A 57,671-nucleotide genomic window follows, 5' to 3' on the forward strand; every position below is an offset into this window, starting at 1 on the left:
CTCCCCGCCCTTAGGCCCTCTCCCCGTTGATCATGGAGTTAACTGTGGTCTCGCCGGTGTGTCGTGACCGGAAACTCCATGATCAACGGGGCTCCAGCATTTTCCGGAGGAGGTCACGGAGCTGCTCGCGCTCCGGCTCGGTGAGCGACCGCAACGGTTCGGCGGCGAACCCGAGCGAGCCGCGCAGATCGTCGACGACGTGGCGGCCGGCGTCGGTCAGGGCCACGTTCTTCACCCGCCGATCGCCAGGGTCGGGCTCGCGGACGACGAGGCCCCGGCGTTCGAGCCGATCGGCGATGCCGGTGACGTTCGACGGGTCGCAGTGGAACTCGTCGGCCAGCCGTCGCATCGGCTGCGGCTCGGCCGCCACCAGCATGAGCAGCTTGGCCTGCATCGCCGTGAGCTGGTGCGTCCCGGCCGCATCCTCGTAACCCGCGTTGAACCGGGCCGCGATCTCGGCCATGAGCTGCACCACTTCTCGCGTCACCGTCATGACCGCCAGTATAGTTGAGGCAGTTCAACTATTTATGGAGGTCAAGGATGGCTCGCCAGATCACCCTCGCGTCCCGCCCGGCCGGCTGGCCGACGGCGGAGAACTTCGCGCTGGTCGAGGTGGAGACGCCGGCGCCCGCCGAGGGACAGCTGGTGGTACGCAACCTGTTCATGTCGGTGGACCCCTACATGCGGGGACGGATGAACGACGTGAAGTCGTACGTCCCGCCGTTCCAGCTCGGGCAGCCGCTCGACGGGGGCGCGATCGGCGAGGTCGTCGAGTCGCGCGCCGACGGATTCGCTCCCGGCGATCTTGTCCTGCACGGGTTGGGCTGGCGCGACATCGCCGTCCTCGACGCCCGCCACGCCCGCAAGGTCGCTCCGATCGAGGGGCTGTCGCCTTCGGCGTACCTGGGCGTGCTGGGGATGACCTCCCTGACGGCGTACGCCGGACTCCTGGACGTCGCCGAGTTCAAGCCGGGCGACGTCGTCTTCGTCTCCGGTGCCGCCGGCGCGGTCGGCAGCATCGCCGGGCAGATCGCCAAGCTCAAGGGCGCGTCCCGGGTCATCGGCAGCGCGGGCTCGGCCGAGAAGGTGGCACACCTGCTGGACCTCGGCTTCGACGCCGCCTTCAACTACAAGGACGGCCCCGTGGGGCAGCAGCTGAAGCAGGCCGCGCCGGACGGCATCGACGTGTACTTCGACAACGTGGGCGCGGACCACCTGGAGGCCGCGATCAGCTCCCTCAACCAGCACGGCCGGGTCGCCCTGTGCGGGGCCATCTCGGCGTACAACGACACCACGCCGCCCGCCGCGCCCCGGAACCTGGCGCTGGCCATCGGCAAGCGGCTGACCCTGCGCGGATTCATCGTCAACGATCATGGTGCCCGGATGCCGGAGATGGTCGCCGAGATCGGCGGCTGGCTGCGCGAGGGCAAGATCTCGTTCCAGGAGACCGTCGTCGACGGGCTCGACAACGCCCCCGAGGCGTTCCTCGGACTGCTCCGTGGCGAGAACACGGGCAAAATGGTCGTCCGCCTCTGACCTTCCCTTCCCGCGCCGTACCCGCCGCGCTCGCCGCCCCCCATTGCTGCCGCGCTCGCCGCCCCCGATTGCTGCCGCGCTTGCCGCCGCCGATTGCTGCGTTGATCATGGAGTTTCCGGTCGCGACACACCGTCGAGACCACAGTTAACTCCATGATCAACGGGGAGAGGGCGGGGCGAGCGGGAGCGGGGGCGGGGCGAGCGGGAGCGAGCGGGGCGGGGCGGGGCGGGGGCGAGCGGGAGCGAGCGGGGGCGGGGGCGAGCGGGAGCGAGCGGGGAGGGGCGGGGAGGGGCGAGCGGGGGTTAGTCGGCGGGGGCGACGGTTTCTACGGTGGGCTTGGCGCGCCGGTCCAGGAACTTCGTCGTCAGCCAGGCCGCGGCGACGGCGAGGACCGCGGGCGGCAGCACGTCGAGGCTGGACGCGCCCACGAGCAGGCCCGCGAACAGCAGCGGCGAGAAGATCAGTCGTGTCTGCGCCGCCATGCCCGCGGCTGCCCCGCCGGCCAGGGCGAGCGTCGGGGACAGGTCGAACCAGACCACGCCCAGGGAGGCGATGGCGACGCCGAGGAAGATCGCGGGGAAGATCGGGCCGCCGCGGAAGCCGCAGCCGAGGCAGATCGCGTACGCGAGGAATTTGGCGATCAGCAGGACGAGCACGATTTTCGTCGAGTCCGCGGTGGCCACGACGCCGACGGAGGTCTGGCCGGAGAAGAGCACGTCTTGGGAGTTCGCGCCGAGTGCCCGGGCCAGGAGGGCCAGCAGTCCGACGGCGAGGCCGCCGGCCAGGAGCAGGGCGGGCATCGGCAGCTTCACCTCCGAGACCCGCGTGCCCAGCCGGTGCACCCGGGCCAGGGCGAGTGAGCTGAGGACGCCGACGACCATGACGATCAGCAGGTCGCCGAGGTGCACCCCGGAGTACGCGGGCAGGTCGGGCACTTCGAGGCCGGGCGCGTCGAGTCCGCCCCAGGTGCCGAAGCCGACGAAGATCAGGTAGCCGATCGCGGCGGCGACCAGGCCGGGCAGCAGGACCGGCAGCAGCCGGGCGCCCAGGCCGATGCCGCCCTCGAGGAGCAGCATCCCGGCGACCAGTGGGCCGCCGAACAGCGCGGAGATCGCGGAGAACTGGCCGGCATTGGAGATCACCGAGGCGCCCTGCGTGTCGAACTTCGCGTAGCGGTTCGCCACCATGCCGACCACCGAGCCGAGCGCGATGACCGGGGCCTCCGGGCCCAGCACGGCCCCGTACGACAGGGAACCGAGGGCGGCGAGGAAGACACCCGGAGCGTGCGAGATCGGAGTGGCGGCGGTGCTCAGTCCTTCGAGCGGGGAGTGGCCGCCGTCGCCGGGCAGGAACCGGCGCGCCAGGACGACGATGATCGCACCGAGGACGGGGAGCGAGAGGACGGCGTACCAGGGGGGTTCGCCGGGGCCCCAGAGCCAGTGTTCGAGCCCGTGCACCGACGCGATGAACAGGGCGGCGAGCAGCGCGGCCGGGATGCCGATGGCCGCACCGAGCAGGATGAGCCGCAGGTACGTCCGGCCAGTGGGTGGTTCCGCCATACCTGCCCTCATCTCGCCAAATCAGCCACATTCACCCCGAATTAGCCTCATATTAGAGCCATGACGACGGCAAGTGTTCCCAAGATGCCCGGTTCTGCGGGCATGTCCAAGACTTCCGGTGGAATGCCCTGGTGGCTGTTCCTGATCACCGGCACTGCGTGGATCATCGTCAGCTGGTTCGTCCTGGGCTTCGACAGCCGGAGTGTCGCCTCGATCGCCGCGCTCGCCGGCGCGGTGGTCCTGGTCGCGGCCATCGCAGAGCTGTTCCAGATGTTCACCGCCCCCGGCTGGAAATGGCTGCACGGCGTACTGGCCGCGCTGTTCCTCGTCACCGGAATCCTGTGCTGGGCGAATCCCGGCAAGACGGTGTTCTGGCTGGCCGCGTTCGTCGGCTGGTACCTGCTCTTCAAGGGGGTCGCTGACATCATCCTGGCGTTCCTCACCAAGGCGGAGAACGACGCGTGGTGGCTCGGCCTGATCGTCGGCATCATCGAGATGCTGCTCGGCTTCTGGGCCGCCGGCCGGTTCACCCGGTCGCTCTACACGCTGATCGTGCTGGTGGCGGCGATCTGCCTGGCTCGCGGCATCACCGACATCATCATGGCGTTCCGCGTACGCAAGCTCCAGCACGCCGAGTGAGCGCCGGATGCGGACTCTGCGGTGGACCGGGGCCGTCGTCCTCCTGGTGATCTCCAGCTTGCTGGTGGTCGCCTCGGTGACGGCCCGGTTCGCCCGCTCTGAACTACTGAACACCGATCGCTATGTGGAGACGGTCGCTCCGCTGGCGAGCGATCCGGACGTCCAGCGGGCGATCACCACCCGGGTCACCGACGCGGTGATGAACTCGGCCGATCTGCCGGCCCTGATTCAACAGCTCGCGCAGGCGACCGGGATCAAGGGCGCCGATCAGGCGGCGACGCTGGCCGCACCGGCCATCACGAACTGGATCAAGGGGCAGGTTCAGCGGATCGTCGGCGAGCTCGTCACCTCGCCGCAGTTCGCGACGCTGTGGACGGAAATCAATCGCTCGGCGCATACGCAGATCGACAAGCTGCTCACCGGCGAGGACGGCACGGTCGTCTCCACTCAGGACGCCGACATCGTGATCAACCTCGGTCCGGTGGTGACCGCCGCCAAGGACAACCTCGTCAACCGGGGCTGGGGCTTCCTCAGCAAGGTCCCGGACGTGTCGATCCCCTACACCGTGGCCACGATCGACAACCTGCCCGAGATCCAGCGGTACGTGAAACTGCTCGACAAGGCCGGGACCTGGCTGCCGATCCTGGCGCTGGTCGTGCTCGGGCTGGGCGTGTGGTGCGCGCCCAACCATCGGCGCGGCCTGCTCGTCGGCCTGCTCATCAGCGCCGTCCTGCTGCTGCTCACGCTGGGCGCGTACGCGGTCTTCCGCAATCGGTACGCCGAGAAGCTGGCCGCGAAGGGCTTCAACACCGACGTGGCGCTCACGGTCTGGGATCAGCTCCTGCGGTACCTCGTCATCGCGCTGGCGACGACGACGGTAGCGGCGGCCCTGGCCGCGATCTGGGTGTACCTGGCGGGACCGGGTCGCGGCGCCACCCTGTTCCGCCGCGGCGTGAACACGGCGATCGATCCGGTCGGCCGGGCGATCGGCCCACGGCCCGGCGTACGCACTTTCATCCGCCGATGGCAGCCCTGGATCGCCGTCGTGCTCGCCGCCGGGGCGATGTGGTGGCTGCTCGCCAACCCGACCGTCGCGACCGCCTTCTTGATCGTCGCCGTCGTCGCACTGCTCACCGCCGTGATCACTCTGCTGCGCCGGTTGCCCGCCTGACGGCGGTGATCGACGACCGCCTCTGCCTGCGTACTAGTCGAGCGTCGCGGAGCTGGTGCCCCACAGCCCGGCCGGGGTCGATCTCCGGGCCACAGTGGATTGGTCTACACGCTGGAAAAACCACCCCAGAGTTCACTTGAGAGCGACGCCCGAACGATGTCTTTGTGGAGCGCGATAGTGCTAGGTTGTAGCCGGCCGGTCACGCTCTGGGGAGGCGGCGCATGGACCGAGAGATCCGGGTCGATCCCGCTGCGCTGCGGGATTTCACTAAGGACCTCACGTCTATCTTGAACGATGTCTTGCAGCCGGGTCTGGAACGACAGAAGTATCTGTTCACGGACCCGGTGACGTTCGGCGAGAGCAATCCGAGCGGCGAGCTCTTCCAACGGCGGACAGAGACGTCGCAGGCGATCCGTGAGGCGCACGGGAACCTGTCGAGGCAGATCGCCTCGTTGCAGTTCCTGATCGAGGCCGTCGGCAAGATCGCGGACGGCTATCAATCGTCGGACGCCCTTTCCGAGGGCGCGCTGCAGAAGGTGTTGCAGCGGACGGCCGGGATCGTGCCGGGGGTCAACACCCCGGCCGCGCCGTCGGCCGGGCCCGCGCCGTCCGGTGTCGAGACGCCGCCGCCGGCCGATGTGACGCCGGTGGACGACGCAGCCGCGCCGTCAGCCGGCGCGCCGCCCAGCGAACCGGCCGTCGTCGAGCCCACTGTGGAACCCACCGTGCAAACCACTGTGGAGCCGACGGTCGAACCCGCCGCGGTGGAGCCGGTCGACAGCCTGGAGCCGGCAAAGGTGGTGGAGGGCTGATGACGGCACCATGGCAGGTCAACTGGCAGGCATACGACGTGCCGCGGATCGCCGACGCGGTCCAGCGCGACCCGCACGAGCGCGACGTCATCCCGGCCGCGAACGCGGTCGGCGACCTCGTGGCGCACGCCGCCGAGCTTCTGCTGACCGCGGTCGGGAAGCTGGAGAAGTCGTGGTCGGCCAAGTCCGAGGCGGCCGCCGAGACGTACGCGTACGCCCGCGCGCTGGCCGCGTCGCTCAAGGGGGACGCCGACGCGTACCACCAGATCGCGGCGGACGTCGGCAAGGTCGTCGATCAGCTCGACCGGGCGCGTACCGAGATCGATCCGCTGGTCGAGGAGTGGCTGCGGCTCGGCGAGTCGGCCACCGCGACGACGGCTTCGCTGAGCGCCGCCGCCCAGGACCTCAATCGGCGTGCCCGCGGCACGATGTCCCATATGGACCAGGCGGTCGGGCCGCTGCGGATCAAGGGGCCCAAGGCGTACGCGCCGAAGATCCTGCCCGTGTCGATCGCGCCGGACGAGCCGCGCAAGGACCGGCCGCATCGGCAACCGCGTACCGATCCGGACGGGCCGGGCCGCAAGGACAACCCCCACGACTTCCCGCGCGGCGGCGGGGGCGCCGGCGGTGTCATCGGCGGCGCGCTGTTCACCGCGGCCGCCGTCGTCGCGCCGCCGGTCGGCTACGCGCCGCCGCCAGGTCTACCCGGGGTCGCCACGACCACCTCCTCCGGCCTGGGCGCCGGCTCCTCGGGTGGCAATCGGTCCGCGGCCGAGGTGCTGAGCGAGCGAGCCAGCGAGCACGTGTACGACCGCGCCTACTCCGACTACGACGGGCCCGGCCCGACGCTGACCGGTGGCGGCGGCCCGCCGACCACCGCGATGACGCCTGGCGCGCCCGTGTCGATGATGCCGCTGGGCATGAACAGCGGCATGGCGCCCGGCGGCGGGGCGTTCGTCCTGCCCGGTCCAGGCGTCGGCGGCGGCGGCGTGCTGCGCAAAGCCACCATGAGCTGGAGCGCCACCCCGGCCCCGCAGACCGGCACGGTCATCGACGGCAGCCGCGGCGGCCAGCTCGCCGACTGGGCGGCCGGCCTGCCGAAATCCACGGCGCCACCGCCGGGCGCGCCCACCTGGCAAGTCGCGCGGGGTGGGCCCGGCGTGATCACGCCCGGCGCGTCACTCGGGCCGGGCGCGCGTCAGGGCGATGACGCTCAGGCCCTCAAGAAGTGGTACGCGGAACTCGCCGAGCCTTGGCGGTCGACTGCGTCCGAGCGCCTCTGACCCGCTGCTTCACCGGCTCGGCGCTCGCGTTGCCGCTCTCCGGCTCGGCGCTCGCGTTGCCGCTTCTCCGGCTCGGCGCTCGCGTTGCCGCTTCTCCGGCTCGGCGCTCGCGTTGCCGCTTCTCCGGCTCGGCGCTCGCGTTGGTTGATCTTGAATAGGAAGCGTTGCCCTGGCAGCGTTTTCTGTTCAAGATCAACCAACGCCGCACGGTCAGCCCCGCAGGCGCCGCATCACCGCGCGCGCGAACTGCTTCGGGTGGCGGATCTTCGCGGCGTACCGGACGTATTTGAACAGGCGATGGTTGCGGATCGCCTCGTAGCGCTGGACGCTGGCCCGCATTTCGCGGATGCGCTTCTCGCGTACCTTGAGCTGCTTGTCGCGGAACCCGAGCGTGCGCTCCAGCCCGAACACGTGTCCGCGCAGCTCGGCCAGTTCGTGGCGCGCCGCCGCGGCGTCCTCCAGCGCCGACCGGAGGTCCATAGTCGACTGATCGATGACGGGGTCGGTCGCGGTCGACACCGCTGCGGCGATCTCCCGGCCGCGTTCCACGGTGGACGGTTCGGCCTCGTCGCCCGACATTCGCAGCAGCGTCGCCACCAGCTCGTCGCCCGTCATCCACGGCGGCCACGGGTGCCGGCGGTGGCCGCTGACGAGCCGGTCGCGCCAGCGGTGCCAAGCGGCGGCGAGCAGCTCTCCCGGCGACACCGGTTCGACGACGGCCCAGCCGTAGAAGCCCGGCGTGAACCCGGTCCCGTCGTAGCCGAGGTCGTCGAAGCAGAACACGCCCGACCCCGACTGCGTACGCGCCCAGGCGCCCACCTCGGCGGCGAACGCGCGTACCCCGGGGACGTCTCCGGCGGCGGCGAGCCGGAACAGCACGTCCTCCGCCGTCGGGGCGTCCGGCAGCGTACGCGTTCCGACCCGGACGCGGAGTCCACCAGGCACGTCGGCGGCAGCCCCGGCGGAGTCCACGATCCACCCGGAGTCCGCCCGGTCGACCGCGACGGTGACACCCTTCGCCGCGCCCTCGGCGTACGCGGCCCGGGTGGGCTTGCCCCGCATCAGCAGCCAGCTCTCGGGAACCGCGTCGAGCTGCCCGGCGAGCGCGGCGGCTTCGGCCAGCTCCCCGATCGGGGCCAGGAGCGGCAGCGACGCGGCGGCCGCGGCGATTCCGCGTACGCCCAAGCGGCAGAGCAGGCTGCCGGGCCGGGCCCCGGCGGCGGCCGTGGTCTCGATGAGGGTGTGCGCGATGCCGGCTTCGCTGAAGTTCGCGTACGCGGTGGTGCCGGAGACTCCGGCGCGTTCGACGGCCTCGGCGAACGCCGCGACGGAGGCCGGGCGCTCGGGGTCGTCCCGCAGCGGCCACCATTCGTTGTCCCCGTGCCGTTCGTCGAGCCCGCGCCGGTCGAGCAGGCTGGTCAGGGAGAAGCCGTTCTCCAGCCCGAGGACGAGCGCCGCGTCGACGGTCGCGTGCTTCAGCAGCTGAGCCAGGCGTTCCGGCCAGCTCAGATCCGGGCTGTCGGCGCCGAGGACGCGGTCGAGCCCGTCGACCGCGACGATCACGTCGTACGGTTCGAGGGTGGCCCCGGCCAGCCCGTCGAGCGCCCCGGCGACGACCTCGAAGCGGCCGTCCAGGAAGGACATCTCGCCGGCCGGCGAGGTCGCTAGGTCGGTGGCGTCGCTGACCGAGCGGAGCAGCACGGTGACCTGGTCGCTGCGATCGGCGACGAGGTCCAGGACGTCTTGGCCGTGCGGGCCGACGACGAGCGTACGCCGGGCTCGGGGCAGCAGGTCGGACAGCAGACGGCAGACCACCGGTCCCCCGGCCGGTGGCCGGCCCGGCTGATTCTGGTCGCTCCAGGGCTGCATCTCGCCCCGGACGACTCGCACGGTGCTCTCGATCTCAGTCACGTTCCCTCCAGTCGAAGAGCATCCGCATCTCCTCGGGCGGCAGCAGCCACGCCCGGCCCAGTTCCTCGTCGGTGATCTCGCGGGCGGCCATCGGATCGATCTGTTTGCCGATCATCTCCGGCCACAGCCGCTCGATCCGCGCTATGCCGCCGAACAGCGGGTTCTCCCCCGCCAGGTCCATCGGGTCGCCGTAGACGGCCGGTTCGCAGCCCACCGAGACGCCGTAGAAGATCGCCGTGGCGAGCCGGTTCGAGGCCACCCGCTTGTGCCGCCGGAACGCTTCCAGCTGCTTGTAGAGGAAGCGCCGGTCGGTGCCCTCGTAGTTCCAGCCGCGCTGGCCGAAGCAGATGACGTCGAAGCCCGCCTTCTCGTAGTGCTGGCGGATCTCCCGGCGCTCGTATTCGGTGTAGTAGAGGCTGATCGTGACCGGGCCGCGCTCGGTCTCCTTGATCTCGTCGATCAGCCGCCGGTGGTTGCCGGAGATCTTGCCGCCTTCCCAGCCGTGGAACAGGAACCAGAGGGTGCCTTCGCGCTTGTCCTCCGGGACCGTGCCCAGCTCCGGCTCCAGCTCCAGCAGGTAGAGCCAGGGCGCGCCGACCACGTGGTAGTTGCGGCGGCCGAGGTAGTGCCCGCGCCGGCGGGGCCAGTCGCTCCAGACGTAGCGCCAGGCACCGTCGAAGAACTCATGGACGGGATTCCAGCCACAGCCGATGTTCCAGCCGTGTTGCAGGTATCCCCGCAGGCGCGGCGGGAACTCGTCGTCGAGGCCGGCGTACCGGGCGAGGATGTGCGACTGCCCGTAATAGTGGTTGTGGTGATGCATGGTTATCGCACCTCGACCGTGACGCGGTCGGCGTGCGGGCGAAGGGTCAGCTGACGCTCCCCGACGGCGAGGGTGATCGACGCGTCGGCGGCGAGGAAGGCGTCGGGCTGCACGGCGTACGGGCGGCCGGTGGCCGGCAGGGCGACCAGCTGCCAGATCGTCGCCGAGGCATGCTGCGGCTGCGGCGACGCGGCGACGAGACGCTCCACATCGGTCAGAGCCGTCCAGCGCACGCCGACGTCCGCGAAGTCCGCCTCCGCGACGGCGTCCGCCTCGGCGAGACCACCGGGAACCGCGCCCACGGAACAGGTCAGGTCGTCGTCGCCGGTGCCGTCGCCCACCCGCCGCCAGACCAGCGGGAAGTCCAGCGCCGCCCAGGACTGACCGGAGACGGTCACCAGGCCGACGTCCTCGGCGAGCCCGATCTCGTCGGCGATCGGCCGGACCGGCCCGTCGGTGACGATCACGCAGTTGTCGGCGGCCCGGCTGATCTGCACGAGGCGACCGTCGAAGACCTGGCTGACCGCGTGGGTGAGACCGAGGGCGAGCACCGGGTTGCCGGGCGTCGCGGTCTCCAGCCGCCACACCGTACGCCCGGTGACCGGGTCGTCCGGATCGTCTTCCTGCAGCAGCTCGGACACCGGTACGCGGGCGGTGAAGCGGTCCTCGGTGTCGCCGGGCACGACCTCGCAGTCGGTCAGCTCGGTCCGCGCCCAGGTCCGGATCAGCTGGAGGACGTCGGACTCGGGTGGCAGCGTGCCTTCGAGGACGATGCGGCCGTCCTGAAGGGTGGCCGAGGTGAGCCGGGCCGGGTCGGCGATGTGCCGCAGCAGCAGCCGGTTGTCCGCGGCGGGCAGGGGTTGCAGCCACGAGCCGCCGTTGATCCAGGCGCCCGGTGGCATGCTCGGGTTGCCAGGTCCGACGTTGCGCAGCACAGTCGTGCGCTTGACGTGCCCTTGGCTGATGGTGGCTCGCAGCGTCGCCGGTTCGGTGCGCGCTGGGATGCCCGCGAGCATCGAGTGCGGTACGCGTACCGAGTACCCGACGAGGTTCCGGTCGCCGTGGCTGTCGTACGCCGGGAATCGCTCGACCGGCAACGGCACTTCGACGCCGTTGGCCTCCAGCACCATGCGCAGTTTGGAGGTGGCGTCGATCTGCAGGTGGCGGATCTCGGCGGTGCCGCGGACGACGAGGTCGGTCACGCCACCCGCGTCGGTCTCCCAGTCGAGGTCGGTGACCGTCGTGCTGGCCGCATAGGGCGCGCGCCCAGGAATGCGGAACAGTGACTTGGCCTGGCCGCCGCGGTTCGGCGGCACGAGTTCGTGCCGACGCCAGGGCATTTGGGAGCGCTCGGCCCGGACCGCGTTGAGTGTGCCGTCCCGGCGGATCTCCGCCACCGCACGCAGCATCTCGATGTCGCCGGTACGCAACGCCTGGTGCTGCACGCGGCCCAGGTACGACGAGCGGGCCGCCGGTCCCTTGTCGATGCGCTCGGCGAACCGCTGGGCGACCCGAGCCAGGCGTACGCAGTCCTCGTCGGACAGTTCCCCGAAGGCGTCCACGAGCGTGACCATGTCCACCTGAGCCAGGTGCATGTGCACCGTGTCCCGCAGGTACGCGGGCAGCTCCTCGACGAGGTCGAGCACGAGGTCGGCCGAGCGGATCCGGTCGCAGAGGTTGGCGAACTCGGCCCGCCGCTGGGTGATCGAGTCGTTGGTCGTGCGCTCGCGCCAGTAATAGTTCGGCTGGGCCACGATGTCGACGGTGACCGCATCCAGGTACGCCTTGAGCGTCACCGGGTAGTCCTCGTAGCGGATGGCCGGGAACTCGTAGCCGAACTCGTCCCAGAAGCTGCGCCGGAAGACCTTGTTCCACACCATGCGGTCGATGGCCGCCTGGTAGTACTCCACGACGTGGGTGGCCGGCCGGTTGGCGGCGAAGATCTTGCCGTGCAGCCACGAACCCCACGAGCCGTAGTCGTCGAAGCGCCGCGCGCCGGCCGCCGCGAACGACGATCCGGTCTCGTCCAGGGAGTGGACCATCACCTCGAAGGCGTGCCGGGGCACGAGGTCGTCGCTGTCCACGAAGGTGAGGTACTCGCCCTCGCTGTAGCGGACCCCGGTGTTGCGGGCCGGGCCGAGGCCCTGGTTCTCCTGGACCACCAGCCGAAAACGGGGATCCGTCCGGCAGTAGTCCTCGGCGATCAGCCCGGTGGCGTCGAGCGAGCCGTCGTCGACCAGGATCACTTCGAAGTCGCCGAAGGTCTGGCGGCGCAGCGAGTCAAGGCATTCGGCGATGTAATCGGCGACGTTGTAGTACGGCACGACGACACTGAGTCGAGGCGTCACGGATCCCCCCTCCGACCCGAGGACTCTGTTAGTAAGAAGCTTACGTACCGTTTTGGCACGCTACCGGCGATTTGCGAATCGGCTAGGTTTACCCCTGTGGACCGCACCATCGACTGGGACGGCGAAGCCGTCGTCACCGTGGACCAGACCGCGCTGCCGCAGGCGTACCGGGTGCTCCGGCTGCGCGACGTGGACTCGCTCATCGACGCCATCTCCCGGCTCGCGATCCGGGGCGCGCCGGCTCTCGGTGGCGCGGGCGCCCTCGGCGTCGCGCTGCTCGCGCGGGATCATGACGCCCAAGTTGTACGCACAGAGGCCGAACGCCTCGCCTCCGCTCGGCCGACCGCGGTGAACCTCCGATGGGGCGTGAATCGGGCGTTGAGCCGGTTGGCCGAGGGACCCGACGCTGTCCTCGCCGAGGCGCTCGCCGTGCTGGAAGCGGACATCAAGGCCAATCACGACGCTTCCGGACGCGCCGCCGAACTGGTGCGAGAGGTGTGCGAGCGGCGGCCGCTGCGGCTGCTGACGCACTGCAACGCCGGTCGGCTCGCCACCGTCGGCTGGGGTTCGGCGCTGGGCGTCGTGCGTCACCTGGCCGCCGCCGGCGAGGTCGGCGAGGTGCTCGCCGACGAGACCCGGCCGTTGCTGCAGGGGGCACGGCTGACCGCGTACGAGCTGGCCGAGATGAACGTGCCGTATCGGATCTGCCCGGACTCCGCCGCCGCGACCGCGATGGCCCAGGGCCTGGTGGACTGCGTCGTCGTCGGGGCCGACCGGATCGCCGCCAACGGCGACGTCGCCAACAAGATCGGCACGTACGCCGTCGCGCTGGCGGCCGCCCGGCACGGCGTTCCGTTCATCGTCGTCGCGCCGGAGTCCACCGTCGACGAAGCGATCGCCGACGGCTCGGCGATCCCGATCGAACAGCGCGATCCGGCGGAGGTGACCCACTACGCCGGAGTGCCGATCGCTCCGCCCGGGGCGGGCGCGTTCAACCCGGCCTTCGACGTGACCCCGGCCGACCTGGTGACGGCGATCGTCACCGAGGATCGGGTGTGGCGTCCCCTTCCGTGACGTCTCCCCTGGCGTCGTGGACGGTCGCCCCATAGGACGCGAGTTTCTGGCTGACGCGGTCGATCTCGGCCGCGTCCAGCACCCGGGGCTCACCGGCGGCCTTGGCGCGCAGCCACACGTCGCAGAGCCATTCGAGATACTGCGCTTTGGCGTACGCCTTGGCCAGGGTGTCGCCGACCGCGATGGTCCCGTGGTTGCCCAGCAGGCAGCCGGTCCGCCCGGTCAGCGCCTCGGTCACCGAGTCGGCCAGGTCGTCGGTGCCGTAGGTGGCGTACCGGGCGACCCGGATCGGTCCGCCGAACAGGGCCACGAGGTAGTGCACCGACGGCAGCTCGTCGACCAGCGTCGCGACCGCCGTTGCGGCCGTCGAATGGGTGTGCACCACGGCGTTGCCACCCGTGGCCCGGTACGCCGCCAGATGCGTCGGCAGTTCCGTGGTCGGCGGCAGCGGGGCGTCGACCGGGGTGCCGTCGAGGCGGTGCACGCCGACCAGTTCCGGCGTCAGCTCCTCGTACGCCAGCCCGCTCGGGGTCACCGCGATCAGCTCGCCGCGCCGGGCCGAGATGTTGCCCGAGGTGCCCACCACGAGCCCGTCGGCCACCATCCGCCGGCAGTACGCGACGACCGCCCGCCGTTCCTCCCCCAACATCATCTCCACCCGCGCACCCTACCCCCGCCCCCACCCTCCCCTCCCCGTTGATCATGGAGTTAACTGCGGTCTCGACGGTGTGTCGGCACCGGAAACTCCATGATCAACGGGCGCAGCGGGTGAGGAGCGAGCGAGCGGACGCGCAGCGGGTGAGCGGGTGAGGAGCGGGCGCGCAGCGGGTGAGCGCAGCGAGCGAGCGGGTGAGCAGCGGGTCAGCGGCGGGCGAGGGCGGCGGTGAGGTAGGGGGCGGTGCGGCTGCCGGGCGCGGCGGCGACCTCGGCCGGCGGACCGGCGGCGACGATGCGGCCGCCGTCGGAGCCGCCGCCGGGGCCGAGGTCGAGAACCCAGTCCGCTCCGGCGATCACGGCGAGGTCGTGCTCGACGACGATCACCGTGTGCCCCTGGTCGACCAGCCCGTGTAGCTGCCGTGTGAGGACTTCGACGTCAGCCGGATGCAGTCCGGTCGTGGGCTCGTCGAGCAGGTACAGCGTCCGGCCCCGACGGCCGCGTTGGAGTTCGGCGGCGAGCTTGATCCGCTGGGCCTCGCCACCGGACAACTCCGTCGCGGGCTGCCCCAGGTGGAGATAGCCCAGCCCCACATCCCGGAGGACGCGAAGACTCCGCGCCGCGGCGGGCACGTCGGCCAGGAACTCGGCCGCGTCGTCCACGGTGAGGTCGAGGACGTCGGCGATGGTCCGGTCGCGGTAGGTGACCTCCAGCGTCTCCGCGTTGTATCGGGCGCCATGGCAGGTCGGGCACGGCTGATAGGTCCCGGGCAGGAAGAGCAGCTCGACGGCGACGAAGCCCTCGCCCTGACAGGTCTCGCACCGGCCCCCGGCGACGTTGAAGGAGAACCGGCCGGCGGTGTAGCCGCGTTCCTTGGCCAGCGGCGTACCGGCGAACACTTTGCGTACGGCGTCGAACAGGCCGGTGTAGGTGGCCAGGTTCGACCGGGGCGTACGCCCGATCGGCCGCTGGTCGACCCGGACGAGCCGGTCGAGCTGCTCGACGCCGGCCGCGGTGACGCCGACGGACGCGTCGACCGACTCTTCCAGCGAGTCGTCGTCCTCGGCTTCAGCTACCTCGTCGGTGTCCGAGCGCAGCGACGCGGCGACGACGTCGGCGAGCACCTGACTGACCAACGTGGATTTGCCGGAGCCGGAAACCCCCGTGACGGCGGTGAATACGCCGAGCGGGAACGCCACGGTCAGGTCGCGCAGGTTGTGCCGGTCGACGCCGGACAGTTCCAGCCAGCGGCTCGGCTTCCGGTGTGGAGCATCCACAACCGACTGACTGCCGAAGAGGAACCGGGCCGTGGCCGACCCTTCGACCGCGGCCAGCCCGTCGACGGGACCGCTGTAGAGGACCTCGCCGCCGTGGGCTCCGGCGCCGGGACCGACGTCGATCAGCCACGCCGCTGTGCGTATCACTTGGAGATCGTGTTCGACGAGCAGGAGTGAGTTGCCCGTGGCCTGGAGCCGCGCGAGCAGTGTGAGCAGGGGTTCGGTGTCGGCCGGGTGCAGCCCGGCGGACGGTTCGTCCAGCACGTAGACCACGCCGAACAGGCCCGAGCGCAGCTGTGTCGCGAGCCGGAGCCGTTGCAGCTCGCCGGCCGAGAGGGTGGGCGTGGCGCGGTCGACGCTGAGGTAGCCGAGGCCGAGTTCGACGAGGAGGTCGATCCGGGCGAGCAGGTCGGGGACGATCGTCGCGGCCGGTCCCTCGGTCGGCGGCCGCTCGCGCAGCACGGTGCCGAGGTCTCGCAGCGGCAGCGCGGCCATGTCGGCTATGGACAGTCCGGCGTACGCGACCGCGAGCGACGAGGGCCGCAACCGGCGTCCCTGACAGACCGGGCATGGCGACGTACGCAGAAAGCGCCGCATCCGCTGCCGGATCGGCAGGCTCTTCGACGTCGCGAAGGTATGCAGCACATAGCGTTCGGCGCTCTGATAGCGCCCCTGGTACGGCCGCTGGATCCGGCCCACCTCACGTTCCGGGTGGACGGTGACGACCGGTTGCTCGTCGGTGAACAGGATCCAGTCGCGGTCCTGTTGCGACAGTTGTGACCACGGACGGTCCACGTCGTACCCGAGGGTGGCGAGGATGTCACGGAAATTCTTGCCCAGCCAGGCTCCCGGCCATGCCGCGATGGCCCGGTCGCGAATGGACAGCGACGGGTCGGGCACGAGCGAGTCCTCGGTGACCCGGTGCAGCAGACCCTGGCCCTGGCATTCGGGGCAGGCCCCGGCCGGGGTGTTCGGCGAGAACGCGTCCGAGTCGACGCGCGGCGCGCCGGGCGGATGGTCGCCCGCCCGCGAATAGAGCATGCGCAACAGGTTCGACAGAGTGGTGACCGTGCCGACCGACGACCGCGACCCCGGCACCGCCCGCTGCTGGCCGAGCGCGACCGCCGGCGGGAGTCCGGTGATCTCGTCCACCTTCGGGGCACCCACCTGGTTGAGCAGGCGGCGGGCGTACGGCGAGACCGACTCCAGGTAGCGACGCTGGGCCTCGGCGTAGACGGTGCCGAACGCCAGCGACGACTTACCCGAGCCGGAGACTCCGGTGACGACGACCAGCTCGTCGCGCGGGAACTCGACGTCGACGCCGCGCAGGTTGTGCTCGCGCGCTCCCCTTACCCGGACGAACCCCACCCGGACATGATCACACTTCGCGCCGCGTCAGCGGACGTGCTCCCGGAGGATCGCCGCGAATTCTTCCGGCCGCTCGATGTGCGGGCTGTGCCCGGCACCGTCGAACGTGATCTCCCGGTATTCGCCGCCGGCAGCCGCGTAGCGGTCCAGCACCTCCCGCGTCTGGCTCACCATCGGCTGCGGAGGCGCGTCCCGCTCGCCCGGCCAGCCGGGCACCACGCCGAGTTTCCCCAGGTACGCGAGATCGAAGGCGGACGTGTCCGACACGATCACGTCCTTGTCGCCGCGTACCCAGGCGATCGGGGGCTTGGCGGGCAGAGCCACCAGTTCGTCGGCGACGTTGTGGTGCCCGGGGTCCATCGCGTTCGCCACGCCCCTGGTTCCGGCCCGTACGCCCGGCCACCCGTCGGCGGGCACCGCGTCGCCCGGATAGTTGTCCTCGCCGACCGCCGTCGACAGCACCGTGTCGAGCAACGCCTCCTCGTCATCGCCGAGGGACGCCGGGTCGGCCACATAGCACGTACGCAACACCGCCCGGGGGCTGGTCGGGGCGTCGCCGGACCGGTCGCCGGCCGCCAGCGCGGCGACGAAGGCGGGGTTCACCGCGCCCGCCCCGCCCGCGCCGAACCCGTACGGCGACAGCGGCGACTCCAGGACGAGCGCCTTGACCCGCTCGGGGTGATCGATCAGAAGCTGAGTGGCGATGCCGCCGCCCATCGAGTGGCCCACCACCACCGCAGGGCCCATGCCGAGCGCGTCGAGCAGCGCCGCCAGATCGTCGGAGAAGTCGCGGAGTCCCCGGGTGGCGTCGACTGGGGCGGTCTCGGTGTCGCCGTAGCCGCGCAGATCCGGGGCGACGATCCGCCACTCCTCCGGAAGATGACGCAACAGCGGCGCCCAGTACGCCGCCGAAGAGCAGTTGCCGTGCACCAACAGGACGGGCGGGCCGTCGAGCGGGCCGCGTACCAGGAGGTTCTGCTCGATGCCGTGGGCGGAGACCAACATGTCAGCCATGCTCGCCCCCGGCCGGCGTCGTTAACAGTGGCTCGACCCGCCACTCCGGTGGCGGCCTAGATGTGGGCTCGCCCCACCCCGTCCTTGTGGATCTAGGCGAGAAAGGGTTGCCAGGGCCGCCATTTCGCGCCTAGATCCACAAGCGTTTGGGTGATCTTGAATGGAAAACGTCGCTCCAGCGACGGAAGCCCTTCAAGATCGCCCAAACGAAACCGGGCTAAGCGAAGAAGTCGCGCAAAACAGCCGCGACCACTGCGGGCTTGCCGCGCTGAGAAGCGTTCCCGGAAGCGCCATGATCGAGCCCGTCCAGCTGGACGTGCCGAGCCGACGGCAGCACCCGGGCCAGCGAGGCGACCGACTCCCGCAGGTACGCCGGACTCCGCGTCCCGTTCAGCAGGAGCACGTCGGCGGTGCTCCCGGCGTACTGGTCGAACGGGCCGCTGGCCTCGGCGGACAGGGTGAAGTCGTAATGCAGCAACGGCCCCAGTTCGCCCATCGGCACATAGCCGTCGACACCCGTCCGGCGAGCGTCCGCACGAACGCCCACCGCGGTGAGCCGGCGCAGCACCGGTCGCGGCAGACGCCGCAGGAACGCCGGCCCCATCTCGGCGAAAAGCATGCCCGTCACGAGCGCGTCGAGGACGTCACCCGCCGCCAACGCGGCATCCAGCTGGGCCAATGCCGCCGCCGGCCGGGTGGACGAGGCGAACAGCGGCGGCTCGAAGATCGCCGCCTTCTTGATGAATGAGGCAGCCTGCAGGGTGAGGATCGCACCGGAACTGACGCCGAAGACGTTCTGCGCCCCCGTCGCCGACAGCACCGCGCGGACGTCCTGCACCTCCGGCAACGAACCGTACGCGCCGCTCAGCCCCCGGCCCCGCCGGTCGAGCAGGTGCACGGTGAACCGGTCGCTCAACGCCTCGGCCAGCTCCCGGTGGCTGACCGCCGATTCCATCGCGCCATGCAGGATGAGCAGCCCCGGGCCGGTGCCCACGGAGTACCAGCCGAGCGTCGCGCCGTCGGGCGCGGTGGTCGTGCGCGTGATCATGATTGTCCTCCAGAAACCGCCGCTGACCAGGCGGAGTGCCACTCGGCGATCTTGCCGAGGAGGTCACGGACGAAGCGGATCTCGGTGTCGAGCAGGGCGAGGCGGTACTCCTCCTCGACGAGGAACAGCGGATGCACATCCCGCGCGAGCGCCTCGTCGATCTCCCGGCGCGACGAAACGTGATGCGCCGTCAGCCGGTCAAGCCGCGTACGCAGCAACGCGGCGACCTCGTCCGGCGGCAGCGCGCCGATCAACGACAGCGCCGTCACGAAGCGCGGGTACTCGTGCTCCGGCTCGGCGACCAGCTCCCGCAGCCAGTCGCGCAGCTCCCGCCGACCGGCGTCGGTCATCGCATACACGGTGCGTTCGGGGCGCAGCCCCGCCCGGCCGGTCTCCACCGGCGCCACGAAACCGGCCTTCTCCAGCTGCTGAAACACCATGTAGAGCGAGCCGTGGGTGAACTTGATGCTCCGGTCGTCGCCGTGCGCGCGCAGCGTCCGCCCCAGGTCGTAGGGATGCGTCGGACCCTGCGTCAGGTAGGACAGCACCGCCAGCGCCAGCAGGTTGCCGACCTTCCGCCTCTTCGCCATGAACCTATTATTCAGTCCTGACTAATCAGAGTCAACTAATCGATTGTGATACCGATCCCCGGGGAAAGGGGACGAGATGACCGAAGATGTCGCGATCCCTCTGCCCACCGGACAGGGCGAGGTGGCCGCCACCCTCACCGTCCCGGACGACCCCCGGGGCCTGGTCGTGTTCGCGCACGGCAGCGGCAGCTCCCGGCACAGCCCGCGCAATCGCCAGGTCGCGGACCTGCTCCAGGACCGCGGCCACGCCACGCTGCTCCTCGACCTGCTCACCGTGGCGGAGGAGATCGAGGAGCGGTCCCGCTTCGACATCCCGTTGCTGGCCGCGAGGCTCCAGACCGCTTGCCTATGGGTACGCGAAGAGCCCGCACTGGCGTCCGTGCGGCTGGGCCTGTTCGGGGCCAGCACCGGGGCGGCCGCCGCTCTGATCACGGCGGCGGAACCCGGGATGGAGGTGGCCGCCGTGGTCTCCCGGGGCGGGCGGCCCGACCTGGCCGGGCCCTACCTGCCGCTCGTGCCGTCGCCGACGCTGCTCATCGTGGGCGGCGACGATCCGCAGGTGCTCGACCTCAACCGGCAGGCGGCCGGGCTGCTACCGCAGTCGCGACTGGCGATCGTGCCCGGCGCGACGCACCTGTTCGAGGAGCCCGGCGCGCTGCATCAGGTCGCCGAGCTGGCCGCCGACTGGTTCGACCGGCACCTCTAGGGGCGGTGGAACTCGGCGACCCAGCGGCGTACGGGTGGGTCCTCGTCGTCCAGCACCTCGTCGACGGCGGACGCGACCAGGCCGCCCGTCGCGAAGGCGGCGACCTCCGCCCGGGTCAGCGGCCAGGGCATCTGGCCGGGGTCGCCGTCGTCGTCGCGGGCGCGGGCCAGGACGAGCAGTGTGCCGCCCGGCCCGGTGAGGGCGGCGCTGTTCACGATCGCCATACGCCGAGCCTCGCCGAGCAGCACCTGCACGGTGTAGACCTCGAGCACGAAGTCGAACGCGCCGAGCCAGTCCGGCGGCAGGTCGAGCAGATCCGCGACTTGATAGTCCACCCTGGACGACGGGAATCGGCGGCGGGCCGCCGCGACGGCGGTCGGGGCCACGTCGAAGGCGACCACGTCATAGCCCAGCCCAGCGAGGAACTCCGCGTCGTCGCCCAGCCCGCAGCCGATGACGACCGCACGGCCCGTCGCCGTCGCCCGACCGGCCGCCCAGCGGACCAGCAGCGGGTTCGGCTCCAGGTCGGCCCACGGCACGACGGCGTCGCCGTGCTCGGCGGCGGCGTACAGCGTCTCGAACCAGGCGGTCGGCTCTCCGGCGGCCACCGATTCGGCGGCCAACCGGCGGGCGGTGCTGCGGTCGGTCATGATCGCCAGATTAGCCGCCGACGTGGATGCCCGGACGCTGGGCCGGATCGGACTCCAGCCCACGGATGATCTCGCGGACCACCGGCGGGGTGTCGCCCCGGCCCAGGATGAGGTACCGGAACAAGTGCGCCAGCGGAGCGCCCTCCGACCATTCGAAATAGCAGTGCGGGCGTACGCCGGTCTGATCGCGCAGGGCCAGCAGGATCGCCGCGATCGCGTTGGGCGCGGCCGGGCTCTGCGCCCGCAGGATCCGGTGGCCGCCGATCTCGACGCCGTGCACCCGCAGGACGTCGCTGAACTTCGACGGATCCACGATGTCGATCTCCAGGAAGAGCACGTCGGCCCGGCCCGGCACCGGGTTCATCCCCCGCTGTTCGGACTCCTTCACGTCGTACTCCGCGGGGTCGCCTTCCTGGCGGCGGTTGGCGATCAGGTTCAGCGCTCCGTCGTGCTCCAGCGACTCGGTGACGAATCGCCGGGCGCGGTCGTCGAACTCGATGCGGTCCGCCCGCAACTCCGTCGTCCGGCTCACCCGCGAGATCAGGGACACGGCGATGATTCCGGCGATGAACAGGGCGGAGATGGCGATGCCGTCCGGCTTCTGGCGGATGTTCTCGCCCAACGCGTACAAGAGGATGAGCGTGAGGACCGCGAAGCCGCCGGCGGCCCACTTCTGCCGGTAGCGCACGGCCGAGATGGTGACCGCGACCGCGCCCGAGACCATCATGGCCAGGATGCCGGTGGCGTACGCGCCGGCCTGCGCGTTGACGTCCGCGCCGAACGCGATGGTGATGACCACGGAGATGACGGTGTAGACCATGACCACCGGGCGGACCGCGCGCCCCCACTCCGGCGCCATCCCGTAGGAGGGCAGGTAGCGCGGCACGATGTTGATGAGCCCGGCCATGGCCGAGGCCCCGGCGAACCACAGGATGAGGATCGTGGAGATGTCGTAGACGGTCCCGAAGCCCTCGCCGAGATACTCGTGTGCCAAGTACGCGAGCGCGCGGCCGTTGGCCTCCCCGCCCGGCTGGAACTGCTCCGCCGGGATGAGGATGGTGGTCACGAGGCTGGTCGCGATCAGATAGACCGACATGATCAGCGCGGCCGTCGTGAGCAGCTTGCGAGTGTTCTTGATCCGCGACCGCAGACGGGCCTTGGGGTCCTCGCCGGTGGCGGCGATCAGCGGCATCATGCTGACGCCCGTCTCGAACCCGGACAGGCCCAGCACCAGCAACGGGAACGCGATCACGGCGGGGCCGATCACACCGGTCCAGCCGCCCTGGCCGGAGGTGAGCGCGTCGGTCCAGTTCGCCCAGGCGCCGCCGGTCGTGAAGATCTCGGCGAACCCGACGACGACCACGACCGCGTTCAGCCCCAGGAAGACGGCCACGAGCGGGATGGCCACCCCGACCGCCTCGCTGAACCCGAGCAGGAACACGCCACCGAGGATGAGCAGCAGGACCACCGTGATCAGGACGGCGTGGCCGTGCAGGAAACTCGGCGCGTGCGGGTTCTCCAGCAGGTGGACCGAGGCGTCGGCGGCCGACAACGTGATGGTGACGATCCATGACGTGGCCACGAACCCGAGCAGCACCAGGACGAACACCTTGCCACGCCAGAACGGGAGCAGGTCCTCCAGCATCGCCACCGAGCCCTGCCCGTGCGGGCTCTCCTTGGCCACCCGCCGATACATGGGCAGCATGCCGAGCAGCGTCAGCGCCACGATCAGCAAGGTCGCCAGCGGAGACAGCGCACCCGCGGCGAGCGCGGCGATGGCGGGCAGATAGGCCAACGTGGAGAAGTAATCGACGCCGGTCAGGCACATGACCTTCCACCACGGCTGTGGTTCGGCGTGACCCTCCTGCGCCTCCGGCCCGACGACGCCCTGCACCCGGTGCTGCAACAGCCATCGGCCCAGCGGACCGGGCGGGCCGGAGCGGGGACCGGGCGTATCGACGACCGCGGGGACGGCGTACTGCGGCTTGCCGGGCCCGCCGGTGGGCTCGGTCGTGGGCTGGCTCTTCTGCTTGGTCTCGCGCGGCACCCGATCACGATAGGGGGTTTGACCAAATCGCTGTGGGGAACGTTGGCGTTATGCGACATCGATCCACCTTCGCGCAGTTCGCCGACGAGAGCGGCGTCCTGCTGATCGTCGCGATCCTGGTCGCCGGGCTCGCCGCCGTACGCCTGCCCGCCGCACATCCGGGCAGGTCAACGGGTACGTACCTGATCGCCGGGCTGATCACGCTAGCCGTCTTCGGGCTGTGCGCGGCGGCGCATGAGCTTGCTCACGCCATTGCTCCGTCTGCCGCGTCGGCATCGTCTTCCGCGTCGGCGTCTTCGCCGTCAGCGTCTTCGCGGTCGGCATCGTCTTCGGGGTCTTTGGGGGCGGCGTCTTCGCTGTCTTCGCCGTCGGCGTCTTCAGGGTCGGCGTCGGCGGAGTTGGTGGCGGCGGCGGCCAGGCCGCTCGCGAGCCTCGGGCTCGGCGGGCTGTGCGGCGTCGCGACGGCGGCGCTGGCCCTGTCCGGCGCGGGCGGTCTGACCGTGTCGGTGGCCGCCTACATCGGCTTGGCCAATCTCGTGCTGGCCGCCGGAACGCTGCTCCCCGGGGCGTCGTCGGACGGCGGCCGGCTGCTGCGGGCCTGGATCTGGCGCACGACCGGCGACCCTCGCCGGGCGACGCGGGGTGCGGCGCGGACCGGCCGCGCGATCGGATTCGCCCTCATCCTAGGCGGCGGCGTCGTCCTCGTCGCCGGAGCTGCGGTCGCGGGCATCTGGCTCGCCTTGACCGGCTGGTTCGTCGCCGCCCAACTGTGATCCCGCGATCTTGTCGCGCCTCGCCGCGAACCGGGTCGACGTGACAGAATCAGGCGCATGTCCAAAGTCACCTGCGTCGAGTGTGGGCATACCGAGCACGGCGACAGCTCCTACTGCATGAATCCGACGTGTGGCGAGCTATTGCCGACCGCGGTGCGTACGCAGTCGCAAGTGGACATCATCGACACGTCGGCTGTGGACTCACCGGTTGCCGAGTCGCCGGAGCCGCCGGTCGACCGGGCCGCCGAGCCGGCGTCCGTTGTGGATGATCCGGCTCCGCCCGTGGTGGATGAGCCGGCCGCCTCGATCGAGCAGCCGCCGGTCGCCGCTCCCCCACCGCCCCCGCACCGCCCCGTACGCCGCAAGTCCGCGGTCGCGGCCGTCTCCAGCGCCCGCCGCTGGCTGCTGGGGTTGGGCGCGGCGGTCATCCTCTTCGCGCTCGCCGTCGCGTTCAGCCGGGGCACCACGCGGCCGACCCCCGAGGTCTCCCCCGAGGCACTGCCCCGGGCATCGGAGGTCGCGGCGATGGCGCCCCAGGTGACCTCCGTCAAAGACGAGCGGGTCGCGGTGACCCTGGCCATCACCGACCACAGCGAGGGCAAGGCGGCCTTCTACGTCGTGGGCGGTCCGGTCGGCGGTGAACCGACCACATTGGCCGATGGGCAGAAGGGCGCGGCCACGATCCGTGTCAACGCCCTCAATCCCGAGGTCGAGTACTGTTTCGTCGTCGTCGCGGTGTTGTCCGTCGACGAGTTCGCCCCGTCCGCGCAGGTGTGCACGAACCGATTCGGAACGAAGAACTCATGAGTGAAACGCTGCACGTCTCGCCGGACCTGCCGGGTGCGTACCCTCGGGTCCAGGACGCCCTGTCGATGGCGCGGCCGGGTGATCAGATCGTCGTCAGCCCCGGTGAATACGCCGAGAACATCCGGCTCGACAATCGGACCGTCCTGATCAGCGCGGCCGAGCCGGGCACCGTGACCCTGTACGCCGCCGATCCACTGTGGCCGGTCATCGAGGCCCGGGGCAGCCTGATCGAGCTGCGGCACCTGCGAATCGTCGGCGCGGAGGGCGCCGCGGTGGCAGCGACGCAGACGGAGCTGAAGATCCTCGACTGCGAGATGTCGGCTGCCTCCGGCACGGGTGTGCACCTCGGCTCCGGTTGCCAGTTCGAGCTGGATCGGTGTCGCGTCGTCGGCGCGCAGTTGGGCGTACAGCTCGACGGGTGCGCCGGGACGATGACGAACTGCACGATCTCGGAGATCGTCTCGGACGGCATCCTGATCCGCTCGGCCGATCCGGTGCTGCGCAACTGTGTGGTCAGCGACGCCGGTTACCGCGGCGTCTACATCTACGACTACTCCCGGCCCACCCTGGAGAACTGCGGCGTCTCGCGTACGGGCGACATCGGCATCGCCGTCGCCCAGCAGAGCAACCCGATCATGCGCCGCTGTCGGATCACCGAGACGGGCGGCGTCGGGATCAGCATCGCCGCCGGCTGCGGCGGGCAGATCTCCGGGTGTGTCGCCGAGCAGACCGCCGCGCCGGGCATTCTGATCGCCCCGGGCAGCACGGTCGAGGTCGTCGAGGCCGGTCGGCCGCCGGCGGCGAAGATCGAGCCCGTCGCGGCGGCCGGCCGACAGGACGTGGCCCGCTCCGAAGACCTGCTCGCTCAGCTGGACGCGCTGGTCGGGCTGCCCGGCGTCAAGGCCGAGGTGCACGGGATCATCGACGAACTTCAGGTCAACGAGTGGCGGCGCAGCGGCGGGCTGTCGGTCGCGCAGTCGACCAACCACCTGATCTTCGCCGGATCGCCGGGCACCGGTAAGACGACGGTCGCCCGGATCTACGGCCAGTTGCTGGCGGCCCTCGGCATCCTGCCCCGGGGTGACTTCGTCGAGGTGTCCCGGCGCGACCTCGTCGGGCAATACCTCGGGCACACCGCCGAGAAGACGTCGGCCGCGTTCGAGAAGGCTCTCGGCGGGGTGCTGTTCATCGACGAGGCGTACACCTTGTCGCGTACCTTCGGGTCGGGTGGCGACTTCGGCCAGGAGGCGATCGACACCCTGGTCAAGCTGATGGAGGACCACCGGCACGAGATCGCCGTGATCGCCGCCGGATACACCGGCGAGATGAACGACTTCCTCGACGCCAACCCCGGTCTGGCCTCCCGGTTCAACAAGACGATCGTCTTCGAGGACTATGAGGCGGACGAGCTGGTCGCCATCCTCAACACGATGGCCGAGGCCAACGAGTACACGCTGGACCCACAACTGCTCGCCGCGATCGGCGGTTACTTCTCCGCACTGACCCGCGACCGCAACTTCGGCAACGCCCGGGAGGCACGCAAGCTGTTCGACGGGATGCGCAAGGCGCAGGCCCAGCGGCTGCGGCAGTTGCGGCGGGTGCCGACCGCCGAGGAACTCCAGTTGCTCGTCTTCGACGACCTCGCGACCGTGCTGGCTTAGCCTTCGCCCGTCCTTTCCGGGTCGGCGCCCGCGCTCCGTTCGTGAACGCGGGCGCTGACCGGTGTCAGGCGGTTCGGTAGACGTGGGTGGCCGGTTCTTGCTCGGTCACCTCGGGCGCGGGCGGCTGCGTCCAGCCGACGGTCTCGGACGCGACGACCTTCGGCTTGTCGGCGTTGGCGTCCTTGCCCCGCCCCGTGAGCGCCGCCGGGCCGTTGCCGACTCCGGGGTCGACCAGCTTGGGGCCACCCCGGCGGACCGGACGCGGGCCGCCGCCTCCGCCACCGCCGCCGGCACCACCACCCATGCCGCCCATCGGCGGCAGGAAGGGAGTGGACTCGGCCGGCGTACCCGTGCCGCCGTTGATCGGCGTGTTGGTGGTCGGCGTCGGGCCTGGATCGATGGGCTCGATGGGAGTGACGGGAGTGTTCTTGCCGCCGCCTCCGCCGCCGCCACCGTTGGGGCCGGCCGTGTTCCGGCCGTCGAGGGAGACCGGCGAACTGGGGTTGTTCCAGGGATTGTCGTCCCACCAGTTCGGCCGGGCCGAGGACCCCGGATTCGTGCCGTTGCCGTTGCCCGGCGTGATCGGAATCGTGGTGCCCGGCTTGCCGCCACCTGTGTTCGGGGTCGTCGTACCGCCAGTCGTGGGGATGGTGGGGATCGTGGGAACGACTACGCCGGTACCAGTGCCGGGGGTCGTCGTCCCGGAACCGGGAAGGGTCGGAATCGTCGGCGCGGTCACTCCGCCCACCGGGGAGTTGCCAGGGGTCGAGCCAGGAGTGGTGCCCGGAGTCGTCCCTGGAGTATTCGTCCCAGGGGTGTCCGTGGGCTTCGTGTTGTTGGTGTTGCCGTTCGTGTTCGGGTTCGGATCTTGGGTGTTCGCCCCGTGTGTCTTCCCACCCTTGTTGTTGCCTGGCTTGTTCTTGTTGTCGCCGGGCTTGTTCTTGTTGTCTCCTGGCTTGTTCTTCTTGTCGTCCGGCAAGCCGCCGCGCGGCCAGGGCACGCTGCGTTCCTGGAACCCGTTCTTCGGCTTCTGCTGCGCGTTCGGGCCGGCTCCGGGGTTGGCCCCAGGGCCGGTCGGCTTCTTCGTCTCCGGCCTCGGCTTGTGCGGCTTCAGCACCGCCTCCAGCATCAGTCCTTGATACGGCTGGGGCAGCGGTCGCCACGACGAGTTCGCGACGATCCCCTCGCTCATCTCCCGGCCGATCTGCCGAAGCCGTTTGGCGAACTCGTTCTCGCGATCCTGTGCCTTGTCGCGGTACTTGTCCATGAGCTCTTGCGGGCTCTTCCCCATCCAGGAGCCGTTCAGCTGGGCGTACTCGATGTGCTTGTTCCACATCTCCGTCAGGGCGTCGATGTCGTTGCGGTAGTCGGTCAGCGCCTGCTCGGCCGACTCTCGGGCCGTCCTGATGGAGTGAGCCGCCCTGCCCAGCATCTGCGTCAGATTCTGTAGCTTGACGCTCCACTCCGACATCGAGGCGGCCGCCTCGTCCGACGCGCCGTCGAACGCCTTCGCGGCGTCTCCGGCCCAGATCTTCGGCCTGGTCACCAGGCCGACGCGATCCTGGAGCCGGGACGAGTAGGTCAGCAGATGTGTGCCGATCACCCCGAACCCGGTGGCCAGGTTGGTCAACGGCTCGTCCTTGACGCCCCAGATGGTCCACAGCACCTGCGGGTACTCGATGTGGTCCCAATCGCTGGCAGCCGGCGGATCGGTGGTCGGCAGGGTGCTCCGGCCGGCGACATCCGGCTCTGCCTTCACCACGATCACCGTGCTGACGTAGTAGCCCGGATGGTCGAAGCCGACTCCCGTCTTCTCCAGAATCGACTGGTCGACCTTGTCGAACTCCTTCTGCCCGTAGACCTCGTTGTTGCCGTACTCGGCCGCCGCGACCTCGACCATCTTGCGATGCGACGCCAGGCCGTCGCGTACGACGTTCAGGTATCCGACGACACCGGCTCTGGGATTGCCCAGGTACGCCCGCGCGGTCTGGACGAGATACGTGACCTCCGGAAGATTGGCGCCACCCATCGACGGATCGTGAATCTGATCGACATATTCCGTGATCTTGCTGTTCGTCCCATATCGAACATGCTTGCCACTGCCGTCGAGGATGTCGCCGGAGTCGTCCCCGAACTGCTTTTCCAGCTTGGCGAAATCGTGCGTCCACTCCAGCATCTCGCCGCCGTGGACGTGCACCTCGTCGGCCATAGCGACCTCCTACTCAGGACACCGAACTCCGTCGGATGAACACGGTATGCCGATCCGTCGATCAGGCCGAGCCGAGGACACGGACGACCGGCTGTTCGGCCTCCGGCTGGGACGGTGCCGCCCACGCGTCGGCTTCGGTCGACACGACCTGCGGCCTGCCCGCGGTCTGGTCGCTGCCACGGCCGCTCAGCGCTGCCGGGCCGTTGCCGACCCCGGGATCCAGCAGCTTGGGACCACCCCTGCGAACCGGGCGAGGCCCGCCACCACCTCCACCACCGCCGGCGCCACCCGTCGGGGGCATCATCGGCGGAAGGTAGGGCTGGGATTCCCCAGCAGCATTCGTGGCGTTCGATGCGATCGGCGACGCCACCGGTGGGGCGGAGGTGCCGCCGGCACCCGGCGGGATCGGGGTGACCGGCGTACCGCCCCCGCCTCCCCCACCGCCACCGGGGTTGGCGGAGTTCCGGCCGTCCAGCGACACCGGAGAACTCGGGTTGTCCCAGGGATTGTCATCCCACCAGTCCGGCCGGTTACCGTTGGCGGACGGGTTCGCGGTACCGGCTCCCGGCGTGATCGGCACCGTAACGCCCGGCTTGCCGCCACCGCCGCCGCCAGAGTTCGGCGTCGACCCGCTCCCGGTGCCGGGCACCGTCGGTGGCGTGATGCCGCCGCCCCCGCCATCGCCGTTGGTGGAACCGTTGCCGGTCCCCGGGGTCGTCGGGATGGTGGGAATCGTGGGCACGACGACCCCGCCCGTGTTGCCGGTGCCGCCGTTGTTCGAGCCACCGCTGATGGTCGGAATCGACGGCGGCGTGACCCCGCCAGTGGTCCCGTTGTTCGTGTTCCCGTTGCCGGTGGTCCCGTTGTTCGGGGTGCCGTTATTCGCCCCACCGGTATTGGGCAGTCCGTTGGTGCCGGGGAGTCCACCGAAGTTCGTGTCTCGCTGGACGCCGACGTCCAGGTCCTTCGGAATGTTGTTGTTGTGCTTCTTGGGGTCCTTCGCAGCGGCGGCCGCCGCTGCGGCGAGGGCCGCCGCGAGCGCGTTCGCGATTTCGTTCGGATCGATCGGCGGCCCCGGCAGCCAGCCGTCGCCGGGTTCCCACTCGATTTTCGGCGGCTTCTGGTTGGTGTTCGGCGGTTTGACGCTGGGTCCGGCACCGGGTCCGGCGCCCGGTCCCGCGCCCGGTCCCGCGCCCGGCTTGCGCTTGTCCTGCGCCGGCTTGCGCGGCTTGAGCACTGCTTCCAGCATGATGCCCGAGTACGCCTGCGGCAGCGGTCGCCAGACCGAGTTCGCCATGACACCCTCACTCATGCCCCGGCCGATCTCCCGGAGCCGCTTCGTGAAATCGTGCTGAAGACGGTCCACAAAGTAGTGATAGCCGATGACCAGATCCTCGGCCGTGTACGTGTTGCCATCGTCGCCGTGCCAGACGCCGTACTGATTGGCCTGGGCGATCCGCGCGTTGTAGGTGGCCGTCAGGTTGTCGACGTCGGTGCGGAACTTCGTCAGTTCGCCCTCAGCCGTCTCCTGCGCGCTGCTGATCGCGTACGCGGCCCGGCCGAGGGTCTGCGCCAGGTTCTGGAGTTTCGCGCTCCAGTCGGCCATCGAGGCGACCGCCTTGTCCGACGCGAGCTCGAACGCCTTGGCGGCCTCGCCCGACCAGGTCTTCGGCTTGGTGACCAGCCCGACGTGATCCTGCAACCGCGACGAGTAGACCAGCAGATGCGTGCCGATCACCCCGAACCCGGTGGCGAGATGGGTCAGCGGCTCCGGGACCACGCTGAAGATCGTCCACAGCACCTGCGGATACTCGATGTGCTGCCAATCGCTGGCCGGCGGCGGATCAGCGGTCGGCAGCGTACTGCGCCCGGCGACGTCGTCCTCGGCCGCGACGCTGACCACTGTCTGCACGTACATCCCGGGATGCTGTAGCTCGACGCCGGTCTTCTGGAAGATCCGGTCGTCGATCTTGTCGAACTCCTTCTGCCCGTAGACCTCGTTGTTGCCGTACTCCGCCGCGGCCACCTCGACCATCTTCCGGTGCGAGGCCAGGCCGTCGGCGATCACGTTCAGGTAGCCGAGCACCCCCGCACCGGGGTTGCCGAGGTACGCCGTGGCCGTCTGCAGGAGGAAGGTCAGCTCGGGAAGATTGGCGCCACCGGTGTAGCCGCTCTTGGCCTGCAGGAGATAGTCGGCGAGCTTGTCGTTCGTCCCGAACCGGACGTGCTTGCCCGCACCGGAGACGATGTCGCCGGCGTCGTCACCGAAGCGCTTCTCGAACTTCGTGAAGTCCTGCACCCACTCCAGCATGTCGCCACCATGCACATGCACTTCGTCGGCCATGACACCCCCTCCCGTGACGCCTGAACGGTACTACGACAGCTGTCGATAGATGGGCCGAGCGGCGGGCATACCGACGCCGGTCTCGGGAGCCGGAGTGGCCGCCACTGGCTCCTCCGGGGCCAGCCAGGTACCCGCCTCGGTCGCCACCACCTGGGGCGCTTCCTTCTCGGTGTCCCGACCGCGGCCGCTCAACGCGCCGGGTCCCCGGCGGCCGAAGCCTGGCTCCACCACCCGTGGGCTGCCTCGGCGTACGGTGCGCGGGGCGCCGGATCCACCGCTGGGCGCGCCACCTCCACCGCCCATCATCGGCGGCATGAACGGCATCGACGCGTCGCTGGTCGCCACCGGGACGCCGCCGATCGCGGTGGTTCCACCGCCTCCGCTTCCCGGGCCCATCGAGGTCAGCGGCGACGGGTCAGCGTCCTCCAGCCCGCCGAGACGGCCGTCGAGCGACACCGGCGACGTCGGGCTGTCGGTCCAGGTGTTCCACCACGGTGGCGTTCCGTTGCTCGCGTCGTCGGTGCTCCGCGACACGGGCTTCACCACGCCCGGCACCGTCGGTACGACGACACCGGTACCGGCTCCGGGCGTACTCGGGACGGTCGGAGTCGTGGGGATCACGGGGACCGTCGGAGCGCCGACGGTGCCGTCGGTTCCGATTCCTGGTGTCGTCACGGTCGGCAGACCCGTGGTGAGACCGGGCGTGGTCGGGACCGTCGGGGCGGTGACGCCAGGCAGGTCGGCGGTGGGCAGGGCACCGGCCGGAATCACGGTGGCGAGCGGGGTGACCGGTAGCTGCGTCGGCTTCACCGGGTAGACGAGCGGCCGGCACATCTCGGGCGGATCATAGGGATCGGTCTTCGGGATCTTCGGCTTGACCGTGGTGTTCGGCGGCTTCGCCGGGCCCGCGCCCGGTCCGCCCCCGCCCGGACCTCCCCCGGGACCGCCGCCCGGCGCGGTCGGGCCGCCGGGTGTCACCACGGCGTCCAACATGAGTCCCTTGTACGGGTCGGGCGCGCCCCAGGTGACGTTCCCGAGCAGCCCCTCGCTCATGGCCCGGCCGATCTTCTGGATCTCCTCGGCCGCCTGCTGCAGCCGATGCTTCAGCGACTCTTGGCGAAGGTTCTCCAGCTGCGCCGCGGTAAGGCCGGAAGCGCTGTGCGTCGACCCTGGCGGTACGTACAACCCATACTTGTCGGCGAAGGCGACTGCCTCGTCGTAACCGTCGTTGATCGTCTTGACGTCGTCGTAGTAGTCGTCCGCCTGCAGTTTGGTGTTCTCGCGCGCCCAACGCACGACCGCGGCGGCCCGATAGACCATCTGCGCGAGCTTCTGCAGCTCAGAACTCCAGGTGTTCATCGAACCATGGGTGCTGTCGGCCACCCGCTCGAAGGCTTGGGCGGCCCGGCCTTCCCACATCCCGTTCGCGCCGACCAACGCCACCCGGTCCTGCAGCCGACCCGCGTACCGCAGCAGCGAGGTGCCGATCACGCCGAATCCGGTGGCCAGGTTGAACAGCGGCTCGTCCTGAACACTCAGGACGGTCTGCGCGACCTGCGGGAACGGTATGCCGGTCCAGTCACTGGCAGTGGCCGGGCGCGTCGCGGCAGGCGGGTGGACCTGACTGCGCACGGCGGCGTTGGACTCACCGGCGATCTTGATCGTGGCTTCGGAGTACGCGGGCGACTTCTCGAGCGTGATCCCGGCCTTCTCCAGGATCGTGTCGTCGATCTTGTCGAATTCCTTCTGCCCGTACACCTCGTTGTTGCCGTATTCGCCGGCGGCGGTCTCCACCATCGTCCGGTAGGACTTCAGGCCGTCGCCGACGACGCCGACATAGCCGAGGATGCCGGACGAGTCGTCACCGAGGTACGCCTTCATGGCGGCGACGTAGTAGGTGAACTCCGGCAGCTCCGACGCACCGTCTTGAAGTTGGACGATGCCGACGGCGTAGTCGCCGATCTTGCTGTTGGTCCCGAAGCTGACGTGTTCCCCGGCGCCGCCGACGATGTCGTCCGCCTCGTCCGTGAAGTCGGTCTCGACCTTCTGAAAGTCGTGGGCCCAGTCGCGCATGTCCTGGCCGTGCGTCTGCACATCGCCAGCCATCGTGCCCCTCTCTCAACAGTGCAGGCAGTCCGTCAGAGGGACGACTGGCCGCGACGGGGAGTCGGTGTGGACGTGCCCGTGTCCGGGCTGACCGCCGGGGTGGTCGTCTCGATCTCCGGGGTCTGGTCGGCGAGCCACGGATCGGTCATCTGCTCGATCTCGACGGTCGGCTCGGGAGCCCGGCGTTTCTTCGCCCGTCCGGAAAGGACGGACTTGCCAGCGGGGCCTTGCGAGTCCACCAGCCTGGGCCCGCCTCGGCGGGTTGCCCGGGGCGCGCCACCGCCGCCTCCGCCACCCATGCCGCCCATGCCGGCGCCGCCCATGGGGGGCATCATCGGCGGATACATCTGGGACTCGGCGTCGCCGCCACCCCCGCCGAGGGCCGAAGTCGTCAGTCCGCCGCCGTCGACGCCCGGCCGGATGGGGGTCACGGGGGAGGCGGTGAACGGGTCGCTGCCGAGCGACCCGCCGAGGCCGCCCCCGCCGAGGCCGTTGCGGCCGTCCAGGGAGACACCCGGGGTGATCGGGTCGGGCGTCCACGGCTGGTTGCCCCACGAACCACCACCGGGGGTCGTTCCCGTGCCGCCGCCCGGCAGGATCGGCACCGTGCCCGGAGTGCCGCCGTTGCCGGTGCCACCGTTGCCGGTGCCGCCGGGGCCAGTGCCCGTGCCGCCGGTTCCGGTGCCGGGGACGGTGGGCGGCGTGACGACGCCGCCGTTGCCCGTCCCACCGCCACCGGTCCCGGGCAGCGTCGGCACTGTGGGGATCGTCGGCGGCACTACGACGCCGCCGTTACCACCCGTGCCGCCGTTGGAGCCGGATCCACCGGTTCCGGTGCCGGGCACGGTCGGGATCGTCGGCGGCGTCACCGTGCCGGCGTCGGGGTCGGTGGTTCCGCCACCGGTGCCACCGGTGCCACCGTTCGTTCCACCGCCGGTCCCCGGCACAGTGGGAATGGTCGGCGGCGTCACCGTACCGGCATCGGGGTCGGTGGTTCCGTTGCCGTTGCCGTTGCCGTTGCCGTTGTTGCCGGTCCCGGGGTTCCCGCCACCTGGGTTCCCACCGCCGGGATTGGTCGGCACGGTCGGCGGGGTCACGGTGCCGTTGTTCGGGTTGGTGCCGTTGTTCACCGGCTGCCGGGCGTTGTTCTTGGGAGAAGTGGGCACCGTCGGCGCGTTCACCTGGGGCGCGCCGCCACCGCCGCCGCCCGCTCCACCGCCGCCACCACCACCGGCGCCGACGTTCGGAGCGCCGAGTTTCGGTTTGTTGCCGCCGGTCGGATCGACGGCCGGACCGCCGGCTTCGGACGCCAGCATCAGGCCCTCGTAGGGATCCGGGGTGTCCCACTTGGTGTTGTCGAGGAGGCCCTGGCTCATCTTCTCGCCGATCTTCGCGAGCGCCTCGTGGGTCTCCCTCCGCTCGTCATCGAAGTGGTCTGACAACGCCGCCTGGAACTCCGGAATCGTGAAACCCTGGTAGGTCTTGAAGGAATTCTTATTGGCGTTCCGGATCTTCTCGTTGTAGATGTCGGCCCAGGCGTTGACGGCTTTGTTGAACCGCGTTATCTCCTTGCCGGCCTCGTTGTTGGCCGTCCTGATCGCCCACGCGGCCCGGTCCAGCATGTCCTCGAGATCATGCAGCTTGGTGTTCCACTGCTCCATGTTCTTCACCGTCTTGGCGGACTGGTCGGCGTACACGTCGTGGGCGTCGCCGATCCACATCGCCTTGTCCCCGCCCTCCCCCAGCTGACTCACCCGGGACTTCAGCCGCTGGGCGTAGTCGTAGAAGGTGAGCCCGATCCAGCTGACGACGGTCCCGATGTGGAAGACCGGCTCGTCGTGCATGCTCAGGATCGTGTAGTACTGCTTGGTGTAGTCCATCGACCGCCAGTCGCTCGGCTTGCCGGGCGACGAGACCGAGGGCGGAAGGAAATGGGTTCGGCCGGCCGCTGCCGGAAGCCCGGTGACCGTCACGGTGTCCGGGGTGTACCCCGGCGCGTCGTCGATCTTGATGCCGAGCTTCTCGAAGATCTCCTTGTCTAGCTTGGACAACTCCTTGCGGCTGTATTCCTCGTGGTTGCCGTATTCCTTGGCCGCGATCTCGGCCGCCTTGCCGTAGGACTTGAACCCCGCCTCGACGACGTAGCGGTAGCCGATGATCCCCGAGTTCTTGTCCCCGATGTAGGACTTGACGGTCTCGATGAAGTAGGTGAACTCGGGCAGGATCTGGCCCGCCGCGGCGAGCCCGGGAACGAGAACCTGGTCCGCGTAGTCGCCGATCGGGTCGTCGGTGCCCATGCTGACGTGCTTGCCGCTGCCCTCGATCGCGTCGTCGGACTCGTCGACGAAGTCCTTGTTCACCTTGCCGAAGTCGGCCGCCCAGTCCTTGATGCCTCGCCCGTCGTTCTGGACCTTCTCACCCACGACGCTCCTCCGCCCGGTCGCGGCGCTGCCGGGAGGTGGATTCCCGGTGCGCCGAGGGCGACCGCGGGACCGAGCCCGATCCGGGCGCGACCACGTCGGGGTGCGGAACCGACGCCGTCTCGGGGCGCGGGAAGCCACCGCCTCGGGTGACCGTCCGGGACCGGATGACCGATCCGGGCACGCCGTCCTCCGTGACCGTCACCGTCGGCCCGGCGAAGGCTCGCGGCGACGCAGCCCACCGGCCGTCGAGGCGTACGCCGGGCGACGGCCACAGGCCGAGCGGCATCCCGGGCGGCAGGTCCTCGTCGCCGTGCGCGGCGATCGGCGTACGCGTGCCTCGGCCGGTGACCAGCCCGGACCGGTCGACGATCGGGGCCGGGCGCAGCTGCGTGTTCGGGCCGCCGATCAGCGGCGGGCCGGTCAGCCCGGAGCGACCGGCGAGCCCGGGCATGAGCGGCAGGGCGTCGCCGTCGTCGAGCCGGTGGAGCTGGTCCGGCTGTGATCGGCCGGGCTCGAACTGGCGTACCTGTTCGGTGGGAGCGCCGGGGAGCCTGGTGATCGGCGGTCCGCCTCGGCTCGTGCCCCGGCCGCCCAACGACGGCGTCAGTCCGCCACGGGAGCCGAGGATCGGCAGGCCGCCCACGCCGGTGGAACCGCCGCCGATGCCGGGCGGCAGGGTGGTCAGCGGCGGCCGGCCGCTCAGGACGGGCAGCCCGGCCGGCGGGCGTAGGACCGGTGCCGTGATCGGAAGGCCGCCGAGTCCGGGTGGTGTCACGCCGCCGACGCCGCCGTTGGGGCCGCCGCCCGGTGCACCGGGAACCGTCGGCGGGACCACCTGACCGGAACCGTTTCCGCCGTCGCCGGACGGACCCGTGCCGTCGCCGGGATCGGACGGATCGCCGTTGTCCGGCCCTGGCCCCGGGTTCGGCGGACCGGGCGGCGTCGGCACGGTCGGTCCGCCCGGCACGTCGGGCCCACCAGGAACGTTCGGGGCGTTGAGGGCGCCGCCACCCGGGTCGTCGAGGCCGCCGGTCGGCGGGTTCGGGTCGAGCCCCACCAGGCCGCGGTAGCGGTCGACCGGCTCCCAGGCGTCGCCACTGGTCGCCAGGTCCTCGCCGAGCTGCTTGGCGATGGCCCGCGCCGAGATCGTGGCGCCCATCCAGGCCTGGTTGATCTGCTTGAGGATGACGTCCTGCTTCTCCGGCGTGGTCGCCTCGGCCAGGTCGAGCTGACGATCGTCCAACGTGGTCTTCAGGTCGCCGGCGATCTGCTGGATCTTGGTCTTCGCGTTGGCCAGCCGGATCGCGGTGGTCTCATAGTTCGACGCGCGCTGGTCGGCGCTCGCCCGCCACCGCTTGGCGGAGGCGACGGTCTTGCCGACGTTGCCGTGAAACTCGGTGCCGCCTTCGCCGTACCAGTGCAGCCCCTTGACGTCTTCGCCGAATCGCCGCTGCGCGGTGTCGATCGCGTCGGCGATCCGCCGCCAGCCCGCCGCGACGTCGGTCACCGCGGTGACGTCGACGCCGAGGATGAGGGCCTTGATCTGGTCGAGGTTCAACGCGTCCCACCCGGTACGCGTATCGCCGGGGCGGGCGTAGCCGTAGTCCTTGGGCGCGGCCGGCGGCGCGGCCGGAACGGTGACGGTCTCGCCGTAGTCCGGGCCGGGCGCCTCACCGGCGACGAGGGCGTCCTCGATCTTCTGCAGCGCCTTCTTGCCCTGCTGCTCCACCCGCTCGTACCAGCCCGCGGCGAGGTCGGCGGCGTATCCGGTGCTGGACAGGCCGTCGCCGAAGTCGAGGCTGAACGACTTCAGGACTTTGAGGTCGGCCAGCGCGACCCGGCCGAACCGGGCCAGTTCGAGGAAGCCGGGCGGGTTGCCGATGTTCCGGGCCGCCGCTTCGATGTCGGGCAATTCCTCACCGGCGACGCCGGTGAATCCGAGGGCTGCGCGGCGGGCATCCCCGCTGAAGGCACGCAGACCCTCCAGTTCCGCCTGGAGAAGGTCACCGTCCCCCACGATCAACAGGATAACCGCCCAGGCAGCTCCTAGGAAGTGCCATGTGGACTGTCCAACCAAGACGCTTGGATCAGCCGCGCGCCCTCTTTGCGGGTGACCAGCCACGCCCGGCCCGGCGGCAGCTGACTGGCCCGGACATTGCCGAGGATCGGTCCCTCGTTCTTGTCGCCCGACATGACCAGTCCCGGGGTGTTGACCTCCTTGAGGCGTACGAGGGTCTGGTCGAACGCCGACCGGCCGGAGCTGCCCCCACGCTTGGCGATCACCACGTGCAGCCCGACCTCGCGGGCCGACGGCAGCAGCTCCTGCAACACGACCAGTGGATTCTTCTCCCCCGCCACCAGGTCGAAGTCGTCGACGAGGACGAACAGCTCCGGGCCGGTCCACCAGTCCCGAGCGCGTAGCTGCTCCGGGGTGATGTCGGCCCCCGGCAGCCGCTTGCGCAGCGACCCGTACGCCTCGGCCAGCATCTGCTTGCCCTGGTCGGCGCTGGTGGCGTAGCCGATGAGGTGGCTCTGCGGGATGGTGCCGAGCAGGCTGCGCCGGTAGTCCAGCGCGATGATGCGGGCCTGGTCCGGCGTACGCCGATCGGCGATCGACCGGCCGAGCATGCGCAGGAAGGCGGACTTGCCGCACTCCGTCTCGCCGAAGATCAGGAAGTGCGGATCGGCGTCGAGGTCGAGGTAGACCGGGCGCAGGTCGGCTTCGCCGAGCCCGATCGGCACCTCGGGACGGTCGGCCGCGGCGGCCAGCACCTCGGCGTACTCGACCCGTTCGGGGAGAAGCCGGACGCGTGGCGCGATCCCGCCCGACCACGCTGTGCGTATCAGTGAAACCGCTTGATCGACCGTCGGCCCGGCCGAGCTGATCGCGGGCAGGGCCGACAGGAATTGATACGAGTCGGAGGTGATGCCGCGGCCTGGGACGTCCTGCGGCACGTTGGCCGCGGCCCGCCGCCCGATGGCCGAGTCGGACGGGTCGCCGAGCCGCAGCTCGACGCGGGAGCCGAACAGGTCACGGACCGAGGGCCGCAGGTCGAACCACCGGTTCGCCGCGGCGACCACGTGAATGCCGTAGGTGAGACCGCGGTTGGCCAGGTCGTGGACCTTGGGTTCGAGGTCCTCGAACTCGTTGCGCAGGGTGAGCCAGCCGTCCACGACGAGGAAGACGTCGGCGCAGCGCTCGTCGCCGAACTCGCCCGCGGCGGCCCGCCGCCGGAAGGCCGCGACCGAGTCCACCCGATGCTCGACGAAGAACTGCTCCCGGTCGGCGAGCAACGCGACCAGCTCGGCGACGGTACGCCGGAGCAGGTCCGGCTCGCGCCGCGTCGCGACGCTGCCGACGTGCGGCAGGTCGGCGAGCGCGGACAGGCCGCCGCCGCCGAAGTCGACGCAGTAGAACTGCACCTGGTCGGGGGTGTGGGTGAGGGCGAGGCTGAGGATGACCGAGCGGACCAGGGTGCTCTTGCCGGTCTGCGGCGCGCCGATGACCACGATGTGCCCGGCCGCGCCGGACAGCTGAAAGCGCAACGCCTCCCGGCGCTGCTCGAACGGGCGGTCGACCACGCCCGCGAGGGCCTCCAGCGTGCCGCGCCGAGCCGGGTCGGCGGTGGTCAGGCCGAGCCCGGGGACGGCCTCCAGCTCGCCGATCACCGCGTCGACGGGGACCGAGTCGCTCAGCGGCGGCAGCCACACCTGGTGGGCGGGCGAGCCGTGCCCGGCCAGCCGCTCCGTCACGATGTCGAGCAGGGTGTCGCCGGTGACCGCTTCGAGGTCGTCCTCGGCGTCGGGCGACTGCGATTCCACGGTCGCGGTCGGCTTGGCGACGTAGCCGGAGACGAAGGGCGCCACGGTGACCGCGGTCTCGGGCACGGCGGCGGCCTGCGTACGCCGGTGGACCCCGGACACGTACGCGGCGCGGAACCGGATGAACGCCTCGACGCCGAACTTGAGGAACCCGTGGCCAGGCGCCCGGGGCAGCTCGTACGCGTCGGTGACGCCGAGCACGGCGCGACTCTCCATCGGGGAGAACGTCCGTAGACCGATGCGATAGGACAGATGCGTGTCGAGGCCTCGCAGGCGGCCCTCTTCGAGTCGCTGGCTGGCCAGCAGCAGATGTACGCCCAGCGACCGCCCGAGCCGTCCGATCTGGACGAACATGTCGATGAAGTCGGGCTTGGCTGACAGCAGCTCGGAGAACTCGTCGCAGACGATCAGCAGGCTGGGCACCGGTTCCAGCGGTACGCCGGCCAGCCGGGCCCGTTCGTAGTCGCGCAGGGAGGCGTAGTTGCCCGCCCGGCGCAGCAGCTCCTGACGGCGTACGAGTTCGCCGTTGATCGCGTCGGTCATCCGGTCGACCAGCGGAAGCTCGTCGGCCAGGTTGGTGATCACGGCGCTGGTGTGCGGCAGCAGGTCGAGCTTGGTGAAGGTCGCGCCGCCCTTGAAGTCGACGAGGACGAAGTTCAGGATCTCCGGCGGATGCGTCACCGCGAGCGCCAGCACCATCGTGCGCAGCAGCTCGGACTTGCCGGAGCCGGTCGCGCCGATGAGCAGCCCGTGCGGGCCCATGCCGTCCTGGGCCGACTCCTTGAGGTCCAGCTCGATCCGCTCGCCTTCGGGACCGACGCCGATCGGCACCCGCAGCCGCTGCCGGTTGGGCCGGGGCTGCCAGGTCACCTCCGGGTCGAGCGCGTACGGGTCGGGGATGTCGAGCAGGTCGGTCAGGTCGTGGGTGAACGTCATCGCCTGCTCACCCGAGCTGGCCCGGGCGAGCCGCAGCGGCGACAGCTGGTGGGCCAGGCACTCCGACACGACCAGGGGCAGGTCGTCGGCGTACCCGAGGACCTGGGAACCGGCGTGCGTGGTGGCGGTCAGCCGGCCGTCCGCGCCGACCTTGAGCACCAGGGTGCTGCGGTCGGGGTGGCGGGGCGGCTCCCCGCCGATCCACACCACGGTCGCGCCTTCCACTCCGCCGTCGGCGGCCAGATGGTCGGAACCGGCGGTCTCAGCGCCGTCCACGACGACGAGCACATGCGGGCCGTCGATGCTGACCTCGGTCGCCGCCGGGTTGAACCGCGGCCGGGTCGACAGCGTCTCCTCCAGCATCGCCTCCAGCGCCGCCAGCGACGTGGTGACCAGCCGCAGCGCGCCCAGCGCGTCGGTGTTCTCCGGATGCGCCGCGTGCGGCAGCCACTTGACCCACTCCCAGAGGAACCTCGACTTGTCCCCGGCGCAGGCCCCGATCAGCAGGTCGTCGGGCGCGTGGAAGAACGCGGCCTGGGCGACGATCGCCCGCGCCACGTGCCGGGCCTGCTCCAGATCGCCGTGCAGGTGGACCGAGGCGAACCCGTCCAGCGCGACGACGATGGGCAGCTGGTCGACCTGCCGATAGGTGCTCAGGAAGCGGCGCAGGGCGCCCGCGCTGACCGGCTCGGCCTTCTCCACCGGCACGAACGGCGGGGGCACCAGCGGCGTGGCGAGGTCCCGCGCGCCGAGGCCGAGGCGTACCTGGCCGAAGTCGGGATCGGCCGCCCGCCGCTCCCACAGCCGCGAGCTGTCCACAAGCGACCACAGCAGACCCGGTTCGGGATGGCGGAAGTACTCCGCCGCCCGCTGCGTCCGGATCGCCGAGCGGACCGTCCGGCGTACGCCCGCCAGCTCGAAGAGGTAACCGCGCCGCAGCTTGGTCATCTCACCCTTGCTGCTGCCGGCGAAGCGGGAGAACTGCGTACCCACCATGCCCAGCATCGCCACGCCGAGCAGGCCGCCGGTGATGATGCGCAGGATGCCGCCGGAGTTGCCCGCGAACAGCAGCATCATCGCCACCGCCCCGGCCATCATCGGCAGGATCATCATCATCCGGGCGCCCATGCCGCCCTCGGGCTCAGGGATCTCGGACGGAGGTTCCAGGACGATCTCGCCGGCGGGGAAGGGAGGTGCGTTCCGCCGCGGCCGGCGCATCCGGATCGTGGTCGCCACCGGCACATGATAGTGACGAGGGGACCGATCTTGTCTATTGTGAACGCCGTTGCCGGGGAGGACGGTCCATGGTGGAACAGACGGGACTGGCGCGGATCATCGTCATCGCCCCGCATCGGCGGGTGGAGATGGCGGTCCCCGAACATGTCCCCCTCGCGGGCGTGCTCCCGGCGGTGCTCCGGCACGCCGGTCGCACTCTCGCCGAAGACGGCGTCGACCACGGCGGCTGGGTGCTGCGGCGGGTCGACGGCGGCCGGCTCGATCCGGCCCGGTCGCTGGCCGCGCAGGAGGTCTACGACGGCGAGACGCTCGTCCTCGCACCTCGGGACCAGCACTGGCCCGAGCCTGCCTTCGACGACGTGGCCGAGGCCATCGCCGAACGGGCCGGCCGGCTCGGTCTGGTGTGGAGCGCCGGGGCCACCGTGCGCGCCGGATGGTGGGCCGCCGCGGTCGTGCTCGCCGCCGGACTCGTACTGACCGCGGTCACCCCGGCGAGCTGGCAGTCCGGCCTGGCCGCCCTGGCTGTGGCGGCCGTCCTGCTGGGCGCGGCGGTGATCGACGAGCGGCTCGATCCGGGTGTCTCGGCGGCCCGCCTGACCGCCCCGTTCGCCATGCTCTACGCCGCGCTCGGTGCGGTCCTGGTCAGCGCGCCCGGCCCAGACGACCTGCTGCGCCCCTGGCCGCTGACCGCCGGGCTCGCCGGGCTGCTGCTCGCCGCCGCGATCGGCCGGGCGCTGATCCGTGACGACGTCTTCTTCACCGCCGGAGCCACCTTCGGCGCCTGCCTCGGCATCGTCGCGCTGCTCAACGCGATCGAGTGGGCCACTGTGGAGGGATCGGCCGCTGTCGTGGGTGGACTGACCGCGATGGCGCTGATGACGGTCCCCCGGTGGGCGATGGCCGTCGGCGGTGTGCCGACCCCACCCGTGCCCACCCTGACCGGCCAGGCCGAGGCCGCCAACCCGCCCGCCGACGTGCTCAACGAGGCGGTCCGGCGCTCGGATCGCCTGCTCACCGGTCTGCTCGGCGGCGCGTGCGCCACCCTCGCCGCGTGCGTACTGCTCCTGACGGCCCACCCCAGCCCGTCTGGCGTCGCGCTGGTCGGGGCGCTTGGGCTGATCTGCGCGTTGCGATCCCGGGCTTTCGCCACTGTCCGGCATCGCGTACCGCTGCTGGCCGTGGGGCTGCTGTCTGTCGTGAGTCTCCTTTGGTACGCCTGGAGCAGCATCGGCGGCACTGCGGGCGCGACCGCGGCGGTGGTGGCCGCCGGGCTGGCCTTCGCGCTCGCGGCGCTCGCGGCCGGACGGCGGTTCTCCCGGCGTACGCCGTCGCCGCATCTCGGGCGGCTGGGCGACTGGTCGGCCTTCCTGGCGACGGCCGCGGTGCCGATCCTGGCCGCGCTCGTCCTCGGCCTGTTCGGCTTCATGCGTGGACTGGGCGGCTGACGATGCTCAGCCGACGCGATCTGATCCAGTCCCGGCAGTACCTGCACCAGCGCCAGATCAAGGCGATGGTGGCGCACCGGCCCGATCCGCTCGACTGGGCAGGCCGTGCAGCGGGCGGGACGATCTTCGCCGGCATCATGCTGCTGACGATCGCGCTCGGGGCGACCGCCGTCATCGGCCTGATCTTCCCCAGCGGCAGCAAGGCCTGGCAGAGCTGCGAATCGGTGATCGTCGAGAAGGAGTCGGGCGCGCCGTACGTGTGCGACCTGGCGTCCCGGACGATCTACCCGGTGGCGAACTACGCCTCGGCCGCCCTGATCCTGGGTCGCAGCGACTCGGTGAAGGTCGCCCGCGCCTCGTTGACCTGGCCGAAGGGCACCCTGCTCGGCCTACCCGGAGCGCCGAGCGACCTCGTGCCGGCCAAGGCGTACCTCACCGGTTCGTGGAACCTGTGCACCGCCATCCGGAAGGACTCCGCCGGGCGGCCCGCCGCGGTGACCATCGTGCTAGCCGGCGCGCAGCCGACCGGGGCGACCGCGCTGGGCGAGAGCGCGGTGCTGCTGGCCGGGCCGGACGGGACCCGCTACGTCCTGTGGTCCGGCCGTCGTTACCCCGTACGCGAGCCGCAGTACGTTCTGCCCGCGCTGGGCTTCTCCGTCCAACAGGGACTCCCGGTGGGCGACGCGTGGCTGGCCCCGATCCCGCTCGGAGCGGCGCTCGGCCCGATCGACGTCGTGGGTCTCGGCGAACCGGCCCCGAAGCTGGACGGCGTCAAGGTCGGGCAGATCGTCCGGGTGGGCGATCGCTCGTACCTGGCCCGGCGCGAGGGCCTGCAAGAGATCACGCCCCTGCAGAGCGCGCTGATCCGCGGCGTACGCGGCGAGCCGGTCACGCTGGATCCCGGTCGCCTCGCCGGCGTCGAGATCATGCAGCCCATGGCGTTCGTCGGGACCGCACCGCCCCGGGAGATCCCGAAGTTCGCGTCGATCGGCGACGATGGCATCGTTTGTGCCAATATCTTGGGCGACGAGGTGTCTCTGACGACCGGCGGCGGCCTCCCGCTCCGGGCGGCCATGGTCGCTCCCCGGCGGGCGTCCGGCCGCGGCGGGATGCCCCTCGCCGACGCCGTCCTGATGGAACCCGGGCACGCCGTCATGGTCCGGTCGATGGCCAGCTCAGGGGCGACCGGCGGACCGCTCATGTTGATCAGCGACCTCGGGGTGCGGCACGCGGTCCCGGATGATCAGACCGCCGTGGCCCTCGGGTACGCCGGAACCCCGGTGCTCCTGCCATCGTCCCTATTGGACCGGTTGTCCGAAGGCGTCGCGCTCGACCCGCAAGCCGCCCGCCAAGCAGCGGTAACGGCAATGTCACCTGTGGACACTTCTCGGCCCCGGCCGTAGCCGATATCGTTTACGCCACACCACGGGGCGCAGCGGCGGACGCGCGTTCGGGGCTCACACTCCCCACCCAGGGGGAACGCCACGATGGGAGGCAGGCATGGCAGTACAGCTCAGTATCGAGGATCTAGCGCGGGCCACGACCCAGATCAACACGACGTACGACCACCTGAACACGATCCAGACCGCGCTGGTGAACAAGCTTCAGGCCCTGTACGGCGACGGCTGGAAGGGCACGGCGTCCACCAAGTTCAACCTCGTGTACAACGCGTACGACGCCGCCGTCGAGAAGATCTACGAATCGCTCCGGCTCCTGGGTGAACTCATCCAGAAGGGCAACCAGGCCTACGACACGAGCGAGCTCGACCGCGAGAAGATGATCGACCTGCCGGATGTCGGCCTGATCGGGACCACGCTGGGCTGAGGGAGCTGACATGGGTTACGAAGACGTCATTCGCTATGAGTTCGACACCATCGACACCGGCGTCGCCGCCATGCGGCAAGCGTCCGAGGACGTGCTCGACGAGCTGAACCGGCTCAAGACGCAGCTGGCCGACATCCTCTCCCGCTGGGAGGGCGACGCCGACGCCACCTACGTCGATGTCAAGCAGGACTGGGACCAGGCGCAGCAGCTGCTGAACTACGCCCACGGCGAGATCGCCACCAGCGTGTCCAAGGTGAACACCAACATGCAGGACACCGAGCAGCAGGTCGTCAGCATCCTGCGCTCGCACACGCTCTGACGCTCTCCCGGCTCATCGATCCGACAGCCGCCGTGGGTACGCCCACGGCGGCTTCGTCGTCTTGACCGTCCTGTTCGGACCTCGCTGTTTCCACGCCCGTCATCTAGGTGAAGACGCCGCTCGCCGATTGAACGCGCCGCACCGCAGATGAACGGGGCGTCGACGCGTCGTGAATGTTGTGATCTGACCACAATAGACCCTCCGTCGCCCGCCGATCTTGCTTAGCGTTGACGTCATGGCGGCGCCTGATCGGGAGATGGTGGAGGCCTTGCGATCGCGGGCCGAGACGCTGCGTACGCAGGTGGAACGCGCGACGGCCGGCTTCGGCTCGATCATGGCGCAGCTCCGGTCGATCGAGGTGACCGCGGTCTCCGCCGACCGGCTCGTCACGGTCGTCGTCGGCTCCGACGGCAGACTCCGCTCCCTGCGCCTGGATCCGGGCATCTACCACCAGCCGGACTCGGCCGAGCTGGCGTCCTCGATCGAGGAGACGATCCGTGTCGCCGCCGACGCCGCCCAGCAGCGGACGGTCGAGCTGTGCGAGCCGCTGCTGCCACCCGAACTCGTCGGGCAGAAGGACTTCACCGGCAGTCCGGAGCAACTCCTGGAGTCGATCACCGGCGGGTTCGCCGACCTGTTGCGGAAGGGATGAGGCTGCGATGGCCGACCTGACTCATGTGCCGGATCCCGACGGCGCCCGGACCGCCGCCCAGCGCCTCGACAGCGCCGTAGGCAATCTGCAGGACGTCGTCACCGAAGCGCTGAACCTGGTCAAGTCGATGGAGGCCCAGGCACCGCTGTTCGGCGGCGACGAGGGCGGGCGGAAGTTCCGGTCGAACTACGACGTGTCGTCCGGCACCATCATCACCTCGGCCCAGTCGCTGGTCGACGGGCTGGGCACGGTGGGCAGCGTGATCAACAAGTCGGTCAACGGCACTTCCTCGACCGAGGACGACAACACTCGCGCCATCCCCAGCTAGCCCAGAACCACGGCCGGGGGTATGCGGTGATCGAGCTGTGGGACTTCGGCGAGCCGTGGAACTCGGTCCGCGACGCGCTGATCTGGCTGGGATCGGGTGGCTCCGGCTGGCCGGAGGCCAACGAGGACCAGATCCGTACCCTGGCGCAGGCGTGGCAATCGGTCGGCGAACGCCTACAGTCCGGGCTCGCCGAGGCCAACGGCGCGGCGGCGGATCTGATGGCCGCGTGGGGCGGCGACGGCGGCAGCACTTTCGCCGAGCAGTGGCAGACCCTCGGCGTCCAGCTGCCTCAGCAGTTGGTCGACATCATCCTGAACGGGGTCGACGGCAACCCTGGCCTGGCCCAGTCGCTCGAAGACGCCGCCCTGAACATCGAGTACGACAAGATCTCGACTCTGATCGAGGTCGCGGTCGTCATCATCGAGATCTTCGTCATCCTGGTCACCGCGTGGATCGCGTTCTGGGCCGCTTGGGGCGCGGCCGCCGCCCGCATCGCCGTCGGCCGCGCGGCGATCTGGTCCATCATGCGCGAACTGATCGCCCACGCCGCCGCCTCGTTCGGCCAGCGCGGCCTCCGCGAAGCGCTACTGCAATCGTTGAAGCAGTGGGCCAAGACCACCCTCAAATGGGAGGTCGCCAAGGAGATCGGGGCCGAGACCGGCGTCGACATCACCGCCCAGCTGGTCCAGTTCGGCAAGGGCACCCGTCACGAGTGGGACGTCAAGAAGACGGTCTCCTCCGGCCTGGGCGGCGCAGCCGGAGCAGTCCTGAGCTTCGCCAGCCCGATCGGCGAACACATCGCGGGCGGCATCACCAGCAAGGTCGGCAAGACGGCGGTCAACCTCGGCACCCGCGGCCTCGACGAGTTCATCACCGAGATCGGCGCCGAAACCATCGCCAACGGCGTCGTGTACGGCAACTGGGGGGTCAACCTCGGCAATCTGGGCAACCGGATCGGCTCCGGGGTGGTCCGCGACTACACCAGCGAGAAGGCAGACCTGTCCGGCCGGGCGCTGGACATCGCCAAAGCCACCGTCGGCCTGGAAACGCGTACGCAGGCCGCAGCGAACGAGGCCCGGCAGGCGGCTCAGAACGCGGCGAGCGAGGCAGAAGCCGCCGCCCAGCAGGCTCACCAGCAGGCGACCCAGGCGCGGCAGGCAGCTGCGACGGCCACCCGGCAGGCACAGGCCGCGCAGCAGCGGGCGGATGACGCGAACGCTGCCGCCCAAGCCGCCGTGCTGCGACACGGAGCCGATTCGGTTCAGGCCCGGGAGGCGGCCACTGCCGCTCAGACCGCCACGCGTCAGGCCGAGATCGCGCAACGCGGTGCGACCCAGGCGACTGCGGCCGCGCAGCAGGCCGAGGACGCCGCCAAGCACGCCGATACCGCCGCCCAGCAGGCTCGCAGCGTCGCCGATCGCATAACGCCGCCCGCCGCCGAGCCCGAGACTCCGCCCAGCACCGACGAGACCCGGACTTCGCCGCCGGGCACTCAACCCGAAGGCACTCCATCGACGCCGGCACAGCCTGGCGATACAGGTGCGCCACCACCGAGTACTCAGCCCGAGGGCGCTCCGCCCGTCCCATCGGACACGCAACCCGAGGGCGCTCCACCGGTCACGCCGGATGCTCAGCCGGAACCCGAAGGTGGTCCGTCGGCGCCCCCGGCGAACGGATCCGGCGGTGTTCCCGCTGTCGCACCTGCGGGCGGTTCGCAGGACGCGCCGACGGTGCCGCCTGGTTCGCAGCCGAGCCCCGAGTCCCGCGATGGTGGTCTCGCCCCGACGGCACCGCACGGCGACCAGGGCGGCACCCAGACGGTGCCCGCCGGCCCCGACACGCAGCCACGGTCCGATCTGGACGGCACCGGATCCACGGAAGCCACCGGCCCAGATGTGCTGCCGACTACCTATGCAGCCATGCCCGTCGCGCCGATGTCCACCCTAACCATGCGCTCCGGCACCGCGCCCACCACTAACGTGCCGCAAGCGAACGTGCCCGCCGCGAGCATGTCCACCGGCGACGGCACGAGTACCGGCCGCACCGACACGACGGGTGTTTCGCCCGGCGCACCAACGCGGGCGAACACGGCTCAAGGCCAGCCGACGGCCGAGGCAACCCGCACCACCGAGCTGCCCGCGCGCACCTCCGGACCGCGCGGCCGACGCAAGCCCGGCGACACCGACGAGAGGACCGACACCGACGGCCGGACCGACGCCGAGGAGCGGACCGACACCGACGAGCGGACCGACCGCGACGAAGGAGCCGAGCCCGACGACACGGCGGGTGCCAGGAAGCAGCCGGACACCGGTGGTCGGGCTGATGTCGAGGGTGTGGCGAAGCCGGAGCGGCGGCTCGGGGCGGCTGCGACCATCGCCTTGGCTCAGGTCGTCCTAGATGCCGCGGTCCAAGCTCAGGCCGCCGCTCACATCGCCACCCGGGCGAACGCGGTCGCGCGGACCCTCGCCTCCCCCGACGGCCAGGTGCAGATCACCGGGCCGACGTCGTTGAGCCTGACCGGCGAGGAGAACCCCGACTCCCGCGACGACCCGGACGCCACCCGGTCCGGCGAGGTTCGGCTCGGCCGGGGCGTACCGGTGGGCGACACTCGGCTCGACGGCGAGGTCCCGGCCAGCCGAGCCGACGTGCAGCGCCTGATCAGCCTGCTGCCCACCGACGCCAACGGCCGTCCGCTGCTCTACCCGAACCCCCGCGACCTCTGGGTCCAGCACCTCAACGACGGCGGTTCGACGGTGCCCGGCCGCGCTACGAACTGCGACTCGGGCATCAACGCGTTCCTGTCCACGTTCTTCGGCCACCCGGCCGTGGCCGCCGCCACCGTGGGCCGGGTCGGCGTACCGGCGCAGCGGTCGGAGGACTGGGCTGGGACTCCGCACACCCGGCTGTCCGACGGGGTCGCCGGGTTGACCGAGGTCGAGGCGGCGCTGGTGAGCATCGCCGCTGGGTTGACCAGCGGTCAGGGCGCGGTGGCGTCCATCATCGCTCGGCCGCCCGGCAGCGCCGTCGCCCACCGCTACGCCCTCACCGTCGTTGTGGAAGACGGCCAACCGCAGCTCACTTATGTCGACGTGCAAACGGGCACGGTCTACGCGGTCGAACTCGGCGAACGACCACCCATCACCCTCAGCACCGAGATCTTCGTCTTCACCCTCGACCAGACGGCACAACCCGTACCGATCAGCAGTGACGCGACGCAGCCGGACGTCCGGCTCGGCTATGCGCTGGTCGCCGGTCTGCCGGGCACGACCGGTCCGGTGTCGCCGGCCGACGCGAACGTCGCCCTTGGTCAGGTGACGGCGGTGTTGCAGGCGATCAGCGACTTCCCGACGTCCGAGACGGCTCGGCGGCTCCTCCTCAGTGCGGTCCTTCCGGCCCTCCAGGGCGTCACCGCGGCCGTCCAGAGTGGAGCCACTGTGGACGTGCAGACGAGCATGGCGGCGCTCGATCGGGCGCTCGCCGCTGTCTCCGCCGATCTTGCCGACGGCGTACGCCGTGATCAGGATGCGAATGCGCAGCTGGACAACCACCTCACCGAACTGGGCGACCGTGGGCTTCCGGCCGAAGTGGGGACTGCGCTTCGGAACGCCGCTCGCGGCGCGCTCGACGCGGACGCGGCGCTGCGGATGCTGGCCGCCGACCCGAGTGCGCTGCTCAATCGGATCGGCGACATCGCTCCCCTGGCGGCGGCTCGCCAGCAGGCGCGGGAGTTCGCGGCGGCGATGGCAGTTGCGGCTGACGGCGTACTGGCGGCGGAGAGCACCATGACGAGCGCCGAGACCACCTTGGCTCGCGATCTCGTCACCGGAGTGGACCCGGCGCTGCTCGATCCGATCGCGGCCAACGGACCCGTCGCGGAGACTGCCCATCACACCGCCGTAAGCGAGATCGGCGCTGCGCGTACGACTCAGGAATTGGCAGCGACCACCCAGAATCTCGCCGCCGCCGTGACGCCGCTCGCCGACGCGGTGGCCGCGTGGGTCGACGCGGCCGCGACCCACGACGCGACCCAGTTCCTGACCGCAGCCGTGATCACCTTGGGCGGCCTGCGGTATGGCGAGGAGCTGAGCGCGCCGGCCGCGTTGCGGGTGAGCGGCCTGGTCGTGCCGGAGATCCGCGCGCTCGCCGCGCTGATCCGGTCCGGACAGGCGTCGGCAACCGAGCTGGATGATCAGGTCGCGGCGGTTGTGGCGGCGATCTACCGGCTGCCGGCCCGGACGACGCGGCGGGTGATCCTCGCGCTGGAGGAACATCGGCATGACGCGGAGGAACTCGCGACGGCCGCCGACCTGATCGCCGACGCGTTCGCCGGGCCGGCTGCGGCTCCACTGTCGCCGCTCGGCCTGCTCCAGGAGGCGGCGAGTGAGTCGCGTATGGATGATGCGGCAGTCGCGCCCAGCCTGGCCGACTCCCCCGGCGATCGAGCGGGCCGACGCCGCGAACTCGAGCAGCTCACCCAGCACGCCGTCCGCGCCACCGGCCAACGGCACGCGCTTCGGTCGCTCGCGACGCTGCTGGCGATCACGTACGCGGCGCTGACCGAAGCGGACCGGGTGGTGTCCGAGGTGGAGGCAGCCGAGGACCGCCTCCGGGAGTTGTTCGGCGCGGTGCCGCCGGCGGTGGCCGCAGACCTGGCCGCCCGCCGGCAGGCGGTGCAGGATGCGACGCGGCAGGTCCTCGACCTGGTACGCCAACCGGGCGGCCGAAGGGCGCTGACCAACGCGATCGGTCCACTCACGAGCCTGACCGGGGAACTGGACGACGCGGTCCAGGAGGCCGCCGCGATTCCGGATCTGGCGAGCCGTGCCCGGTCGGCGATCAGCGCCGCCGCGACGGTACGCGCCGACATCCGGTCCGGGCTGGTCAGCCCCACTGAGGCGAGCCGGCTGTCGCCGGAGGCGGTCGCCGCTCGGCAGGCCGTCGCCGCCACGCTTGCGCCGACGGTAGCGGCGCTGGACCGGCAGTCGGCCGAGGTGCGGACGCGCCTCGACGGGCTGGCCGACGCCCTGCTCGATCCCGACCCCGACACACGCGTCGACGCACTGGTGCAGCTCGACCAAGCTGTGTCCGAACTGGAGAACGGCCACCACACGATCAGCGCGATCCTGCCGGGTGCCCGGAACACGGCCGACGCACGGGCGCTCGCCGTGACCCGCGCCGCCGAGTTGGAAGCCGCGGTACGCCAGGTCGCGCCGCAGCTGACGGGCCGGTGGGGACCGGGACGGGTGGAGATACGCAACGGCGAGCTCGTCGTCGAGTTCCGGCCGGCGTCGTGGCGTACGGGGGCGGGCACGCGCTTCAGCGTCCGGGTGACCTTCGGGGCGACTTCGGACGGTGTCGCGTATCAGGCGACCACCGCCTCGCATGCCTCGATCAGCAACGCGTCGGTCACGTCGACGTCCGTTGTGGAGATCTCGACGGAGCTGGCAGGCGATCCTCGGCTCGCCGAGGTCGTGGCGCACGCGCTGACCGACGCCGCTTCGGAGGTCTACCACGTCCAGCGCAGACGCTGGGCCAAACTGGACGCTCGCGCCAAGGCTCGCCGGTACGCGCGGCGTACCGCGCGGGACGACAGCATGCTCAGCCGGCTCGCCGCCGCGTTCTCCTACGGTCGGCAGGCCGATCTCGTCACGCCCGATCCCACCGCCACGCCGGCGCAACGGCGTGCACGGCAGGAGGTGGCCGCCGCTGACAGCGTCACGCGCATGCTCGCCGAGATGGGTCTGCTGACCGATCAGTCGGGTAACCCGGTGCGACGCCGGGCGTTGAAGCGCTGGTGGAAGGGGCGTACGGCGTCGCAGCGGGAGCAGATCGCCGCCCGGGTGCTGGACACGCGGGCACGCCCCAACCAGGCCGACGTACGCCAGCGGGCGGCGCGCGCGGCCACCACCCTCGCCCGTCGGGACGGCACAGCTTTCATCGTCGGTTCGACCGCCGTGACGCAGGGCGGCCGGGTCATCGGTCTGCGGGTGACGCTGCCGCCGCTCCACCCCGGCCAAGCGCGCCGGGAGATCACCGTCGGCCTGGCCGTGAGCCCGGGATCACGGCGGCTCGGGCTGACCGCCGCCGACCGCCACGCCGCCGTACGCCTCGACGTGCAGCCGGACGGGACGATCCGGTTGTCGCTGCGGGAGGACGCCGCCGACACGGTGATCGACATCGAGATGGCCGCCGCCCTGGCCGAGCTGGCGTTCACCCAGACGCCCCGACCGGACGGCACGGCCCAGCGCGACGAGGACGCCGATCGGCTCGCGGCTCGGGCGGCCGCCGAGGTCGACGAGATCGCGCGGCTGTTGCTCGCGGCCGAGCCGATGCTGCAGACGGCGTTGCGCGACCGTCTCATGACCATCCAGATGCTGCTCAGCCAGGGCGTACCGCAGACGGCGGCGGTCGCCGAGGTCCGGGCGGTCATCCAGAACCTGCTCGACCAGGACGCGCGCACGATTTTCCGGTACGGCCGGCTCACGCGACTCAAGCAGGGGATGTGGGGACCGCCGGACGCCAGCACGGTCAGCATCGTCTTCCACCTCGCCCGCCGGGCCGTCACCGCGACCGCCGCCACGCAGTCGGCGTACGACGTGAACCCGGAGGTGGGCCGGACTCCCGATCAGAGCCTGATGAGCGCCGTCCGGAGCGCGACCCGCGAACCCGTCCAGGGCACGGCGGACAAACGCTCGGCGGCCACCCGGGCGGCCCAGCAGGATCCGCCGGAGTTGAAGTCGGCGGGCGAGAAGCCGAAGCGGCGGGCGTGGAAGCCGAAGAAGCCCGGCAGCCGTCAGGCGGCAGCAGAAGCGGGTTCCGGGTGCGACAGCCGGCGGCGTCACCAGCTCCCTCGCTCCGGCGCTGCTGGATCCGTCCGGTGTGGATGGAGCGCGGCTGATCAAGATGGCGCAGGTGCTGGCGGGCGAGATCATGGCCTCCGGCTACGGCCAGGCCGAGGTCGACTATCGCCAGGACAACCTGGAGAAGACGGGCGACGACCGGACGAAGCACGAGACCAGCCTCGCCCCCGACACCCGGCGCAATGTGCTGGCCAAGACGCTGGATCAGGTGCTCAGGGCACTGCACGGGCGGCGTACCGAGGTCGCCGCGCTCTCGCCGCAGGAGCAGGCCGCGCTGCTGGATCGCTTGCGGCGACTGCGTACGGAGCTGCTCGACGCGCGCCTCGCGATGCGGGCCGAGGTCGCCGACAAGATGGCCGACATGAAGTGGCACCGCCGGTTCAAGGGGGTCTTCGGGCGTCGTCGCCCGGGCAGCCGCACGATCGACGGCCGGGAAGTCACCTACACATTGCGCGGGCGAGGTTACCGCGACGGGACGCCGCCACCCGGAACCAACCGGATGCGTACCGGGCCGCAGCAAGGTATCACCGGGGCCCAGTCGATCTCGCTCCAGGCGGTGATCACCGTGCTGGCCAAGCCCGGCAAGGCCCTGCTCGCCCCGTTCGTGTACGTGGTCGCCGTCGCCGCGAGCAACATCACCTGGGGCTGGACCTACGGCATCAACCGCAGCACGCTCAAGCCGCACGAGGTCGCCGACACCCAGGCGCTCGAAGCCTGGGACGCCCAGCGTGCGGTCGAGGACGCCTTGCACCAGATCGACGACCTGGAACGAGAGCTGACCGGCCGGACGCCGGTCGAGCACATCCGGCACCCGCGCCGGATCGGCCGCCGGCTCGTGGCGCGGATGACGCGCGGCGACACGCGGGCCGCGATCCTCCAGCGCATCGAGGACATGGACCTCGGCCGGGCCAACGAGGTGTACGCCCTGACGCAGCTGGTGATCAAGCACGGTTGGTCGACGGTGGCCCGAGTCCTCACGTACGCCGTCGGCGGGATCGGTCTCGCCGCGCTCAAGGACATCCACGCGACCGTCGTCCGGAAACTGATCACGAACGCGGTACGCGCGCAGGCCGCGCTCGCCGGCGGTGAGACGCAGGTCCGCTACCTGACCCCGATCTACAAACGGGCGCACGAACGCCGCGAGCTGGCTGCTGCGGCCGCTGCGCTACCGACCGACGTCCTCGGCCTGGCCGACGAACTGCTGGGACTCGGCCGCGCAGTACGCCATCTCAGCCGCGAAGTGCAGCCCGCGCCCGCGACGATCGACCCACCCCGGCCCACCCGCCAGGAAGCCCGCCAGCAGGCCAACCGGAACCTCCGATTCGCCGTCACGGGGCCGGGCCGGATCGCCGACCGGTTCCGCCCGCTCGGGCTGCGGCCGGGGCCGAACCGTCCTGGCCGGGTGCACATCAATCCCGCCGACCGGGCCGCCCTCGACATCCTGCAGCTGCGGGTCACCGACCTCAGCCGGGCGAATCAGCTGGCCCGGGACGGCTTCCCGGTGCCGGCGGCGATCCAGCCCGACCTCGTACGCGCCTCGATCGTGACCGCCCTGGCCGATCTCGGCCTGCTCGCCGTCCAGGAAGGCAGCCAGCCCCGGTGGGACGCGGCGGCGGCATACCTCGACCGGCGCTATCGGCTCGACCTGACCCCGCTGAGCCACCTGCGCCGGATCGGCCCGAACACGCCCGTCACCACGGCGAACGCCCCGGTGATCGAGGCCGTCAACGCCGCGCTCACCGGCGACCCGCTGCACGCCGCCGTCCTCGCCCAGCTGGACGCGATGGCGCACGAGTTGGGCAGCCACGACGGACGCCTGCGGATGCTGGAGTTCGTCGACCCGCACACGCTGCGCTGGACGAACGGGCGCCAGCGCGGCGAGATCGCGTTGACCGTCGAACCGCTCCCCGGCGGGGCCGACTTCCGCCTCGACCCGCCGACCGCGCAGGACCCGCAGGCGCACCTGGTCGTGGCACCACACGTGCTGCTCGACGCGACCCTGATGGGCGACGCGCTGCGGTCGCTCCTCCCACCCACGCCCTGACACGCTCGCGGCGTTGCGGTGCGGCGAGTCCGGCGATGTGATGAGTCAGGCGGTGCGGCCCAAAACCCGGGCCAGTGCCTGGTCGAAGTCGTCGCCGAGCGGCTGGACGGCGTCTCCGTCGCGTCGGAAGACGCCGCCAGCGGCGTCCACGATCAGCTCAGCCTTGCCCATGCGGGCCACGACCAGCGCCGGCCGACCGTTGTGGTCGAACATGTCGACCGGTTCGGTCGCCGACGGTGACGTCGGTTCGAAGGCGAGACCGATGGCCGCCATCCGCAACGCGGCGAACTCCCGCAGAACCGTCCTGATCGGATTCGGCAGCGGCGTACCGGGTGGGGCGCAACGGCTCCACCACCGGTCCACTGCGGACGCCGCGTCACGGCCGGGTCGCCAGCCGGCGAGCCGCAGGAGCGCCAGCGTCTGCGGCGAGAACCGGTCGGCCGCACGGCGTACGGCTCGATAGGCGTCGGCGACCGCCTCGGGGGGCAGCGCCGACCAGACCGTCACCGCACCCGTGTCGCCGTCGATGATCGCCCGCACATGGGCGTCGAGGATGATGCCGTCCTCGGGCCCGTACTCCGGGGTGTCCCGGCCGACGACATAGCCGAGTTCGAACGGATGCAGCCAGATCTGCGACTCCGGGTGATAGCCCCGCGCCCAGTTCTGCGCGATGTCCCGGGCCTGCGCCTCCGTGATGTTCACACCGGCCTCCGCTCGTTCCACGCCAACGCCATCCGGCGGCGCAGCCGCCGCAGCACGACCACCGCGATCACCACCACCGTCCCGATCGCGCAGGCCGCGGCCACGACCGGCCCCACGCCCACCGCCGGTCGCGTCTTGGCCTGCGGCGACGGCATCCGCTCAGGGGCTACCGGAGCGACCTCGGTCAGCGGCTCGCTCAAGGCTCGCACCGGGTTGACGATCCCGTCACCGTACGCCGAACCGCGGCCCATGGCCGGATCGGCGGTGGCGGCCAATCGGGCGGCCACCTGCGCCCCGGACAGGTCCGGCCGTTGCGCCCGGACCAACGCGGCCGCGCCCGCCACGACCGCCGACGCCAGATCCGACCCTCCGTTGTAGATGGTGTGCCCGCGAGCCGGCGTCGAGGTCGTCATCTTCTCCCCCGGCGCGGCCAGGTCGACCATCGCGCCGGTGCGGGCCTGCGTACCGGCCACGCCGGTGGTGCCGATCGCGTTCACCCCGATCACCCCGTCGTACGCCGCCGGGAAGTAGCCGTCGTCGCCCTCCCCCACGGCGGCCACCACGACGACGTCCCGGGCGACCGCCCGCTCGATCGCGGCCCGGACCGCCGGCGCGTCGCCGGGCAGGGTCAACGCGACGACGATGACGCGGGCGCCGTTCGCCACCGCCCAGTCGACGCCGGCCCCCACGATCGACGGGCTGACGTCGTCCTCGACCCGCTCCATGACGCGTACAGGCAGAATGTGAGCTTGGGGAGCCACTCCGGCGAACCCGACCGAGGCATCGCGCCGCGCGGCGATCAGCCCGGCGACGCCGGTCCCGTGACCGGTGCAGTCGACGCGACCGTCACCACCGTCGACGAAGTCGCGGCCGGGCAGCACCGCGGACGCGAGCTGCGGATGCCGCCGGTCCACCCCGGTGTCGAGCACGGCCACCCGCACCCCGGCGCCCTCAGCGGCCAGCGGCCAGGCCTGCTCCAGGTTCAGCCAATGCTGCGCCCACGGCAACGCGGGGACGGCCTGGACTCCCTCGGCCCGCCCGCGCGAGCAGGGAGCGGCCGCCTGAGCCGGCTGACCTGGCAGCGCGAGGCCGGTCAGTCCCACGAGGAGACCGACGAGAAACGCGTGGTACGCACGACGCACCGCACGATCTTCCCACCGATCTGGACTGTCCACCATGGGCGGCGCTTGTGGACGATCAAGTATCGCTTTCGAAACGTTTCCCGGTTAACGTTGCATGTATGGCGGCCGATCGGGAGATGGTGGAGGCCTTGCGGTCGCGTGCCGAGACCCTGCGGTCGCAGGTGGAGCGCGCGACGGCCGGCTTCGACTCGGTCATGGCGCAGCTGCGGTCGGTCGAGGTGACCGCGGTCTCCGCCGACCGGCTCGTCACGGTCGTGGTCGGCGCCGACGGCAAGCTCCGGTCGTTGCGGCTGGACCCGGGCATCTACCACCAGCCTGATTCGGCCGAGCTGGCGGCCACGATCGAGGAGACGATCCGGGTCGCCGCCGATGCCGCCCAACAGCGCATGGTCGAACTGTGTGAACCGCTGCTGCCACCGGAACTCGTCGGGCAGAAGGACTTCACCGGCAGCCCGGAGCAGCTCCTGGAATCCATCACCGGCGGGTTCGCCGACATCCTGCGGAAGGGCTGAAGCGATGGCTGATCTGACCGACATCCCCGATCCCGAGGGTGCCAAGAACGCCGCTCACCGGCTGAACTCCGCGCTGGGCAATCTGGACGACGTGGTGTCCGAGGCGTTGAGCCTCGTCCAGACCATGGAGGCGCAATCGCCGCTGTTCGGTGACGACGAGGGCGGGCGGAAGTTCCGGTCGAACTACACCACCTCAGCCACCCAGATCACCGAGTCCACCCGGACGCTGGCGGAGGGTCTGAGCACGGTGGGCGCCGCGGTGAACAAGGCGATCAACGGCAGCACGACCGCCGAGGACGACAACACCCGCGCCATCCCCGCCTGACCCGGCTAGACCGGGACGGGCGCCGTGATCGAGCTGTGGGACTTCGGCGAGCCGTGGAACGAGATCCGCGACGCCCTGATCTGGCTGGGGTCGGGCGGCAGCGGCTGGCCGCAGGCCAATGAGGACCAGATCCGCGAACTCGCCGCCGCCTGGCGTTCGGTGGGGGAACGGCTGCAGTCCGGCCTGAGCGAGGCCAACAGCGCCGCCGCCGACCTGGTCGCCGCGTGGGGTGGCGACGGCGGCGCGGCGTTCGCCCAGTCGTGGCAGAGCCTGGGTCACGACGTCCCCCAGATGCTCGTCGACATCCTCCTCAACGGCTACGACGGCAACCCCCCGCTGGTCGGCTCGTTGGAACAGTCCGCCCTCGACATCGAGTACGACAAGATCTCCACGCTGGTCGAGGTCGCCGTCGTGATCATCGAGATCTTCGTCATCCTGGTCACGGCCTGGTTGGCGTTCTGGGCCGCGTGGACGGCGGCCGGGATGCGGATCGCGATGGGCCGCGCCGCGATCTGGGCGTTCATGCGCGGCCTGATCGCGAACGCGGTCCGCTCCTTCGGCCAGCACGGCCTGAGCGAAGGGCTGAAGCAGGAACTCAAGCAGTGGGCCAAGCACGCGATCAAGTGGGAGATCGCCAAGGAGATCGGCGCGGAGACCGGGGTCGACATCACCGCGCAGCTGACCCAGTT

General features: G+C 70.9%; 40 protein-coding genes (1 of these 40 running past the window's edge). 20 read left to right on the forward strand and 20 right to left on the reverse strand.

The window, feature by feature from the left end:
- Window positions 1-82: 82 nt before the first annotated feature.
- Window positions 83-493 (reverse strand): MarR family transcriptional regulator, encoded by a 411-nt coding sequence (locus AB0M47_RS14275; RefSeq protein WP_363412834.1) that lies wholly within the window; start codon window positions 491-493, stop codon window positions 83-85.
- Between the two features lie 47 nt (window positions 494-540).
- Here AB0M47_RS14275 and AB0M47_RS14280 point away from each other — a divergent pair, with 47 nt between their 5' ends.
- The gene (locus AB0M47_RS14280; RefSeq protein ID WP_363412836.1) at window positions 541-1,536 is read left to right on the forward strand and encodes an NADP-dependent oxidoreductase; all 996 of its coding nucleotides are present in this window, start codon (window positions 541-543) and stop codon (window positions 1,534-1,536) included.
- A gap of 303 nt (window positions 1,537-1,839) precedes the next feature.
- Here the strand turns inward: AB0M47_RS14280 and AB0M47_RS14285 are convergent, their stop codons facing one another.
- The gene (locus AB0M47_RS14285) at window positions 1,840-3,096 is read right to left on the reverse strand and encodes a chloride channel protein (protein ID WP_363412838.1); all 1,257 of its coding nucleotides are present in this window, start codon (window positions 3,094-3,096) and stop codon (window positions 1,840-1,842) included.
- Between the two features lie 60 nt (window positions 3,097-3,156).
- On the opposite strand from AB0M47_RS14285, the gene AB0M47_RS14290 reads away from it, so the two are divergent.
- The 4 genes from AB0M47_RS14290 (at window position 3,157) to AB0M47_RS14305 (ending at window position 7,001) form a co-directional block, all read left to right on the forward strand.
- Window positions 3,157-3,735 (forward strand): DUF308 domain-containing protein, encoded by a 579-nt coding sequence (locus AB0M47_RS14290; protein WP_363412840.1) that lies wholly within the window; start codon window positions 3,157-3,159, stop codon window positions 3,733-3,735.
- A 7-nt stretch (window positions 3,736-3,742) separates the two neighbouring features.
- Window positions 3,743-4,906: a hypothetical protein gene (locus AB0M47_RS14295; RefSeq protein WP_363412842.1), complete on the forward strand. Its 1,164-nt coding sequence runs from the start codon at window positions 3,743-3,745 to the stop codon at window positions 4,904-4,906.
- 287 nt (window positions 4,907-5,193) lie between these two features.
- Complete coding sequence (locus AB0M47_RS14300; protein WP_363412844.1) at window positions 5,194-5,718, forward strand: hypothetical protein; 525 nt, start codon at window positions 5,194-5,196, stop codon at window positions 5,716-5,718.
- Window positions 5,718-7,001, forward strand: a complete 1,284-nt coding sequence (locus AB0M47_RS14305; RefSeq protein ID WP_363412846.1) for a hypothetical protein — start codon at window positions 5,718-5,720, stop codon at window positions 6,999-7,001. Before AB0M47_RS14300 ends, AB0M47_RS14305 begins: the two co-directional genes overlap by 1 nt.
- 210 nt (window positions 7,002-7,211) lie before the next feature.
- Here the strand turns inward: AB0M47_RS14305 and AB0M47_RS14310 are convergent, their stop codons facing one another.
- Genes AB0M47_RS14310 through AB0M47_RS14320 form a run of 3 tightly spaced genes read right to left on the reverse strand, consistent with a single transcriptional unit; the run spans window position 7,212 to window position 12,083 of the window.
- Window positions 7,212-8,912 (reverse strand): hypothetical protein, encoded by a 1,701-nt coding sequence (locus AB0M47_RS14310; RefSeq protein ID WP_363412848.1) that lies wholly within the window; start codon window positions 8,910-8,912, stop codon window positions 7,212-7,214.
- Window positions 8,905-9,735, reverse strand: coding sequence for a hypothetical protein (locus AB0M47_RS14315; protein ID WP_363412850.1), 831 nt, complete (start codon window positions 9,733-9,735; stop codon window positions 8,905-8,907). The genes AB0M47_RS14310 and AB0M47_RS14315 overlap by 8 nt, the downstream gene beginning before the upstream one ends.
- Before the next feature lie 2 nt (window positions 9,736-9,737).
- Entirely contained in the window at window positions 9,738-12,083 is a 2,346-nt protein-coding gene (locus AB0M47_RS14320) for a glycosyltransferase family 2 protein (RefSeq protein ID WP_363412852.1), read from the reverse strand.
- A gap of 96 nt (window positions 12,084-12,179) precedes the next feature.
- Here AB0M47_RS14320 and mtnA point away from each other — a divergent pair, with 96 nt between their 5' ends.
- The gene (gene mtnA / locus AB0M47_RS14325; protein WP_363412854.1) at window positions 12,180-13,157 is read left to right on the forward strand and encodes an S-methyl-5-thioribose-1-phosphate isomerase; all 978 of its coding nucleotides are present in this window, start codon (window positions 12,180-12,182) and stop codon (window positions 13,155-13,157) included.
- Here the strand turns inward: mtnA and AB0M47_RS14330 are convergent.
- The 5 genes from AB0M47_RS14330 to AB0M47_RS14350 all read right to left on the reverse strand — a co-directional run bounded on the left by AB0M47_RS14330 (window position 13,123) and on the right by AB0M47_RS14350 (window position 19,109).
- On the reverse strand, window positions 13,123-13,809 hold the full coding sequence (locus AB0M47_RS14330; RefSeq protein ID WP_363412926.1) for a class II aldolase/adducin family protein: 687 nt from the start codon (window positions 13,807-13,809) through the stop codon (window positions 13,123-13,125). The genes mtnA and AB0M47_RS14330 overlap by 35 nt on opposite strands.
- Window positions 13,810-14,018: 209 nt before the next feature.
- The gene (gene uvrA, locus AB0M47_RS14335) at window positions 14,019-16,457 is read right to left on the reverse strand and encodes an excinuclease ABC subunit UvrA (RefSeq protein WP_363412856.1); all 2,439 of its coding nucleotides are present in this window, start codon (window positions 16,455-16,457) and stop codon (window positions 14,019-14,021) included.
- 27 nt (window positions 16,458-16,484) lie between these two features.
- On the reverse strand, window positions 16,485-17,462 hold the full coding sequence (locus AB0M47_RS14340) for an alpha/beta hydrolase (RefSeq protein ID WP_363412858.1): 978 nt from the start codon (window positions 17,460-17,462) through the stop codon (window positions 16,485-16,487).
- Between the two features lie 226 nt (window positions 17,463-17,688).
- The gene (locus AB0M47_RS14345; RefSeq protein ID WP_363412860.1) at window positions 17,689-18,519 is read right to left on the reverse strand and encodes an alpha/beta hydrolase; all 831 of its coding nucleotides are present in this window, start codon (window positions 18,517-18,519) and stop codon (window positions 17,689-17,691) included.
- Window positions 18,516-19,109 carry a PadR family transcriptional regulator gene (locus AB0M47_RS14350; RefSeq protein ID WP_363412862.1) on the reverse strand — a complete coding sequence of 198 codons (594 nt, stop codon included), beginning with the start codon at window positions 19,107-19,109 and terminating at the stop codon, window positions 18,516-18,518. The genes AB0M47_RS14345 and AB0M47_RS14350 overlap by 4 nt, the downstream gene beginning before the upstream one ends.
- Window positions 19,110-19,185: 76 nt before the next feature.
- On the opposite strand from AB0M47_RS14350, the gene AB0M47_RS14355 reads away from it, so the two are divergent.
- Window positions 19,186-19,815: a hydrolase gene (locus AB0M47_RS14355; protein ID WP_363412864.1), complete on the forward strand. Its 630-nt coding sequence runs from the start codon at window positions 19,186-19,188 to the stop codon at window positions 19,813-19,815.
- Here the strand turns inward: AB0M47_RS14355 and AB0M47_RS14360 are convergent.
- Window positions 19,812-20,465 (reverse strand): class I SAM-dependent methyltransferase, encoded by a 654-nt coding sequence (locus AB0M47_RS14360; protein WP_363412866.1) that lies wholly within the window; start codon window positions 20,463-20,465, stop codon window positions 19,812-19,814. The two genes, AB0M47_RS14355 and AB0M47_RS14360, sit on opposite strands and share 4 nt — an antisense overlap.
- Window positions 20,466-20,475: 10 nt before the next feature.
- Complete coding sequence (locus tag AB0M47_RS14365) at window positions 20,476-22,386, reverse strand: amino acid permease (protein WP_363412928.1); 1,911 nt, start codon at window positions 22,384-22,386, stop codon at window positions 20,476-20,478.
- 176 nt (window positions 22,387-22,562) lie between these two features.
- On the opposite strand from AB0M47_RS14365, the gene AB0M47_RS14370 reads away from it, so the two are divergent.
- From AB0M47_RS14370 to AB0M47_RS14380, 3 genes are read left to right on the forward strand one after another with little or no spacing between them, the layout of a single operon-like run.
- Entirely contained in the window at window positions 22,563-23,285 is a 723-nt protein-coding gene (locus tag AB0M47_RS14370) for a hypothetical protein (RefSeq protein WP_363412868.1), read from the forward strand.
- 57 nt (window positions 23,286-23,342) lie between these two features.
- Window positions 23,343-24,092, forward strand: a complete 750-nt coding sequence (locus tag AB0M47_RS14375) for a hypothetical protein (RefSeq protein WP_363412870.1) — start codon at window positions 23,343-23,345, stop codon at window positions 24,090-24,092.
- Window positions 24,089-25,753 carry a right-handed parallel beta-helix repeat-containing protein gene (locus tag AB0M47_RS14380; RefSeq protein WP_363412872.1) on the forward strand — a complete coding sequence of 555 codons (1,665 nt, stop codon included), beginning with the start codon at window positions 24,089-24,091 and terminating at the stop codon, window positions 25,751-25,753. Before AB0M47_RS14375 ends, AB0M47_RS14380 begins: the two co-directional genes overlap by 4 nt.
- A 64-nt stretch (window positions 25,754-25,817) precedes the next feature.
- Here the strand turns inward: AB0M47_RS14380 and AB0M47_RS14385 are convergent, their stop codons facing one another.
- The 6 genes from AB0M47_RS14385 to eccCa all read right to left on the reverse strand — a co-directional run bounded on the left by AB0M47_RS14385 (window position 25,818) and on the right by eccCa (window position 40,811).
- A complete protein-coding gene (locus AB0M47_RS14385) occupies window positions 25,818-27,962 on the reverse strand; it encodes a hypothetical protein (RefSeq protein ID WP_363412874.1) in 2,145 nt (714 codons plus the stop codon).
- Window positions 27,963-28,023: 61 nt separating this feature from the next.
- A complete protein-coding gene (locus AB0M47_RS14390) occupies window positions 28,024-30,306 on the reverse strand; it encodes a hypothetical protein (RefSeq protein ID WP_363412876.1) in 2,283 nt (760 codons plus the stop codon).
- Between the two features lie 30 nt (window positions 30,307-30,336).
- Entirely contained in the window at window positions 30,337-32,412 is a 2,076-nt protein-coding gene (locus AB0M47_RS14395; RefSeq protein ID WP_363412878.1) for a hypothetical protein, read from the reverse strand.
- A gap of 32 nt (window positions 32,413-32,444) precedes the next feature.
- Window positions 32,445-34,835: a hypothetical protein gene (locus AB0M47_RS14400; protein ID WP_363412880.1), complete on the reverse strand. Its 2,391-nt coding sequence runs from the start codon at window positions 34,833-34,835 to the stop codon at window positions 32,445-32,447.
- Window positions 34,828-36,852 carry a hypothetical protein gene (locus tag AB0M47_RS14405; RefSeq protein ID WP_363412882.1) on the reverse strand — a complete coding sequence of 675 codons (2,025 nt, stop codon included), beginning with the start codon at window positions 36,850-36,852 and terminating at the stop codon, window positions 34,828-34,830. Before AB0M47_RS14405 ends, AB0M47_RS14400 begins: the two co-directional genes overlap by 8 nt.
- A gap of 29 nt (window positions 36,853-36,881) precedes the next feature.
- Window positions 36,882-40,811: a type VII secretion protein EccCa gene (eccCa, locus tag AB0M47_RS14410; protein WP_363412930.1), complete on the reverse strand. Its 3,930-nt coding sequence runs from the start codon at window positions 40,809-40,811 to the stop codon at window positions 36,882-36,884.
- Between the two features lie 86 nt (window positions 40,812-40,897).
- Between eccCa and eccD the strand changes: the two genes are divergently transcribed.
- The 7 genes from eccD (at window position 40,898) to AB0M47_RS14445 (ending at window position 53,346) form a co-directional block, all read left to right on the forward strand.
- Window positions 40,898-42,274: a type VII secretion integral membrane protein EccD gene (eccD, locus tag AB0M47_RS14415; protein ID WP_363412884.1), complete on the forward strand. Its 1,377-nt coding sequence runs from the start codon at window positions 40,898-40,900 to the stop codon at window positions 42,272-42,274.
- 2 nt (window positions 42,275-42,276) lie between these two features.
- Window positions 42,277-43,677, forward strand: a complete 1,401-nt coding sequence (gene eccB, locus AB0M47_RS14420) for a type VII secretion protein EccB (protein ID WP_363412886.1) — start codon at window positions 42,277-42,279, stop codon at window positions 43,675-43,677.
- Between the two features lie 97 nt (window positions 43,678-43,774).
- A complete protein-coding gene (locus AB0M47_RS14425; RefSeq protein WP_363412888.1) occupies window positions 43,775-44,098 on the forward strand; it encodes a WXG100 family type VII secretion target in 324 nt (107 codons plus the stop codon).
- Between the two features lie 10 nt (window positions 44,099-44,108).
- Window positions 44,109-44,417: a WXG100 family type VII secretion target gene (locus AB0M47_RS14430; RefSeq protein ID WP_363412890.1), complete on the forward strand. Its 309-nt coding sequence runs from the start codon at window positions 44,109-44,111 to the stop codon at window positions 44,415-44,417.
- Window positions 44,418-44,652: 235 nt separating this feature from the next.
- On the forward strand, window positions 44,653-45,069 hold the full coding sequence (locus AB0M47_RS14435; protein WP_363412892.1) for a YbaB/EbfC family nucleoid-associated protein: 417 nt from the start codon (window positions 44,653-44,655) through the stop codon (window positions 45,067-45,069).
- A 7-nt stretch (window positions 45,070-45,076) separates the two neighbouring features.
- Window positions 45,077-45,397 carry a hypothetical protein gene (locus AB0M47_RS14440; RefSeq protein ID WP_363412894.1) on the forward strand — a complete coding sequence of 107 codons (321 nt, stop codon included), beginning with the start codon at window positions 45,077-45,079 and terminating at the stop codon, window positions 45,395-45,397.
- 26 nt (window positions 45,398-45,423) lie between these two features.
- Window positions 45,424-53,346 carry a toxin glutamine deamidase domain-containing protein gene (locus AB0M47_RS14445; RefSeq protein WP_363412896.1) on the forward strand — a complete coding sequence of 2,641 codons (7,923 nt, stop codon included), beginning with the start codon at window positions 45,424-45,426 and terminating at the stop codon, window positions 53,344-53,346.
- A gap of 1,000 nt (window positions 53,347-54,346) precedes the next feature.
- Here AB0M47_RS14445 and AB0M47_RS14450 read toward each other — a convergent pair.
- Window positions 54,347-55,003, reverse strand: coding sequence for an SUKH-3 domain-containing protein (locus AB0M47_RS14450; RefSeq protein ID WP_363412898.1), 657 nt, complete (start codon window positions 55,001-55,003; stop codon window positions 54,347-54,349).
- Entirely contained in the window at window positions 55,000-56,145 is a 1,146-nt protein-coding gene (locus AB0M47_RS14455; protein ID WP_363412900.1) for a S8 family serine peptidase, read from the reverse strand. The genes AB0M47_RS14450 and AB0M47_RS14455 overlap by 4 nt, the downstream gene beginning before the upstream one ends.
- Before the next feature lie 98 nt (window positions 56,146-56,243).
- On the opposite strand from AB0M47_RS14455, the gene AB0M47_RS14460 reads away from it, so the two are divergent.
- The 3 genes in view from AB0M47_RS14460 to AB0M47_RS14470 are tightly spaced (at most 24 nt apart) and all read left to right on the forward strand, a layout consistent with a single transcriptional unit that may run on beyond the window.
- The gene (locus AB0M47_RS14460) at window positions 56,244-56,657 is read left to right on the forward strand and encodes a YbaB/EbfC family nucleoid-associated protein (RefSeq protein WP_363412902.1); all 414 of its coding nucleotides are present in this window, start codon (window positions 56,244-56,246) and stop codon (window positions 56,655-56,657) included.
- Between the two features lie 4 nt (window positions 56,658-56,661).
- Window positions 56,662-56,982 (forward strand): hypothetical protein, encoded by a 321-nt coding sequence (locus tag AB0M47_RS14465; protein ID WP_363412904.1) that lies wholly within the window; start codon window positions 56,662-56,664, stop codon window positions 56,980-56,982.
- A 24-nt stretch (window positions 56,983-57,006) separates the two neighbouring features.
- On the forward strand, window positions 57,007-57,671 hold the 5' end (the start) of the coding sequence (locus AB0M47_RS14470; protein WP_363412906.1) for a hypothetical protein. The gene runs 14,398 nt beyond the window's last position; the window shows 665 of its 15,063 coding nt (coding positions 1-665); the start codon lies at window positions 57,007-57,009; the stop codon falls past the right edge of the window.

Source organism: Hamadaea sp. NPDC051192, from assembly GCF_040682475.1.
In the GTDB taxonomy this organism is placed as follows: domain Bacteria; phylum Actinomycetota; class Actinomycetes; order Mycobacteriales; family Micromonosporaceae; genus Hamadaea; species Hamadaea flava.

Bases quoted from the DNA above. Each gene is read 5' to 3' on its own strand.
- AB0M47_RS14330 (WP_363412926.1), bottom strand. From the start codon at position 13,809: ATGATGTTGGGGGAGGAACGGCGGGCGGTCGTCGCGTACTGCCGGCGG.
- AB0M47_RS14425 (WP_363412888.1), top strand. From the start codon at position 43,775: ATGGCAGTACAGCTCAGTATCGAGGATCTAGCGCGGGCCACGACCCAG.
- AB0M47_RS14440 (WP_363412894.1), top strand. From the start codon at position 45,077: ATGGCCGACCTGACTCATGTGCCGGATCCCGACGGCGCCCGGACCGCC.
- AB0M47_RS14315 (WP_363412850.1), bottom strand. From the start codon at position 9,735: ATGCATCACCACAACCACTATTACGGGCAGTCGCACATCCTCGCCCGG.
- AB0M47_RS14360 (WP_363412866.1), bottom strand. From the start codon at position 20,465: ATGACCGACCGCAGCACCGCCCGCCGGTTGGCCGCCGAATCGGTGGCC.
- eccD (WP_363412884.1), top strand. From the start codon at position 40,898: ATGGTGGAACAGACGGGACTGGCGCGGATCATCGTCATCGCCCCGCAT.
- AB0M47_RS14385 (WP_363412874.1), bottom strand. From the start codon at position 27,962: ATGGCCGACGAGGTGCACGTCCACGGCGGCGAGATGCTGGAGTGGACG.
- AB0M47_RS14370 (WP_363412868.1), top strand. From the start codon at position 22,563: ATGCGACATCGATCCACCTTCGCGCAGTTCGCCGACGAGAGCGGCGTC.
- AB0M47_RS14345 (WP_363412860.1), bottom strand. From the start codon at position 18,519: ATGATCACGCGCACGACCACCGCGCCCGACGGCGCGACGCTCGGCTGG.
- AB0M47_RS14350 (WP_363412862.1), bottom strand. From the start codon at position 19,109: ATGGCGAAGAGGCGGAAGGTCGGCAACCTGCTGGCGCTGGCGGTGCTG.
- AB0M47_RS14355 (WP_363412864.1), top strand. From the start codon at position 19,186: ATGACCGAAGATGTCGCGATCCCTCTGCCCACCGGACAGGGCGAGGTG.
- AB0M47_RS14280 (WP_363412836.1), top strand. From the start codon at position 541: ATGGCTCGCCAGATCACCCTCGCGTCCCGCCCGGCCGGCTGGCCGACG.
- eccCa (WP_363412930.1), bottom strand. From the start codon at position 40,811: ATGCGCCGGCCGCGGCGGAACGCACCTCCCTTCCCCGCCGGCGAGATC.
- eccB (WP_363412886.1), top strand. From the start codon at position 42,277: ATGCTCAGCCGACGCGATCTGATCCAGTCCCGGCAGTACCTGCACCAG.
- AB0M47_RS14465 (WP_363412904.1), top strand. From the start codon at position 56,662: ATGGCTGATCTGACCGACATCCCCGATCCCGAGGGTGCCAAGAACGCC.
- AB0M47_RS14435 (WP_363412892.1), top strand. From the start codon at position 44,653: ATGGCGGCGCCTGATCGGGAGATGGTGGAGGCCTTGCGATCGCGGGCC.
- AB0M47_RS14395 (WP_363412878.1), bottom strand. From the start codon at position 32,412: ATGGCTGGCGATGTGCAGACGCACGGCCAGGACATGCGCGACTGGGCC.
- AB0M47_RS14340 (WP_363412858.1), bottom strand. From the start codon at position 17,462: ATGTTGGTCTCCGCCCACGGCATCGAGCAGAACCTCCTGGTACGCGGC.
- AB0M47_RS14295 (WP_363412842.1), top strand. From the start codon at position 3,743: ATGCGGACTCTGCGGTGGACCGGGGCCGTCGTCCTCCTGGTGATCTCC.
- AB0M47_RS14375 (WP_363412870.1), top strand. From the start codon at position 23,343: ATGTCCAAAGTCACCTGCGTCGAGTGTGGGCATACCGAGCACGGCGAC.
- AB0M47_RS14460 (WP_363412902.1), top strand. From the start codon at position 56,244: ATGGCGGCCGATCGGGAGATGGTGGAGGCCTTGCGGTCGCGTGCCGAG.
- AB0M47_RS14285 (WP_363412838.1), bottom strand. From the start codon at position 3,096: ATGGCGGAACCACCCACTGGCCGGACGTACCTGCGGCTCATCCTGCTC.
- AB0M47_RS14275 (WP_363412834.1), bottom strand. From the start codon at position 493: ATGACGGTGACGCGAGAAGTGGTGCAGCTCATGGCCGAGATCGCGGCC.
- AB0M47_RS14380 (WP_363412872.1), top strand. From the start codon at position 24,089: ATGAGTGAAACGCTGCACGTCTCGCCGGACCTGCCGGGTGCGTACCCT.
- AB0M47_RS14390 (WP_363412876.1), bottom strand. From the start codon at position 30,306: ATGGCCGACGAAGTGCATGTGCATGGTGGCGACATGCTGGAGTGGGTG.
- AB0M47_RS14430 (WP_363412890.1), top strand. From the start codon at position 44,109: ATGGGTTACGAAGACGTCATTCGCTATGAGTTCGACACCATCGACACC.
- AB0M47_RS14290 (WP_363412840.1), top strand. From the start codon at position 3,157: ATGACGACGGCAAGTGTTCCCAAGATGCCCGGTTCTGCGGGCATGTCC.
- AB0M47_RS14305 (WP_363412846.1), top strand. From the start codon at position 5,718: ATGACGGCACCATGGCAGGTCAACTGGCAGGCATACGACGTGCCGCGG.